General features: G+C 68.5%; 57 protein-coding genes (1 of these 57 only partly in view). 24 read left to right on the forward strand and 33 right to left on the reverse strand.

What is annotated here, in order from left to right; all coding sequences use genetic code 11:
• Positions 1-413 (forward strand): DUF4190 domain-containing protein (locus AU072_RS00005; RefSeq protein ID WP_133147247.1); only part of this gene is annotated, 413 nt, incomplete at its 5' end.
• A 4-nt stretch (positions 414-417) separates the two neighbouring features.
• On the forward strand, positions 418-891 hold the full coding sequence (locus AU072_RS00010; protein ID WP_120270926.1) for a DUF4190 domain-containing protein: 474 nt from the start codon (positions 418-420) through the stop codon (positions 889-891).
• A 3-nt stretch (positions 892-894) separates the two neighbouring features.
• Here the strand turns inward: AU072_RS00010 and AU072_RS00015 are convergent, their stop codons facing one another.
• Positions 895-1,851 (reverse strand): HpcH/HpaI aldolase/citrate lyase family protein, encoded by a 957-nt coding sequence (locus AU072_RS00015; protein ID WP_120270927.1) that lies wholly within the window; start codon positions 1,849-1,851, stop codon positions 895-897.
• 25 nt (positions 1,852-1,876) lie between these two features.
• On the opposite strand from AU072_RS00015, the gene AU072_RS00020 reads away from it, so the two are divergent.
• From AU072_RS00020 to AU072_RS00040, 5 genes are all read left to right on the forward strand, one after another.
• Positions 1,877-3,169 carry a magnesium transporter MgtE N-terminal domain-containing protein gene (locus AU072_RS00020; protein ID WP_064411847.1) on the forward strand — a complete coding sequence of 431 codons (1,293 nt, stop codon included), beginning with the start codon at positions 1,877-1,879 and terminating at the stop codon, positions 3,167-3,169.
• A complete protein-coding gene (locus AU072_RS00025; protein ID WP_064411848.1) occupies positions 3,166-3,717 on the forward strand; it encodes a DUF1003 domain-containing protein in 552 nt (183 codons plus the stop codon). Before AU072_RS00020 ends, AU072_RS00025 begins: the two co-directional genes overlap by 4 nt.
• A gap of 186 nt (positions 3,718-3,903) precedes the next feature.
• A complete protein-coding gene (locus AU072_RS00030; protein WP_165595585.1) occupies positions 3,904-5,277 on the forward strand; it encodes a lytic transglycosylase domain-containing protein in 1,374 nt (457 codons plus the stop codon).
• A gap of 34 nt (positions 5,278-5,311) precedes the next feature.
• A complete protein-coding gene (locus AU072_RS00035; RefSeq protein ID WP_064411849.1) occupies positions 5,312-6,454 on the forward strand; it encodes an Mrp/NBP35 family ATP-binding protein in 1,143 nt (380 codons plus the stop codon).
• A 54-nt stretch (positions 6,455-6,508) separates the two neighbouring features.
• Positions 6,509-7,153: a VldE C-terminal domain-containing protein gene (locus tag AU072_RS00040; protein WP_120270928.1), complete on the forward strand. Its 645-nt coding sequence runs from the start codon at positions 6,509-6,511 to the stop codon at positions 7,151-7,153.
• Between the two features lie 11 nt (positions 7,154-7,164).
• Here the strand turns inward: AU072_RS00040 and tatB are convergent, their stop codons facing one another.
• From tatB to sigE, 4 genes are all read right to left on the reverse strand, one after another.
• Complete coding sequence (gene tatB, locus AU072_RS00045; RefSeq protein ID WP_064411850.1) at positions 7,165-7,569, reverse strand: Sec-independent protein translocase protein TatB; 405 nt, start codon at positions 7,567-7,569, stop codon at positions 7,165-7,167.
• Between the two features lie 3 nt (positions 7,570-7,572).
• Complete coding sequence (gene htrA, locus AU072_RS00050; RefSeq protein WP_064411851.1) at positions 7,573-9,057, reverse strand: serine protease HtrA; 1,485 nt, start codon at positions 9,055-9,057, stop codon at positions 7,573-7,575.
• 69 nt (positions 9,058-9,126) lie between these two features.
• A complete protein-coding gene (gene rseA, locus AU072_RS00055) occupies positions 9,127-9,522 on the reverse strand; it encodes an anti-sigma E factor RseA (RefSeq protein ID WP_064412277.1) in 396 nt (131 codons plus the stop codon).
• Between the two features lie 75 nt (positions 9,523-9,597).
• Positions 9,598-10,383 (reverse strand): RNA polymerase sigma factor SigE, encoded by a 786-nt coding sequence (gene sigE / locus AU072_RS00060; RefSeq protein WP_064411852.1) that lies wholly within the window; start codon positions 10,381-10,383, stop codon positions 9,598-9,600.
• A 176-nt stretch (positions 10,384-10,559) separates the two neighbouring features.
• On the opposite strand from sigE, the gene AU072_RS00065 reads away from it, so the two are divergent.
• The 6 genes from AU072_RS00065 (at position 10,560) to AU072_RS00090 (ending at position 15,842) form a co-directional block, all read left to right on the forward strand.
• Positions 10,560-11,219 carry an O-methyltransferase gene (locus AU072_RS00065; RefSeq protein WP_064411853.1) on the forward strand — a complete coding sequence of 220 codons (660 nt, stop codon included), beginning with the start codon at positions 10,560-10,562 and terminating at the stop codon, positions 11,217-11,219.
• 106 nt (positions 11,220-11,325) lie between these two features.
• On the forward strand, positions 11,326-12,021 hold the full coding sequence (locus AU072_RS00070) for a TetR/AcrR family transcriptional regulator (protein ID WP_064411854.1): 696 nt from the start codon (positions 11,326-11,328) through the stop codon (positions 12,019-12,021).
• Positions 11,984-12,919: an ABC transporter ATP-binding protein gene (locus AU072_RS00075; RefSeq protein WP_064412278.1), complete on the forward strand. Its 936-nt coding sequence runs from the start codon at positions 11,984-11,986 to the stop codon at positions 12,917-12,919. The genes AU072_RS00070 and AU072_RS00075 overlap by 38 nt, the downstream gene beginning before the upstream one ends.
• Positions 12,916-14,532: an ABC transporter permease gene (locus AU072_RS00080; protein ID WP_064411855.1), complete on the forward strand. Its 1,617-nt coding sequence runs from the start codon at positions 12,916-12,918 to the stop codon at positions 14,530-14,532. Before AU072_RS00075 ends, AU072_RS00080 begins: the two co-directional genes overlap by 4 nt.
• Positions 14,533-14,541: 9 nt before the next feature.
• Positions 14,542-15,216: a methyltransferase family protein gene (locus tag AU072_RS00085; protein ID WP_064411856.1), complete on the forward strand. Its 675-nt coding sequence runs from the start codon at positions 14,542-14,544 to the stop codon at positions 15,214-15,216.
• Between the two features lie 41 nt (positions 15,217-15,257).
• Entirely contained in the window at positions 15,258-15,842 is a 585-nt protein-coding gene (locus AU072_RS00090) for a DUF4126 domain-containing protein (protein ID WP_064411857.1), read from the forward strand.
• 11 nt (positions 15,843-15,853) lie between these two features.
• On the opposite strand, the gene AU072_RS00095 is transcribed toward AU072_RS00090, so the two are convergent.
• A complete protein-coding gene (locus AU072_RS00095; RefSeq protein ID WP_064411858.1) occupies positions 15,854-16,102 on the reverse strand; it encodes a hypothetical protein in 249 nt (82 codons plus the stop codon).
• Between the two features lie 154 nt (positions 16,103-16,256).
• The gene (gene glgC / locus AU072_RS00100) at positions 16,257-17,471 is read right to left on the reverse strand and encodes a glucose-1-phosphate adenylyltransferase (RefSeq protein ID WP_064411859.1); all 1,215 of its coding nucleotides are present in this window, start codon (positions 17,469-17,471) and stop codon (positions 16,257-16,259) included.
• Between the two features lie 133 nt (positions 17,472-17,604).
• Between glgC and glgA the strand changes: the two genes are divergently transcribed.
• Positions 17,605-18,774, forward strand: coding sequence for a glycogen synthase (gene glgA / locus AU072_RS00105; protein WP_064411860.1), 1,170 nt, complete (start codon positions 17,605-17,607; stop codon positions 18,772-18,774).
• An 18-nt stretch (positions 18,775-18,792) separates the two neighbouring features.
• On the opposite strand, the gene AU072_RS27370 is transcribed toward glgA, so the two are convergent.
• The 7 genes from AU072_RS27370 to AU072_RS00135 all read right to left on the reverse strand — a co-directional run bounded on the left by AU072_RS27370 (position 18,793) and on the right by AU072_RS00135 (position 24,542).
• Positions 18,793-18,960, reverse strand: coding sequence for a DUF3117 domain-containing protein (locus AU072_RS27370; protein ID WP_005059648.1), 168 nt, complete (start codon positions 18,958-18,960; stop codon positions 18,793-18,795).
• 145 nt (positions 18,961-19,105) lie between these two features.
• Positions 19,106-19,741: a DNA-3-methyladenine glycosylase I gene (locus AU072_RS00110; protein ID WP_064411861.1), complete on the reverse strand. Its 636-nt coding sequence runs from the start codon at positions 19,739-19,741 to the stop codon at positions 19,106-19,108.
• Positions 19,738-20,097: a DivIVA domain-containing protein gene (locus AU072_RS00115; protein WP_064411862.1), complete on the reverse strand. Its 360-nt coding sequence runs from the start codon at positions 20,095-20,097 to the stop codon at positions 19,738-19,740. The genes AU072_RS00110 and AU072_RS00115 overlap by 4 nt, the downstream gene beginning before the upstream one ends.
• 122 nt (positions 20,098-20,219) lie before the next feature.
• A complete protein-coding gene (locus AU072_RS00120; protein ID WP_064411863.1) occupies positions 20,220-21,170 on the reverse strand; it encodes a glucosyl-3-phosphoglycerate synthase in 951 nt (316 codons plus the stop codon).
• Positions 21,167-21,991 carry a dihydropteroate synthase gene (folP, locus tag AU072_RS00125; protein WP_064411864.1) on the reverse strand — a complete coding sequence of 275 codons (825 nt, stop codon included), beginning with the start codon at positions 21,989-21,991 and terminating at the stop codon, positions 21,167-21,169. Before folP ends, AU072_RS00120 begins: the two co-directional genes overlap by 4 nt.
• A gap of 144 nt (positions 21,992-22,135) precedes the next feature.
• Positions 22,136-23,917 carry a long-chain-acyl-CoA synthetase FadD6 gene (gene fadD6, locus AU072_RS00130; RefSeq protein ID WP_064411865.1) on the reverse strand — a complete coding sequence of 594 codons (1,782 nt, stop codon included), beginning with the start codon at positions 23,915-23,917 and terminating at the stop codon, positions 22,136-22,138.
• Positions 23,918-23,966: 49 nt separating this feature from the next.
• Complete coding sequence (locus AU072_RS00135; RefSeq protein ID WP_064411866.1) at positions 23,967-24,542, reverse strand: cytokinin riboside 5'-monophosphate phosphoribohydrolase; 576 nt, start codon at positions 24,540-24,542, stop codon at positions 23,967-23,969.
• A gap of 84 nt (positions 24,543-24,626) precedes the next feature.
• On the opposite strand from AU072_RS00135, the gene AU072_RS00140 reads away from it, so the two are divergent.
• The gene (locus AU072_RS00140; protein ID WP_064411867.1) at positions 24,627-26,720 is read left to right on the forward strand and encodes an AAA family ATPase; all 2,094 of its coding nucleotides are present in this window, start codon (positions 24,627-24,629) and stop codon (positions 26,718-26,720) included.
• 47 nt (positions 26,721-26,767) lie between these two features.
• Positions 26,768-27,550 (forward strand): ESX-1 secretion-associated protein, encoded by a 783-nt coding sequence (locus AU072_RS00145; RefSeq protein WP_064411868.1) that lies wholly within the window; start codon positions 26,768-26,770, stop codon positions 27,548-27,550.
• 66 nt (positions 27,551-27,616) lie between these two features.
• Here AU072_RS00145 and AU072_RS00150 read toward each other — a convergent pair whose 3' ends face one another.
• The 4 genes from AU072_RS00150 to dapE all read right to left on the reverse strand — a co-directional run bounded on the left by AU072_RS00150 (position 27,617) and on the right by dapE (position 32,326).
• On the reverse strand, positions 27,617-28,318 hold the full coding sequence (locus AU072_RS00150) for a hypothetical protein (RefSeq protein ID WP_064411869.1): 702 nt from the start codon (positions 28,316-28,318) through the stop codon (positions 27,617-27,619).
• Positions 28,319-28,330: 12 nt separating this feature from the next.
• On the reverse strand, positions 28,331-29,449 hold the full coding sequence (locus tag AU072_RS00155) for a hypothetical protein (protein ID WP_064411870.1): 1,119 nt from the start codon (positions 29,447-29,449) through the stop codon (positions 28,331-28,333).
• Positions 29,450-29,542: 93 nt separating this feature from the next.
• Positions 29,543-31,159 carry an ABC-F family ATP-binding cassette domain-containing protein gene (locus tag AU072_RS00160; protein ID WP_064411871.1) on the reverse strand — a complete coding sequence of 539 codons (1,617 nt, stop codon included), beginning with the start codon at positions 31,157-31,159 and terminating at the stop codon, positions 29,543-29,545.
• Between the two features lie 102 nt (positions 31,160-31,261).
• Positions 31,262-32,326 (reverse strand): succinyl-diaminopimelate desuccinylase, encoded by a 1,065-nt coding sequence (gene dapE, locus AU072_RS00165; RefSeq protein WP_064411872.1) that lies wholly within the window; start codon positions 32,324-32,326, stop codon positions 31,262-31,264.
• Between the two features lie 24 nt (positions 32,327-32,350).
• Between dapE and dapD the strand changes: the two genes are divergently transcribed.
• The gene (gene dapD, locus AU072_RS00170) at positions 32,351-33,295 is read left to right on the forward strand and encodes a 2,3,4,5-tetrahydropyridine-2,6-dicarboxylate N-succinyltransferase (RefSeq protein ID WP_064411873.1); all 945 of its coding nucleotides are present in this window, start codon (positions 32,351-32,353) and stop codon (positions 33,293-33,295) included.
• A gap of 78 nt (positions 33,296-33,373) precedes the next feature.
• Here dapD and AU072_RS00175 read toward each other — a convergent pair whose 3' ends face one another.
• The 3 genes from AU072_RS00175 to AU072_RS00185 form a co-directional block, all read right to left on the reverse strand.
• Complete coding sequence (locus AU072_RS00175; protein ID WP_235629810.1) at positions 33,374-33,919, reverse strand: M15 family metallopeptidase; 546 nt, start codon at positions 33,917-33,919, stop codon at positions 33,374-33,376.
• Positions 33,920-34,017: 98 nt separating this feature from the next.
• Entirely contained in the window at positions 34,018-34,368 is a 351-nt protein-coding gene (locus AU072_RS00180) for a VOC family protein (RefSeq protein ID WP_064411874.1), read from the reverse strand.
• Positions 34,365-35,765 carry an acyl-CoA synthetase gene (locus tag AU072_RS00185; RefSeq protein WP_064411875.1) on the reverse strand — a complete coding sequence of 467 codons (1,401 nt, stop codon included), beginning with the start codon at positions 35,763-35,765 and terminating at the stop codon, positions 34,365-34,367. The genes AU072_RS00180 and AU072_RS00185 overlap by 4 nt, the downstream gene beginning before the upstream one ends.
• Before the next feature lie 93 nt (positions 35,766-35,858).
• Between AU072_RS00185 and AU072_RS00190 the strand changes: the two genes are divergently transcribed.
• Positions 35,859-36,344 carry an NUDIX domain-containing protein gene (locus AU072_RS00190; protein WP_082680696.1) on the forward strand — a complete coding sequence of 162 codons (486 nt, stop codon included), beginning with the start codon at positions 35,859-35,861 and terminating at the stop codon, positions 36,342-36,344.
• Positions 36,345-36,658: 314 nt separating this feature from the next.
• Positions 36,659-37,195 carry an Rv2253 family sensor-like surface protein gene (locus tag AU072_RS00195; RefSeq protein WP_064411877.1) on the forward strand — a complete coding sequence of 179 codons (537 nt, stop codon included), beginning with the start codon at positions 36,659-36,661 and terminating at the stop codon, positions 37,193-37,195.
• On the opposite strand, the gene AU072_RS00200 is transcribed toward AU072_RS00195, so the two are convergent.
• Entirely contained in the window at positions 37,192-38,160 is a 969-nt protein-coding gene (locus AU072_RS00200) for a proline dehydrogenase family protein (RefSeq protein ID WP_064411878.1), read from the reverse strand. The genes AU072_RS00195 and AU072_RS00200 overlap by 4 nt on opposite strands.
• Positions 38,160-39,794 (reverse strand): L-glutamate gamma-semialdehyde dehydrogenase, encoded by a 1,635-nt coding sequence (pruA, locus tag AU072_RS00205; protein WP_064412280.1) that lies wholly within the window; start codon positions 39,792-39,794, stop codon positions 38,160-38,162. Before pruA ends, AU072_RS00200 begins: the two co-directional genes overlap by 1 nt.
• 93 nt (positions 39,795-39,887) lie before the next feature.
• Between pruA and AU072_RS00210 the strand changes: the two genes are divergently transcribed.
• A complete protein-coding gene (locus tag AU072_RS00210) occupies positions 39,888-41,462 on the forward strand; it encodes a PucR family transcriptional regulator (protein WP_064411879.1) in 1,575 nt (524 codons plus the stop codon).
• On the opposite strand, the gene dapC is transcribed toward AU072_RS00210, so the two are convergent.
• Together dapC and fdxA are read right to left on the reverse strand one after the other, a co-directional pair.
• Positions 41,459-42,577: a succinyldiaminopimelate transaminase gene (gene dapC / locus AU072_RS00215; RefSeq protein ID WP_064412281.1), complete on the reverse strand. Its 1,119-nt coding sequence runs from the start codon at positions 42,575-42,577 to the stop codon at positions 41,459-41,461. The two genes, AU072_RS00210 and dapC, sit on opposite strands and share 4 nt — an antisense overlap.
• A 35-nt stretch (positions 42,578-42,612) precedes the next feature.
• On the reverse strand, positions 42,613-42,936 hold the full coding sequence (gene fdxA, locus AU072_RS00220; RefSeq protein ID WP_064348634.1) for a ferredoxin: 324 nt from the start codon (positions 42,934-42,936) through the stop codon (positions 42,613-42,615).
• Positions 42,937-43,244: 308 nt separating this feature from the next.
• Here fdxA and AU072_RS00225 point away from each other — a divergent pair, with 308 nt between their 5' ends.
• The gene (locus AU072_RS00225) at positions 43,245-43,856 is read left to right on the forward strand and encodes a DUF1353 domain-containing protein (RefSeq protein ID WP_064411880.1); all 612 of its coding nucleotides are present in this window, start codon (positions 43,245-43,247) and stop codon (positions 43,854-43,856) included.
• Between the two features lie 4 nt (positions 43,857-43,860).
• On the opposite strand, the gene AU072_RS00230 is transcribed toward AU072_RS00225, so the two are convergent.
• Together AU072_RS00230 and AU072_RS00235 are read right to left on the reverse strand one after the other, a co-directional pair.
• A complete protein-coding gene (locus AU072_RS00230; protein ID WP_064411881.1) occupies positions 43,861-44,409 on the reverse strand; it encodes a YceI family protein in 549 nt (182 codons plus the stop codon).
• 215 nt (positions 44,410-44,624) lie between these two features.
• Entirely contained in the window at positions 44,625-47,204 is a 2,580-nt protein-coding gene (locus AU072_RS00235) for a bifunctional FO biosynthesis protein CofGH (RefSeq protein ID WP_064411882.1), read from the reverse strand.
• 212 nt (positions 47,205-47,416) lie between these two features.
• Here AU072_RS00235 and AU072_RS00240 point away from each other — a divergent pair, with 212 nt between their 5' ends.
• The gene (locus tag AU072_RS00240) at positions 47,417-48,649 is read left to right on the forward strand and encodes a hypothetical protein (protein ID WP_133147248.1); all 1,233 of its coding nucleotides are present in this window, start codon (positions 47,417-47,419) and stop codon (positions 48,647-48,649) included.
• 1 nt (position 48,650) lies between these two features.
• Here AU072_RS00240 and AU072_RS00245 read toward each other — a convergent pair whose 3' ends face one another.
• Both AU072_RS00245 and mshB read right to left on the reverse strand, forming a co-directional pair.
• On the reverse strand, positions 48,651-49,082 hold the full coding sequence (locus tag AU072_RS00245) for a hypothetical protein (protein WP_407937572.1): 432 nt from the start codon (positions 49,080-49,082) through the stop codon (positions 48,651-48,653).
• 116 nt (positions 49,083-49,198) lie between these two features.
• On the reverse strand, positions 49,199-50,092 hold the full coding sequence (gene mshB, locus AU072_RS00250; RefSeq protein WP_064411884.1) for an N-acetyl-1-D-myo-inositol-2-amino-2-deoxy-alpha-D-glucopyranoside deacetylase: 894 nt from the start codon (positions 50,090-50,092) through the stop codon (positions 49,199-49,201).
• A gap of 39 nt (positions 50,093-50,131) precedes the next feature.
• On the opposite strand from mshB, the gene AU072_RS00255 reads away from it, so the two are divergent.
• Positions 50,132-51,433: a chloride channel protein gene (locus AU072_RS00255; protein WP_064412283.1), complete on the forward strand. Its 1,302-nt coding sequence runs from the start codon at positions 50,132-50,134 to the stop codon at positions 51,431-51,433.
• Here the strand turns inward: AU072_RS00255 and AU072_RS00260 are convergent.
• Both AU072_RS00260 and typA read right to left on the reverse strand, forming a co-directional pair.
• Entirely contained in the window at positions 51,363-53,180 is a 1,818-nt protein-coding gene (locus AU072_RS00260; RefSeq protein ID WP_082680694.1) for an ABC transporter family substrate-binding protein, read from the reverse strand. The two genes, AU072_RS00255 and AU072_RS00260, sit on opposite strands and share 71 nt — an antisense overlap.
• A gap of 95 nt (positions 53,181-53,275) precedes the next feature.
• Positions 53,276-55,165 (reverse strand): translational GTPase TypA, encoded by a 1,890-nt coding sequence (gene typA, locus AU072_RS00265; protein ID WP_120270942.1) that lies wholly within the window; start codon positions 55,163-55,165, stop codon positions 53,276-53,278.
• 55 nt (positions 55,166-55,220) lie between these two features.
• Here typA and AU072_RS27825 point away from each other — a divergent pair, with 55 nt between their 5' ends.
• Positions 55,221-55,391, forward strand: coding sequence for a hypothetical protein (locus AU072_RS27825; RefSeq protein ID WP_120270930.1), 171 nt, complete (start codon positions 55,221-55,223; stop codon positions 55,389-55,391).
• A 3-nt stretch (positions 55,392-55,394) separates the two neighbouring features.
• On the opposite strand, the gene AU072_RS00270 is transcribed toward AU072_RS27825, so the two are convergent.
• Both AU072_RS00270 and AU072_RS00275 read right to left on the reverse strand, forming a co-directional pair.
• Positions 55,395-56,474, reverse strand: a complete 1,080-nt coding sequence (locus AU072_RS00270; protein WP_064412285.1) for a hypothetical protein — start codon at positions 56,472-56,474, stop codon at positions 55,395-55,397.
• Positions 56,475-56,562: 88 nt separating this feature from the next.
• On the reverse strand, positions 56,563-56,910 hold the 3' portion of the coding sequence (locus tag AU072_RS00275; protein ID WP_064412286.1) for a (deoxy)nucleoside triphosphate pyrophosphohydrolase. It continues 42 nt past the right edge of the window; only the last 348 of its 390 coding nucleotides appear in the window; the start codon falls outside the window, past its right edge; it ends in the stop codon at positions 56,563-56,565.

The following is a 56,910-nucleotide window of genomic DNA, read 5'->3' on the forward strand; positions in this document are numbered from 1 at the left end:
GCATCGTGTTGGGCATCGTGGCGCTCAACCAGATCAAGACCAACGGCGAGGGCGGTCGCGGGTTGGCCACCGCCGGCCAGGGATACCCGCCGCCGCCCTACGGCGCACCCTCCCCGTACGGCGGTCCGGCCCCCTACGGAGCGCCCGGATACGGCGCACCCGGCTATGCCGACGGTTACGGCATGCCGCAGGACAAGACCAACGGATTGGCCATCGGCTCGCTGGTGGCATCGGCCGTCGGCGTCCTGTGCGGTGTCGGCTCGCTCATCGGCATCGTGTTGGGCATCGTGGCGCTCAACCAGATCAAGACCAACGGCGAGGGCGGTCGCGGGTTGGCGATCGCCGGCATTGCCGTCGGCGCGGCGACGCTTCTGCTCAACATCGTCTTCACCCTCGCGATGCTGAGCACCTGACACCGTGAGCGGCGGCGATCAGGACGGCGTCGGCAACAGCGGCAGACCCGATCCGTTCGCACCGGTGGATTACCCCACCGATGCGGGATTGCCGCCACCGCTCAGCGCGTCGCCCCCGCCGGGTTATCCGCCGCCGTATCCGGCTTCGGTGAACCCGTATTCGGGCTACCAACCGCCCGTCGGCTACGGATACAGCTACGGATACGACCCCTACCGGCCGATCCGTCCTGCGGGCACGAACGGGATGGCGATCGGCTCGCTGGTGAGCTCGCTGGTTGGCGTGTTCTGCTGCGGCGTGACGTGCATCGTCGGGGTCATCCTCGGCGTCATGGCGATGCGCGAAACCAAACGCACCGGACAGGACGGCTACGGAATTGCGTTGGCGGGCACCATCATCGGCGGGCTCGCGGTGGCAGGCTTCCTCGTCTACATCCTGCTGTACATGAGCCTGCTCGCCAGCGGATGGCAGTGGATCTGAGCCTCACTGCGGCGGACGGAACGGCTCGCCCTGGCGCTGCATGCCTGCGGCGCGGCCCTTTCCGGCGATCACCAGGGCCATCTTCCGGCTCGCCTCGTCGATCATCTCGTCGCCCAACATGACCGCGCCCCTGGCCCCGCCGGCCCGCGAGGTGTGCCATTCGTAGGCCTCGAGAATCAGCTCGGCGTGGTCGTAATCGCTCTGCCGGGGACTGAAAATCTCGTTGCCCGCTGCGATCTGATCGGGGTGCAACACCCATTTGCCGTCGTACCCGAGGGCCGCGGAACGGCCGGCGACGCGGCGGAAGCCGTCGACGTCGCGAATCTTGAGATAGGGCCCGTCGATCGCGAGCACCCCGTGCGTGCGCGCCGCCACGAGGATGCGCATCAGCACGTGGTGGTGCGCGTCGCCGACGTCGTACCCCTCCGGCTGGTCACCGACCTCGAGCGTGCGCATGTTCAAACTGGCCGCCATGTCGGCGGGCCCGAGCACCAAAGCCTGCACCCGCGGAGCGGCCGCGATCGCGTCAATGTTGGTGAGGCCCTGCGCATTCTCGATCTGCGCCTCGATGCCGATGCGGCCCACGGGAAGGTCGTGGGTGGCCTCGAGCTGGCTCAACAGCATGTGCAGCGCCTGGATGTGAGAGGCGTCGCTGACCTTGGGCAGAACCACGATGTCCAGTGCGGCACCAGCGGTCGAGATCACCTCGATGATGTCGGCGTAGGTCCACGGCGTCGTCCAGTCGTTGACGCGCACACCGCGCAGCTGACCGGCCCATCCCGGCTCCGCCAGAGCCGTGGCCACCCGCGTCCGGGCCTCGGCCTTGGCCTCCGGCGCGACGGCGTCCTCGAGATCGAGGAACACCTCGTCAGCGGTCAGGGTTTTCGCCTTCTCGACCATCTTCGCGCTGCTCCCGGGAACGGAAAGGACCGTTCGGCGGGGTCGATACCGGTTTTCCACAACCACACTCTCTACCCTTTGATGCATGGCGGCGGTCAACAGGGTCTATGCGGCCCGTCTCGCGGGGATGGTGGTCTTGGGCCCCGACGGGGAGTCCATCGGCCGTGTCCGTGATGTGGTGGTCAGCATCAGCCTGGTGCGCCAGCAACCCCGCGTCCTCGGCTTGGTTGTCGAAATGCTCACGCGGCGAAGAATTTTCGTACCGATTCTGCGGGTGACGTCGATCGATCCCGGCGCCGTGACGCTGGCCACCGGCAGTGTGTCGCTGCGCCGGTTCGTCCAGCGTCCCGGTGAAGTGCTCGTGCTCGGTCAGGTGATCGAAACCCGGGTGCGCGTCGACGATCCCGATCTGCCACAACTGGCCAACGTCGACGTGATCGTCGTCGACCTCGGCATCGAGCAGACGCGCACCCGGGACTGGATGGTCACCAAGGTCGCCGTCCGCCCGCACCGGCGCCTGGGCAGGCGCGCCAACGTGCACGTGGTGGACTGGCAGCACGTGCAGGGCCTGACACCGTCGGGTCTGGCGATGCCCGGCCAGGGCGTGGCGCAGCTGCTCGATCAGTTCGAGGGCCAGCGCGCCGTCGAGGTGGCCGAGGCGATCCGGGAGCTGCCGGCCAAGCGGCGCTACGAACTGGTCAACGCCCTCGACGACGAGCGGTTGGCCGACGTGCTGCAGGAGTTGCCCGAAGACGACCAGCTCGATGTGCTCAGGCGGCTGCCCGCCGACCGGGCCGCCGATGTTCTCGAGGCGATGGACCCCGACGACGCGGCCGATCTGCTCGGGTCGATGACGCCCACCGACGCCGAGCAGTTCCTGCGCCGAATGGATCCCGAGGACTCCGAGGATGTCCGTCGCCTGCTGGCGCACTCCCCCGACACCGCGGGCGGCTTGATGACGTCCGAACCCGTGGTGCTGGCCCCCGACACCACCGTGGCCGAGGCGCTCGCGCGGGTCCGCGACCCGGACCTCACCCCGGCGTTGGCCTCGTTGGTGTTCGTCACCCGCCCCCCGACCGCCACGCCGACCGGCCACTACCTGGGTTGTGTGCACCTGCAGCGGCTGCTGCGCGAGCCACCGGCGGATCTGGTCAGCGGAATCGTGGACACCGATCTGCCCAACCTGTCCCCTGATGACTCGCTGGGCGCGGTAACGCGTTACTTCGCGGCCTACAACCTGGTGTGCGGACCGGTCGTCGACGAGGAGAACCACCTGCTGGGCGCCGTGTCGGTCGACGACGTGCTCGACCATCTGCTGCCCCACGACTGGCGCGAGACCGAAGAACCCGAGCTCACCGGCGCCGAAGGCACCTCATGACCGACCGCAGCCGGCTCGATGTGCCGCTGGCCACCCGGCGGCGGTTCTCGTTGAACGTCGACCCCGAGGCGGTCGGGAACTTCAGCGAGAAGATCGCCCGGTTCCTGGGCACCGGTCGCTACCTGGCGTGGCAGACCATCCTCGTGGTCGTCTGGATCACGCTGAACCTGTTCGCGGTCGGGCTGCGCTGGGACCCCTACCCGTTCATCCTGCTCAACCTGGCGTTCTCCACCCAAGCGGCCTACGCGGCGCCGCTGATCCTGCTGGCGCAGAACCGCCAGGAGAACCGCGACCGCGTGTCGCTGGACGAAGACCGCCGCCGCGCGCTGCAGACGAAGGCCGACACCGAATACCTGGCTCGCGAACTGGCCGCGCTGCGGTTGGCGATCGGCGAGGTGGTCACCCGTGATTACCTGCGCAGAGAGCTCGATGAGATGCGCGAAATGCTGGCCGCCCTGCAGCACGCCCCGGGCGAATCGAGCGACGACGACCCCGGCCACGGCGACCCGGGTGAGCGCCGGCCCAAAAAGTCGAGTGCAGGTGGCTAACGAATTGCTGTAACGCGGCGGTTATCTAGTAGGTATGGTGACTTGGTTCACAAGCGATCGCAAACATAGGACGGTTGAGTGCACATAAGGGGAGGAGCCGCCGCCCTCAAGGCCGTGCGGCGCCAAACGGGGCGTCTGCGGCGAATCCCGGGCCCTCGAGTGCAGAAGCTGGCATCCGCCAACCGCATGCGCGCCGGCCTCGGCGTGGCCATCATCACCCCGATCATCCTGGCCGGCAGCGTCGGCGCCTCGGCGCCCACTCCGCGTACGACCTCGGATGCCGCGGTGACGCCGCTGGCCGCCGTCGAGCCGTCACCGGGCGCGCGGGCGGGCGCATCGGTGGTCGCCGTCGCCAAGGAGCCGATGGCCTTCCACATCGCCGCCTCGACGGTGTCGGCTCCGCCCCCCGCTGCGGTGGTGAATTCGCCTGGCACACTGGGCATTCCCGGTATGGCCTTGTCGGCTTACCGTAATGCCGAGCGCATCATGGCGTCCGCGTACCCGGGCTGCGGCCTGAGCTGGAACCTGTTGGCCGGTATCGGGCGCATCGAGTCGATGCACGCCAACGGAGGCGCGACCGACGCCCGCGGCACGGCCATCCGCCCCATCTTCGGTCCTGCGCTCGACGGCACGCTGCCCGGCAACGAGATCATCGTGCAGAGCCGCGTGGCCGACCGCGTCACCTACGCGCGCGCCATGGGACCCATGCAGTTCCTGCCCGGCACCTGGTCGCGGTACGCCTCCGACGGTGACGGCGACGGTAAGGCCGAGGTGCAGAACCTGTTCGACTCGTCGCTGGCCGCCGCCCGCTACCTGTGCAGCGGCAACCTGAACCTGCGCGACCCGAACCACGTCATGTCGGCGATTCTGCGTTACAACAACTCGGTGGCCTACGCGCGCAACGTGCTGGGCTGGGCAGCGGCCTACGCCACGGGCGTCGTGCCGATGGACCTGCCCCCGATCACCGGATCGGTCCCGACTCTGGAAGACACCGTCGCAAACGTGCACCTCACCGATCTCAAGGAATACCAGGGGCTCGGTCCGGGGCTGCCCCTCAACGCATTGGGACTGCCCGCGGGCGATCCGTTGGCGTTGATGCCGCTGCTGGAGCGCGACGCGGTGGCCAGCCAGATGGGCAACATGCCTGGGTTCGCCCCTGGTCAGCGGCTCGGACCCCTCCCAGGACCTGCGCCGCAGGCCCCGGCGACACCCCAGGCGCCGGCGATCCCGCCGCCGTGGACACCGCCATGGATGCAGCCGCAGCGGCCCGAGTGCGCGGTGTTCTGCATCGAGGACAACCCGGCGCCACCGCTGCAACCCGCACTCGGCGGGCCGCCGATCGCCAACCCGATGCTTCCACCCGCCCCGGCGCCGCTCGCCCCGGTGGGAGCTCCGCAGCCGGGACCCGCGCCGGTCGGCGCACCGGCTCCGGTCGGTGCACCGGTCCCAGCTCAAGCACCCGGCCCGGCTCAAGCACCAGCGCCCGGTCCGGCCGCCCAGCCAGGGCCCGCACCCGGACCGGCGGCCCAGCCTGGTCCGCCGCCCGGACCCGTCGGTTAAGGGCCACCGTCGAGTCGGCCTAGACTCGACGGTGATGTCTCATTCACCCGCTGACCTGGAATCTGAGATCCGTCGCGCGCTGGCCAAGGTGATCGACCCCGAGCTGCGGCGGCCGATCACCGAGCTCGGGATGGTCAAGGACGTCACCGTCGAACCTGACGGGGCCGTCCATGTCGAGATCTACCTGACCACCGCCGCGTGCCCGAAGAAGAGCGAGATCTCTGATCAGGTCAGCCGTGCCGTCGCCGACGTCCCCGGAACGGGCGCCGTTCGGGTCAGCCTGGACGTGATGAACGACGAGCAACGGACCGAACTGCGCAAGCAACTGCGCGGCGATTCGCGTGAGCCCGTCGTCCCCTTCGCCCAGCCCGGTTCGTTGACCCGCGTGTACGCGGTGGCCTCCGGTAAGGGCGGGGTCGGCAAGTCCAGCGTCACCGTGAACCTCGCCGCGGCCATGGCCGCGCGCGGCGTGTCGGTCGGAGTGCTCGACGCCGACATCTACGGGCACTCCGTTCCCCGCATGATGGGTGTCACGGACCGCCCCACCCAGGTGGAGTCGATGATCGTCCCGCCGGTCGCCCACGACGTCCGGGTCATCTCGATCGCGATGTTCACCCAAGGCAACACCCCGGTGGTCTGGCGCGGCCCGATGCTGCACCGCGCGCTGCAGCAGTTCCTCGCCGACGTCTATTGGGGCGACCTGGACGTGCTGCTGCTCGACCTGCCGCCGGGCACCGGCGACGTCGCGATCTCGGTGGCCCAGCTGATCCCCGGCGCGGAGATCCTGGTGGTCACCACGCCCCAACTGGCCGCCGCCGAGGTCGCCGAGCGCGCGGGCGCGATCGCACTGCAGACCCGTCAGCGCATCGTCGGTGTGGTGGAGAACATGGCCGGGCTGACGTTGCCCGATGGCACGACCATGCAGATCTTCGGCGAAGGCGGCGGCAAACAGGTCGCCGAGCGGTTGTCGCGCGCGATCGGTGCCGACGTGCCGTTGCTGGGCCAGGTGCCGCTCGACCCCGAGCTCGTGGCGGCGGGCGACTCCGGTGTCCCGCTGGTGCTCTCCGCACCCGACTCGGCGGCCGGTAAGGAGTTGCGCAGCGTCGCCGATGCCCTGTCGAGCCGCAAACGCGGACTGGCGGGCATGTCGCTGGGCCTGGACCCGGCCGGTCGATAACGGTCTCGTGTTCGAGCCCGAACTCCGTCACACCCTGTCCGACAAGGCGTTACAGTGCTGTTCGTGGGCAGGGCTTTGTTAGCCAACGGGCGCGGCAAGTTGCTGGCGCTCGTCGCGTCCATCACGCTGTCCGTCGCCCTGTTCTACGCCCAGAGCGCCGAACCGCCCACCCAGCATCCCGGCCCGCCGCCGGTCGGGCAGCAGGAGGTCCCCGCGGCCGTCCCCAAGGTCAACACACCCACCGAAGCGGAGTTGCTCGCGGCCAGTGCTCCCGTTGCCACGGCAGCCACCCCGTTCGCGTTGCCCGCCGGTATCACGCCCGAAAACGGGTTACAGGTCAACACCATTCGGGTGGCCCGCGCGATCAGCGTGTTGTTCCCCGAAGTCAAGACGATCGGCGGATACCGCCAAGACCCGCTGAGGTGGCATCCGAACGGCTTGGCGATCGACGTGATGATCCCGAATCACGGCAGCGAAGAGGGCATCGCGCTCGGCAACCAGATCGCCGGGATCGCGCTGGCCAATGCGGAGCGTTGGGGTGTGATCCATGTGATCTGGCGGCAGGGCTTCTACCCCGGCGTCGGCGCTCCCAGTTGGACCGCGGACTACGGCAACGAAACCGCCAACCACTTCGACCATGTGCACATCGCCACCAACGGCGGCGGATACCCGACCGGCGACGAGGAATACTTCATCTGAGCCCGCGGGGTCTACGTGGCGTCGGTGTCGAACGGTGTCGTCGCAGGCGCTTGCGGGGATGCGGGCGGCGCCGACTGCGCAGGGGGCTCGGGTGAGCTGACCGGTTTGTCGGGCTGCTTGCGGTCGAAATTTCCGGTGAAGATCGAGTCGTCACCGTCGAGCAGGTGCTTGGTGAGCGCGGCGCGCGGCGTCATACCGCGCAATTTGTTGAGCTCGCTGAGCGGCTCGCGCAGGTCGTCGAACTCCGGCCCGAGGTCTTCACGCAGTTGGCTGGTGGCCCCGCTGATGTAGTCACGGGCCTGACGCAGCGCGCCCGTCGTCCACCGGATCGCACCGGGCAGCCGTTCGGGGCCCAGGATCACCAGACCGGCGATCACCAGGATCAGCATCTCGCCCCAGCCGACGTTGGCGAACATCGGCTACGTGGTGTCGGGACCCGGGTTGACGGTCAGCGTCACCCGCCGTCCGTCGCGCATCACCTCGATCGGCGCGTCCTGGCCGATCTTGAGCTGACGGACGGCGACCACGAACTCGTCGGCGTCGGCCACGGTCCGGTCCCCGACCTTGACCACGACGTCGTTCTCCAGAATTCCCGCCTTCTCCGCCGGGCTGCCGGCCTTGACGTTGGCCACCTGGGCGCCCGAGGCGATGTCGTTGCTCACCGAGCGGGCGGTCAGGCCCAGCGTCGGATGGGCGATCTTGCCGTCGCGGATCAGCGAGTCGACCACCGTCTTGACCTCGTTGATCGGGATCGCGAATCCGAGGCCGCTCGCGCTGTCGGACAGCGACTTCCCGGCGGTGTTGATGCCGATCACGTTGCCGTCCATGTCGATCAGTGGCCCGCCGGAGTTGCCGTGGTTGATCGGCGCATCGGTCTGCAGACCGTCGATGACGGTGTCGGTGTCGGAGCCGTCTCCCGACAGCGGCACCGGGCGGTGCAGCGCGCTGATGATTCCGGCGGTGACGGTGCTGCGCAGGCCCAGCGGAGCACCCGCGGCGATCACCTCGTCGCCGACCCGCAACTTGTCCGAGTCGCCCATCTGCGCGACGGTCAGGTTGTCGACGTTGTCGACCTTCAGCACGGCCAGATCGGTCTTCGGGTCACGGCCCACAAGGTTGGCGGGCACCTCTTTACCGTCGTTGAAGACGATCTTCATCTTGTACTTGCTGGGGTTGTTCGCGGCCTCGGAGATGACGTGGTTGTTCGTCACGATGTAACCGCGACCGTCGATGACCACGCCGGAGCCCTGCGAACCCTCCTGATCACTGGTGGCCTCCACCGTCACCACCGAATCGGCAACGGCGGCAGCGACTTTGGCGATATGCCCCTCCGGCGGCGGGCCGGCGTCGGCGGTGTCCAGCGTGACCTTGGACGTGGTGAACGCCTCGACCACCTCGGCGGTCTTGCGGCCTACCCACCCGCCTGCGAACCCGATCACCAACGCGATGATGGCCAACATCGCCAGCGCGACGTAGGAGACCCGGCCGCCGAACAGCACGTCGCGCACACCCAATTTGCCGGTCGGGACATTGGCCGGGGTTCGCGGCGGCTCGTGGACGGCGGGGGCGCCCAGGGCGGCCGGCGCCGAGGGATCGCGCCACGGGTCTGCGGCCAGGTCGGTGTCCTGATCCCGCTCGGCTTCGAGCGCGCCCGCGTCGGCGGGATGGCGCTGAAGCGAGTCGCCGCCGGGGTAGGGCTTGCCGAACGCCTCGGCCAGCACCGGATCGGGCGGCTGGTTGGTCGGCGTGAACTCGCCTTGGTCGCGATATTTGTCGAGTCCCACGAACGAACCCTCGACACCGTCGGGCCTGCCGAACGCGCGCTGCGCCGCCGGGTCGACGGGCGGCCGCGAGACAGGGCGGGGTTCCAGGCGCTCGCGCCCGGTCTGGTCGAGATTGGTCACCCGGTCATCACCCTCTGTGAAAGCGCCCTCGAATGCCGGGGCGGATCGCTGCTCGTCTTCGCATTTACCCTACCGGCGCCTGCGCCGAGAGCGCTGTGTGCTGTCAGCAAACTCTGACCGCTGCGTCTCGACGGGCGGCTCCGGCGGAGCATGGTGTGGGATCTCGGACAACAGGCCCAGAAGTGAGCTGGGCATGGCGACGGGCCGGGACTCCCGCAACGCCGCGCGCGCCTGCCGCTGGGCTTCGACCTCGGCGGCGCACTGCGGACACAGCGATAAGTGGTGGGCGGCGCGAAGATGTGGGGTCAGCCGCAGTTCACCGTCGACGAAGGCGGCGATGGCCTCCGTCGAGAGGTGTTCGGTGGAACCGAACTCTCGCGGCCCCACGGGCGCGTCGCTCTGGGAGGCGAACTGAGCGGGCAACCACGAGAAGGCCCGGCGGAACACGTGTCCCCGGTCGACCATCGCCCAGCTCCTCTCGCTGCGTGTCACGGCGTCCATTCGAATGTAGCGCGGAGCGCTGTGCCAAGCCCGCGAACGTCAGGCCGTTTTGGCCGCGTCGCCGGGGCGAGCCGATGTGGCGGTCTCGCTGTGGTTGGCCAGGTAGTCGCGAAGAGCCTGCCTCCCGCGGTGGATGCGGCTGCGCACGGTGCCCAGCTTGACGTCGAGCGTCGCGCCGATCTCCTCATAGGACAGCCCCTCGATGTCGCACAGCACGACGGCGGCGCGGAACTCCGGAGGCAGCGAGTCCAGTGCGGCCTGCAGGTCGGGGCCGAGCCGCGCGTCGTGGTAGATCTGCTCGGGGTTGGGGTCGTCGGCCGGAACGCGGTCGTAGTCCTCGGGCAGCGCCTCCATGCGGATGCGCCCGCGCCTGCGCACCATGTCGAGGAACAAGTTGGTGGTGATGCGGTGCAGCCAGCCCTCGAAGGTGCCGGGCTGGTAGTTCTGCAGCGAGCGGAACACCCGGATGAACGTCTCCTGGGTGAGGTCCTCGGCGTCGTGCTGATTACCCGACAGCCGGTAGGCCAGCCGGTACACCCGGTCGGCGTGCTGGCGTACCAGCTCATCCCATGAAGGCATGGTCGACTTGTCGCCCGTCGCGTCGAACACGGCGGTGCCGGTCATTTCGTCGGAAGGCTCGACCCATTCGGTGTCCACGAACTGTTCGAGGTGGGACATCGACGTCGGTGCCATCTTGATGGTCGTCAGATCCTCCTGGTCCAAGCCGCCATCATGGTGCGGCGGTTCGCTACTGCCCGCAACGCGGAGATCCGTGTAGGTATTCCCTGGTTGGTCCCCTGGATGCCAGCGTCCGCCGTTTTCCATGGGACATACCGTCTCCGACCGTTCCGTGCCTGGCATATGAGCAAACTGAACATTTCCTGAGAAAGCTCGTCTACCCATTTATGACCTGCGCGAACCCGCCGACGATTCGTGTGATCCGGCGATCGGGAACGGGCGTGTCGCGATGCTGGCCCCCACCGGTTGGCTACGCTGCGGGCATGGCCGGCACCGACGACGTCATCGGAGGGCACAGCCGTGCCGAAGCCATCGTGTCGCATGCCGAGCAGTCCATCTCCGAGGACGCGATCGTCGCGGCGGCCCGTGAACGCGCCGTTGACATCGGCGCCGGCGCCGTCACTCCCGCGGTGGGCGCGCTGCTGTGCGTGTTCGCGAAGCTGACCTCCGCGAAGGCCGTCGTCGAAGTCGGCACGGGCGCCGGGGTCAGCGGCCTGTGGCTGCTCTCAGGGATGCGCGAAGACGGCGTGTTGACCACCATCGACGTCGAACCCGAGCACCAGCGCATCGCCAAGCAGGCGTTCAGCGAGGCCGGGATCGGGCCGGGGCGAAGCCGGCTGATCAGCGGCCGCGCCCAAGAAGTGCTGACCCGCCTCGCCGACGAGTCCTACGACCTGGTGTTCGTCGACGCCGATCCGTTGGACCAGCCGCAGTTCGTCGCCGAAGGTGTCCGGTTGCTGCGTCCAGGCGGCGCGATCGTCCTGCACCGCGCGGCGCTGGGAGGCCGTGCCGGCGACGCCGGCGCCAACGACGCCGAGGTGGCGGCGGTGCGCGAAGCCGCACGGCTGATCGCCGAGGACGAACGACTCACCCCGGTGTTGATCCCGCTGGGCGACGGCTTACTGGCCGCCGCGCGCGACTGAATCTCCCCCCAGCTCGGACCCATGCCGTAATGCGGCATGTGCATTTTTGCGGCTGCTCGCGATGGCCTCTTGACCGCTGGCTGAACGCGCGTTTAATCTACTGAACATGCGTTCAGCCCCGAACGACCTCACCGCTATCGCGCGGATCCGCGACGCTGCGATCGAGCAGTGGGGCCAGCACGGCTTCGCCGTCGGCCTGCGGACCATCGCCGAGGCGGCGGGAGTGTCCGCGGCGCTGGTCATCCACCACTTCGGCTCGAAGGACGGGCTACGCAAGGCGTGTGACTCGCACGTCGCCGACGTGATCCGCGAGAGCAAGACCGAATCGCTGCAGACGCACGACCCCGCCACCTGGCTCGCACAGATGGCCGAGATCGAGTCCTACGCGCCGCTGATGGCCTATCTGGTCCGCAGCTTGCAGTCGGGCAGCGAACTGGCCAAGGCGTTCTGGCAGCAGATGATGGACAACGCCGAGCAGTATCTCGACGAGGGCGTGCGCTCCGGCCTGCTCAAGCCGAGCCGCGATCCCCGGGCCAGGGCTCGGTTCCTGTCGATGGCCAGCGGCGGGGGCTTCCTGCTGTATCTGCAATTGCATCCCTCCTCCGATCTTCGTGTGGCGCTTCGCGATTACGGCGAGGAGATGGTGCTACCCGCGCTCGAGTTGTACACCGAGGGGCTGATGGCCGACTCGGCGATGTACGACGCGTTCCTCGAGCAACGCAAGAAGGGCATCCCGTTCAGCACGCCCCGACAAGGAGATGGCGATGACGGCTCAGACAGCACAGCGTCCGCGGCAGGCTGACTTCGACGAGCCTGCTGTCGAGATCCGCGGGCTGACGAAGACTTTCGGGCGCACCCGGGCGCTCGACGGCTTGGACTTGAGGGTCGCACCGGGCCAGATCACCGGCTTCCTCGGACCGAACGGTGCGGGTAAGTCCACGACGATCCGCGTGCTGCTCGGGCTTTTGCGGGCAGACAGCGGCACCGTGCGACTACTCGGCGGCGATCCCTGGCACGACGCGGTGGCACTGCACCGCCGGATCGCCTATGTGCCGGGAGATGTGGCGTTGTGGCCCAACCTGACCGGGCTGCAGGCGATCGACTTTCTGGCCCGGCTGCGCGGCAACGGTGTCGACACGACCCGCCGCGATCAGCTGATCGAGCGGTTCGACCTCGACCCACACAAGAAGGCCCGCACCTACTCCAAGGGCAACAGGCAGAAGGTCGCGATCATCGCCGCGTTCTCCACCGCCGCCGAGCTCTACATCCTCGATGAGCCGACGTCCGGCCTGGATCCGCTGATGGAGAAGGCGTTTCAGGAGTGTGTGGGCGAAGTCGTTGGGCGCGGCGCTGCGGTGCTGTTGTCGAGCCATATCCTGGCCGAAGTCGAAAAGCTGTGTGACAGCGTCACCATCATCCGCGCCGGTCGCACCGTACGCGCCGGCACCCTCGCCGAACTGCGACACCTGATGCGCACGACCGTGACCGCGCGCACCCGCAACGACGGGCAGCGCCTTCGGGATGAGCCCTTCGTCCACGATTTCGCGGTCACCGATGGGCACTACGTCTTCTCGGTCGACCGCAACGACCTCGACCGCGCGATGGGCCTTCTGACCGGGCTCGGGATTCTCGACCTGACCGTCACCCCGGCATCGCTGGAAGACATGTTCCTGCGCGAATACCGGGGGGCCGAGCGATGACGACGGTGACGGCGCGTGCGCCCCGCAGGCAGCGGCATCGTCTTGCGCACGCATGGACAGGCACCGCCGACCTGCTGTGGCTGGCTCTGCGCCGCGACCGGGTGCGGCTCGGCGTCTGGGTCGGCGTCCTGACGATGCTGATGGCCTACGCGCCCGCCGCCATGGAACTGGCCTATCCCGAAGAGGCGCAACGACTCACGCGGGTGGATCTACTGAAGACGCCCGCGGGAATGATGATGGGCGGGCCGATGTTCGGCCGCAACGAGACCGACCTCGGCGCGATGATCGCGAATGAGATGATGCTGACGCTGATCGTCGCCGCGTCGATTCTCGCAATTCTCACCGTGATTCGTCATACCCGGGCCGAAGAGGAGAGCGGCGCAGCCGAGTTGGTGCTGTCGTCGGTCGTCGGCCGCCATGCGCGGACCGCGGCGGCACTGATTCTGGTCGGCGGGGTCAACGCCGTCCTCGCTGTGACGATGACGCTGGCGATGGCCGCGAGCGGTTTCTCGCTCATCGACACCGCGGCGATGTGTCTCGGCGTGACCGGCGTGGCAATGCTTTTCGGCTCGGTGGCCGCGGTGACCGCGCAGTTGTGGCGCCAGGCTCGCACGGCATCGGGCGCGGCCATGGCCGTGCTGGCAATCGCCGCGGTGGTCCGTGGAATCGGCGATGTGATCGACAACTCCGGCAGTGCGCTGAGTTGGTTCTCCCCGATCGCGTGGGCCCAGCAGATGCGCGCGTTCGTCGATCTGCGGTGGTGGCCGTTGGCGCTGCCGATCTCGCTCACCGTCGCCCTCATCGCGCTGGCCGCGGTGCTGGAGGGCAGGCGTCAGTACGACGACGGCGTCATCCCGTCCACCGGTGAGCATCCCGACGCCCGACCGATCAGGGGTGTGCTGGGTCTGCACCTGATGCTGCAGCGGGGTCAGACCGTCGGCTGGACCATCGGATTGTTTTTCGCCGGCCTGGCTTTCGGATCCATGACCAAATCCCTGCTCGACGCTGCGGAGTCCAACGAGGTGATCCGGCTGATGATGGCCCAGCAGGGCGCCGACGGTGTGTACACCACGATGACGCAGTTCCTCGCGGCCGCGGCGAGTGCGTACGTCGTCGCCGCCGTGCTGCGCGTTCACACCGACGAGGGCAACGGTCTCGGGGAAGCCGTGTTGGCCGGATCGGTGTCGCGGTGGCGCTGGCTGACGACGGCCGTGGTGGCGGCGGTGCTCGGTTCGGTGGTGCTGATGTTGTTCGCCGGTCTGGGGAACGGGTTGGGCGCGGGCGTCACCGTCGGCGAACCGGCGACCGTACTTCGTCTGACGCTCGCCGGGGTGGCCTTCGTTCCCGCGCTGGCGGTCATGGCGGGTGTCGCGGCGCTGGCCGTCGCCGTGCGGCGGCCCGTGCTGGGTTGGGTGGCGGTGGCGTTCGTCGTCACCGCGCTGTATCTCGGGCCGCTGCTGCGGTTGCCGCAGTGGCTGATCGACCTGTCGCCGATCGGACGCACCACGGCGCCGATCGACTACCCGGTGATCACGATCGCCGTCCTTGCTGTCGTCGCCGCCGCCCTGACCTGGGTGGCCGGCCTCCTGTACCGCAGGCGCGACGCCGTCTGAGGAGTTGTCGTGAAAATCGCGCTGCAGTCGTTGGCTTCGGCCGTCTTCGGATTCGTCTTCTTCGCCACAGCGCTGTTCTGGCCGGCCGGGACATTCGACTATTGGCAGGCGTGGGTTTTCATCGGCGTGTTCATCATCGGCACGATGGGGCCCAGCATTTACCTCATGGTCAAGCGGCCCGACGCCCTGCGCCGGCGGATGAGAGCGGGACCGTTCGCCGAGACAAGACCGGTGCAAAGGGTCGTGATCACCGCGACCGTGCTGATGGTGGTCGTGGTGCTGATGATCAGCGCCCTCGACCATCGCTTCGGATGGTCGGCGGTGCCGACGGCGGTGGTGGTGCTCGGCGATGTGCTGGTGTGGACCGGTCTGACGGTGTCGCAGTTCGTCATCATCCAAAACGACTATGCCGCAGCCACCATCACCGTGGAGTCGGGTCAGTCGCTGGTCTCCACGGGCCTGTACGGGGTCGTGCGGCACCCGATGTACGCCGGCACGCTGGTCATGATGCTCGGAACCCCGCTCGCGTTGGGTTCCTACTGGGGGCTGGTCGCGGTTCCACCCGCGGTGCTGCTGCTCGCGGTGCGCATTGCCGACGAGGAGAAGATGCTGCGGCAGCAACTGGCGGGCTATCGGGAGTACATGCAGCAGGTCCGATTCCGGTTGGTGCCCTACGTCTGGTGAGAGTCGCCTCTACGGCGACCCGATCGGCCGATAATGCGGAGGTGGAACTGCTCACTGGGCTCGGCCTGGCGACGGCGGCAGGACTAAACGCATACATCCCGCTGCTGGCGCTCGGCCTGCTGTCGCGGTTCACCGACCTTGTTGCCCTGCCCGCCGGGTGGGCCTGGCTGGAGAACGGCTGGGTGATGGCTATCGTCGCGACGCTTCTGGCCGTCGAGATCATCGCCGACAAGGTGCCGGCTCTGGACAGTGTCAACGACGCCGTCCAGACCTTCGTCCGCCCGACCGCGGGCGGCATCGTCTTCGGTTCGGGCACCGCGGCGCAGACGTCGGCGGTCAGCGACCCCGGTGCTTTCGCCCAGTCCGGGCAGTGGATTCCGGTGGTGATCGGTGTCGTCGTCGCGTTGGTGGTGTCGCTGACCAAGTCGACGGTGCGGCCGGCGGCCAACGTCGCCACCGCCGGCGTCGCTGCACCGGTGCTGAGCACGGTCGAGGACGGCGTCAGCGTCGGGCTGGTCTTCGTCGCGATCCTGGTTCCGGTGCTGGTGCTGGTGGCCGTCATCGTCTTGGCGTGGCTGACGGTCAGGATCCTGCGGCGACGACGCCGCAACGTCGCACCGGGCTGACCCGGGGCGCGTTACGTGAGGGTGGTGACGTAATGCCCGCCGGAGTAGTAGTCGATGTTCAGCTTGCCGCTGGCATCCTTGTAGCCGCAGGTGGACACCGTTCCCTTCTTGTTGTACGTCCCTCCGGCGGCCTTGCATTCGCTCTTGATCGTCTGGTCCGACAGCTTCTCCGCGTGTGCGGCCGGGGCGGTCGTGGTTATCAGTGCGCCGACCGCGACGGCGCCCGCGGCGATGGCGGCGGTGATGCTGTTGCGTCTCATCGTGTGCCTCCTGTGGTTGTGGCCTCGTTGGCCGGTGCTGGTTCAACCACCATGAGACACACGGGGTTGCGGCAAAACGGGGCGACCACCCACACCGTTCGAACCGTGGTCGGGACTTCCGGACGGCCCGCGGTTGGGGGTTGGGGGTTGGGGGTTAGATCCAGACGCCCTTGCCGACCGCGACCACTCCCCCGGCGCTGATCGCGAACCGCTCGCGATCCTTGTCGAGGTCGACCCCGACCATCTCGCCCGGCCCGACGACCACGTTCTTGTCCAGGATCGCGTGGCGCACCACCGCGCCGCGGCCGATACGGGCACCGGGCATGATCACGCTGCCCTCGACGATCGCCCCGTCGTCGACGACGACGTTGGACGACAACACCGAATTCCGTACGGAGGCAGCCGAGATGATGCTGCCGGCGCCGACGACCGACTCCTGCGCCGAGCCGCCGTTGACGAACTTCGCCGGCGCCAGCATCTCCGACTCCCCGCGGATCGGCCAGCGCTTGTTGTAGAGGTTGAACACCGGGTGCACCGACACCAGGTCCATGTGCGCGTCGTAGAACGCGTCGAGGGTTCCCACGTCGCGCCAGTAGCCGTGATCGCGTTCGGTCGCACCCGGCACTTCGTTGTTGCTGAAGTCGTAGACCGCAGCCATGCCGTCGTCGACCAGACGCGGGATGATGTCGCCGCCCATGTCGTGGTCGGAGTGGTCGTCGTCGGCGTCGGCACGGATCGCGTCGATCAGCACCTTGGTGGTGAAGATGTAGTTGCCCATCGACACGAACGCCTCGTCGGGATTGTCCGGCGTGCCCGGCGGATCGGCGGGCTTCTCGACGAAGCTGCGGATGCGGCCGGACTCGTCGGCGTCGATGACCCCGAACGCGGTGGCCTCCGCGCGCGGCACCCGAATACCCGCAACCGTCGCGCCCGCGCCGCTCTCGATGTGGAACTGGACCATCTGCTCGGGGTCCATGCGATAAACGTGGTCGGCGCCGAACACGACGATGTAGTCCGGGTCCTCGTCGTAGATGAGGTTCAGCGACTGGTAGATCGCATCCGCAGAGCCCGTGTACCACCGTGGGCCGAGCCGCTGCTGGGCCGGGACGGGCGTGATGTACTCGCCCGCCAGACCCGACAACCGCCAGTTCTGAGAGATGTGACGGTCAAGCGAGTGCGACTTGTATTGCGTCAGCACGCAAATGCGCAGATACCGCGCGTTGACCAGATTCGACAGCACGAAGTCGATCAGGCGGTAGGCGCCGCCGAAGGGAACGGCGGGCTTGGCTCGATCCGCGGTCAACGGGTAGAGCCGCTTGCCCTCCCCGCCGGCCAGGACGATGCCCAGCACGTGTGGCAGTTCCCTCATGCCTCAAACCTATCGGCCGCTTCTGTCCTGGGCTACCCATTCCACTTCGAGTCAACGTGTCCGACGCGATCCGGCGACCCCCGACGCCACGGCCCTCCTGCGGTGGCTTGCACCCGTAACTAGGGTCGAAACCATGCGGGTGGCGATGATGACTCGGGAATATCCACCCGAGGTTTACGGCGGGGCGGGGGTGCACGTCACCGAGTTGGTCGCTCAGCTGCGCCGCCTCTGCGAGGTCGACGTGCACTGCATGGGCGCCCCGCGCGCGGACGCGATCGTCGCGCAACCCGACCCGGCGCTGCGGGGCGCCAACGCCGCGCTCTCGATGCTCTCGGCCGACCTCAACATGGTCAACGCCGCAGCACATGCCGACGTGGTGCACTCCCACACCTGGTACACCGGGCTGGCCGGCCACCTCGCCGCGCTGCTCTACGGGGTTCCGCACGTGCTGACCGCGCACTCGCTGGAGCCGATGCGCCCGTGGAAGGCCGAACAGCTCGGCGGGGGTTACCGGGTGTCGTCATGGGTGGAGAAGACGGCGGTGGAAGGGGCCGACGCGGTGATCGCGGTCAGCTCCGGTATGCGCGAGGACGTCCTGCGCACCTATCCCGCGTTGGACCCGAATCGGGTGCACGTGGTGCGCAACGGGATCGACACCGAGGTCTGGTATCCGGCAGACCCGGAGCCGGGCGAATCGGTGCTGGCCGAACTCGGCGTCGACTTGTCGCGGCCCATGGTGGCCTTCGTCGGCCGGATCACCCGGCAGAAGGGCGTCGCACATCTGATCGCCGCGGCGCACGACTTCGCCCCCGATGTGCAGATCGTGCTGTGCGCTGGAGCGCCCGACACCCCCGAGATCGCTGCCGAAGTGACCGAGGCGGTTCAGCGTCTGTCACATGCGCGCGCCGGGGTCTTCTGGGTGCGCGAGATGCTACCCATCGTCAAAATTCGCGAAATCCTGTCCGCTGCAACGGTTTTCGTATGCCCGTCGGTGTACGAACCACTGGGAATAGTGAACCTGGAGGCAATGGCGTGTGCGACAGCGGTCGTGGCCTCCGACGTCGGCGGCATTCCGGAGGTCGTGGCCGACGGGCACACCGGGCGGTTGGTGCACTACGACCCGCAGAATGCGGCGGCTTACGAGAGCCGGTTGGCCGCGACGGTCAACGAGTTGATCGCCGACCCCGAGAGCGCCCGCCGATACGGCCAGGCCGGGCGGCAGCGGTGCATTCAGGAGTTCTCCTGGGCCCATATCGCCGAGCAGACCCTGGAGATCTACCAGAAAGTGGGCAATCCGGCGTAGCCGGTCACTCCTGAACCGTCAGCTCGTGACGTTCTTCAGTTCGTCCCCGAGTGCGGCGGCCTCATCAGGGGTCAGCTCGACGACGAGTCTCCCGCCGCCTTCCAGTGGTACCCGCATCACGATGCCGCGCCCCTCCTTGGTTGCTTCCAGAGGACCGTCGCCGGTCCGGGGCTTCATCGCCGCCATCGAGTGCTCCCTCCAGATGAGCCGGCCCGCCCGCGGGCTCGGTCGGGGCCGAGACTGCCCACTCGTTTGACATTCCCGGCACTGAAACTGCTACTGAACGCCTCTATTGTTCCCTATCGGCGCCGTTCGGTGTGCAAAGACCCGGCTAAGAAGGCTTCTCGGAGGCCGCGCACGTCGCCGGGACCCAGCAGTCGGCGGTGTGATCGTCGACCATTCCGGTTGCCTGCATCAATGCGTAGGCGGTGGTGGGCCCCACGAAGCGGAAGCCCCGACGTTTCAGTTCCTTGGCCATCGCGGTCGACTCCGGGGTGACGGCCGGAACGTCGGCGAAGCTGGCCGGCCGTGGCCGCGGCGGGGGTGCGAACGACCACAGCAGCTCGGCGAGGTCGGCCCCCGTGTCGCGCAGGTCGGCGGCCGCTCGCGCGTTGGCGATGGTGGCCTCGATCTTGGCGCGGTTGCGCACGATTCCGGCATCGCCCATCAACCGCGTGACGTCTCGTTCGGTGTAGCGCGCGATCCGATCGATGTCGAAACCGTGGAACGCGCGGCGGAAGTTCTCCCGTTTGCGCAGGATCACCAGCCACGACAGCCCGCTCTGGAACGCTTCGAGGCTCACCCGCTCGAACAGCGCGACCGAATCGCGCAGCGGCCGCCCCCACTCGGTGTCGTGATAGTCGCGGTAGAGAACGAAATCAGCTGGAGCCAAACGTGATTCGTCGATCCAGGCGCAGCGGACACGGCCGTCGGATTCGACGGAGGGTTCTTCGACGGTGGCGGTCATGACTCGTCACCGCCCTCCGACTGCAGTGCATGCGCGCCACCCTCGACGGGCTCGTCGTCCTCGATGCCGTGAGTGGCCCGCAGGGTGGCCAGCTGACCGCGCAACTGGTCGAGTTCCTGGCCGAGCCGGTCGAGCACCCAGTCGACCTCGCTGGTCTTGTAACCGCGCAGCGTCTGGGCGAACTTGACGGCGTCGACGTCGGCGCTCGTCACGCCGGAGGCGGGTAGGACCGTCGCGGTGGTCTCCCGAGGTAGCGGGGGCAGCGGCTCACCGCGGCCGAACACCACGCTGCCCACGGCGAACAGCACCACCGCGATCAGGACCAGAACGACCAGATACAACAGGACAAGGGTCACGGTTCGATACTGCCTCAACGCGCCGACAGGTCGCTTCGTAGTTCGCGCCGAACGTGGGTTACCGACACGCCTTTCTCGAAAAAATGTGCGGGTAACCCACGTTCGGCGGCACGCGCCAGAAATCAACCGCGCGGGCGGAACGTCACCATCGGGGGGCGGTCGGCCAGCGACACCGACGACGTGCGCGGCGTGTAGCCCTCGCCGTCGGCGAAGAACTGCGTCAGCCCCACGCCGGAGTCCGGCACCCCGCAGCGTGACAGCAGCGTCGCGATGACCTGACGACTCATGCTGGCCAGCTCGGTCAGCGGACGGTTGCGATGCGTGCGGACACCAAGGTTGACCTGGGCTATCCCGTCGAGGCCGAGGCGGTCGTAGGCGTCGATCAGCAGGCCGATCTCGACCCCGTAGCCCGGCGCGAACGGTACGGACGTCAACAGCTCGCGGGTGCCGGCGTACTCACCGCCGAGCGGTTGCAGGATGCAACTGAGCTCCGGCCGCAATGAGGCGAGAAGCGGCCGGGCCACCAGCTCGGTCACCCGCCCGCCGCCGTTGGCGTCCTCGCTGCCGCTGACCTTCAGGGGCCTGCGGTAGAAGCCCTTGACCAGGTGGACACCGTCGGTGGTGAGCAGCGGTCCGACCAGCTTGGGCACGAACATCGGATCGGGGTCGATCAGGTCCGAGTCGACGAACACCACGACATCGCCGGTCGTGGCGGCCAGCGAGCGCCACAGCACCTCACCCTTGCCGGGTTGCGGAGTCACCTCCGGCAGCGCCGCCTCGCGGCTGATCACCCGCGCGCCGGCGGCCAGGGCGCGGATCTCGGTGTCGTCGGTCGAGCCGGAGTCCAGCACGATCAGCTCGTCGACCAGCCCGCCGAGCAGCGGGGTGATGGTCTCCACGACGCTGCCGACCGTCTCTTCCTCGTTGAGGGCGGGCAAGACGACCGAGACGGTGCGGCCACGTTTGGCCGCCTCGAGGTCGGCGATCGTCCACGTCGGCCGGTTCCAGCTGTGGTCGCTGAGCCACCGCGCGGTGACGACGTCAGTAGCGGGAAGTTCGGGTGTGAGTGTCATGCCAGTCCCCTCACCGTGCGCGTCGGCGGCCGGCCGCCCTGGATCGACGCGACCATCTCCAGTACGCGCCGTGTGGGCCCGACCTCGTGCACCCGGAACATCGCGGCTCCGTCTGCGGCCGCCAAGGCGGTGGCTGCCAGGGTGCCCTCCAGGCGTTCGGTCAAACCCACACCCAGAGTCTCCCCGACGAAATCTTTGTTGCTCAGCGCCATCAGGACGGGCCATCCAGTGTTTACAAGCTCTTTCACATGGCGCAACAAAGTAAGACCGTGGTGAGTGTTCTTGCCGAAATCGTGCGTCGGATCGATCAGGATGGCATCGCGGGTCACCCCCGCCGCGACCGCGCGTTCGGCCGCCGCGGTCACCTCGGCGATCACATCGTCGACGACGCCGCGTTCGGTGATCCCGTAGTTGACGCGGAACGGCCTGGTCCGCGGTTGGGCGCCGCCGGTGTGCGAACACACCAGCCCGGCACCGAACTCCGCGGCCACCTCCGGTAGCGCCGGGTCGTGGCCCGCCCAGGTGTCGTTGATCAGGTCGGCGCCGGCCGCGCACGCCTGTTTGGCGACCGCCGAGCGCCAGGTGTCGACGCTGATCAGCTGGTCGGGATAGGTGCCGCGCAGCCATTCGATGAACGGAACGACGCGCGCGATCTCCTCATCGGTGTCGACGGTGTTGCCGGGGCCCGCCTTGACTCCGCCCACGTCGACGACGTCGGCACCGTCCTCGATCACCCGGTGCGCGGCCGCCTTGGCGGCCTCGTCGGTGAAGGCGGCGCCGCGGTCGTAGAAGGAGTCCGGCGTCCGGTTCACGATCGCCATGATCAGCGCTCGATCAGCGGCGACGGGTCGGCCCAGGAAACGACCTGAGAGCCGGCCGGGGTGCGTGGTCACGCCTTCCAGGCTACGGCGGTGCGGTTCGTGCGTGATTTCGATCGGTCAGCGAACGTTTTCACTCACAAGTCGCTAGTTCTTGGGCTTCTTTCCGTCGGCGACCTCTTTGGGGTAGTCGTCGTAGAACTCGACGTAACCCTCGTCGCGCCCGGAGAGCACGTAGATCGGATCCTCGATCTCCTCGACGTTGAAACCCTCCTTGCGCAGGTCGACCTTCTGGCTCTTGAACGTCGACGTGTACGCGAGTTCGTCGACCACCCGCACGAACAGCGGAACCGCATAGCCGGGCAACTTGTCGTATGCGGCCTTGGCCAGCGCCTTGCCGTCGAACTTCTCGCCTTCCTTGAGCTGGATCGCGGCCATACCCGCGCGCCCGCCCGCGCCCTCGACCTCGACGCCGAACACCGTGCACTCCTCGACCTGCGGGTCGGCGGACAGTGCCGCCTCCACCTCGGTGGTGGCGACGTTCTCGCCCTTCCACCGGAAGGTGTCGCCGAGCCGGTCGGTGAACGACGCGTGCCCGAACCCCTGCGAGCGCATCAGGTCGCCGGTGTTGAACCACACGTCATCGTCACGGAAAGCGTTGCGCACCAATTTCTTTTCCGTCTCTTCGCGGTCGGTGTAGCCGTCGAAGGGCTGGAAGTTGCTGACCTTGGACAGCAGCAGGCCCGGTTCACCGGTGGGCACCTTCTTGACCCGGCCCTTGTCGTCGCGCAGCGGATCGCCGGTCTCGGGGTCGTATTCGACGAACGCCACCGGCGACGGGCAGATACCGGTGGACTGCGGAATGTTGAAGACGTTGACGAAGGCGGTGTTGCCCTCGCTGGCGCCGTAGAACTCGCACACCCGCTCGATGCCGAACCGCTTGGTGAAATCCTCCCAGATCGCTGGGCGCAGCCCGTTGCCACAGATCACCCGCACCTTGTGCTTGCGGTCGGTGTCCTTGGGCGGCTGGCTGAGCAGGTACGAGCAGATCTCGCCGATGTAGACGAACGCGGTCGCGTCGTAGCGGATCACCTCGTCCCAGAACTTGGAGGCCGAGAACTGCTTGCCGATCGCCAGCGTCGCCCCGGAGTTCAGCACCGACGACAACGCGACCGTCAGCGCGTTGTTGTGATACAGCGGCAGGCAGCAGTAGAGCGTGTCCTTGCTGGTCAGCCGCATTCCGAGGCCACCGAACCCGGCGAGCGCCCGCAGCCACCGGTAGTGGGTCATCACGCTGGCCTTCGGCATGCCGGTGGTGCCGGACGTGAAGATGTAGAAAGCATCGTCCTTGGCGAGCACGGCGGCGGTGGTCGGCGGGTTGCCGGTGGGCGCCGACGCGGCCAGGCGTTTGAGGTCATCGATGGTGAGCAGGCCGTCGGTGTCGGCGCCGGACTCGGTGATCGGCTCGACGAAGTCGGTATCGGCCACGACGGCCTTGGCGCCCAGCAGCCCGAAGCTGTGCTTGAGCACGTCGCCTCGCTGGTTGTAGTTGAGCATGCCGGCGACCGCGCCGCATTTGACCGAGGCCAGCATCAGCAGCACCGGCTCCGTTGAGTTGCGCAGCATGATGCCGACGACATCGCCGTGGCCGACGCCGCGGGCAGCCAGAATCGCGGCGTAGCGGTTGACGGTCTCGTTGGCCTCGCGATAGGTGATCTGTTCGTCACCGAACCGGAGGAACACCTTGTCGCCGTAGCGTGCGGCGCGGTCCTGGAACACCTTGCCGATCGAGGTCTTGGCCGAGGGCCGGGCACCGAAACCGGTGACGACGCCGCGCAGGATCGTCGGCAAGTCCGCGATCAGGCCCGGTGCGCGGGCGGCGATGTCCAATAAACCAACGCTGCGGCGAGTCCCCGACTTCTCGGTCATGCGCCTTCGTCCCTCCCTGTTCGTTTGTCGCACACCCTAGTGACCGTGTTCATGTCGGTGGCGCACACGCCGTCATGGCCGACTCGACGTCGACGACGACGACCAGTCGATCCAGTGCCCCCTGCGCGACGTACCCGCTGTCGCGCAAGCCGTGCAGCCAAGCCAACAGCCCGTCGTAGTGCCCGATGGGGTCGAGCAGCACGACTGGTTTGTCATGCATACCCAAATAGCCCGCTGTCCAGGCTTCGAAGAATTCCTCGAGCGTGCCGATGCCTCCGGGCAGGGCGATGAACGCGTCCGCCCGCCCCTCCATCACTTCTTTGCGTTGACGCATGGTGTCGGTGACGACGAGTTCGTCGGCGTCGACGTCGGCGACTTCGCGATGCACCAGAGCCTTCGGGATGACGCCCACGGTGTGGCCCCCGCGCGACCTGGCGGCCGTCGCCAACGCACCCATCGCCGAGACGTTCCCGCCACCGGAGACCAGGCTCCAGCCCCGCTCGGCGATCGCCCGCCCGACTTCTTCCGCAAGCTCGATGAGCTCGGGGTGCGTCGGACCCGACGCGCAGTAGACACACACCGCCCACTGGCGATCGGATTCGCGGGGAGTGGGTTCTGCGGGCACGAGCAGACCCTAGCGGCACGACGATCAAGCGGCCCCCGGCCGCGTTCAGGAGTGCGGCGGTCGTTTTGGCCATAGACTCCGGCGGTGCCGATTGAGTGGGTCACCTCGCCGCCCGGACCGGCACTCGATTCGATCGAAGCCGGTCTGCATAAGCGTTCCGGCGCTGTGCTGATCGGTCCCGCCGGAGTGGGTAAGACGACGCTGGCGCGAGCGGCCGCCGACCGGCTCGCGGTGGCCTACCACCGCGTCGACTGGGTCACCGCCACCGCGCCCATGGCCGCTGTCCCGTTCGCGGCGGTCAGTCGCCTCATCGACGTCGCCGACACCGGCAAGACCGCAGACGTTCTGCGCAGCGCGCGCGAGACATTGGGCGACGGACGCCTGCTGGTGGTCGACGACGCTCATCTGCTGGACCCGTTGTCGGCGGCACTGATCTACCAGCTTGCGGTCAGTGGGGCCGCCGCGCTGATCGTGACGGTGGCACCGGCCGGGGTGATGGCCGACGGTGTCTCGGCGTTGTGGGACGACGGGCTCGTCGAGCGCATCGACCTCGAGCCACCGGGTCACGACGACCGCCGGGTGGCCGCTTCGGTCGGCGAGTTCGTCGCCGCGTTACCGGCCCCCGCCCAACGCGTCCTGGAGTACCTGGCCGTCGACGACCCGCTGGCACTCGACGAGCTCGAAGCCTTGGTGGGCCCGGAATCGGTCGAGGCCGCAGCGGCGTCGGGTGCCGCGGTGGTCGAGGACGGCTGGGTGCACCCGGCGCACCCGCTATTCGCCGACTCGGTTCGCGAGGCGTTGGGCGGTCCGGAGCTGCGCCGGCTGCGCGGTGAACTGGTCGACCGGCTGGCCGGGCGGCCCGGCCGGGGCGCTGTCGACAGGTTGCGCCGCGCGGTGCTGGCGCTCGACAGCGACAGCCCGCAAGGGCCGCCAGAGTTGTCCGCGGCGGCCGCGGAGGCGTTGCGCCTCGGCGATCTGGTGCTCAGCGAACGGCTCGGCCGCGCCGCGCTGCAGGGCGCACCCGACGACCTCCCGACACGGCTGACGCTGGCGTACGCGCTGGCGTGGCAGGGGCGGGGCCGCGACGCGGACGCGGTGCTCGACGGTGTGGACGGCGCCGCGCTGTCCGAGACGGAGTTGATGGCGTGGGCGCTGCCGCGGGCCGCCAACCAGTTCTGGATGCTGTCCCAACCCGAGCGCGCGACGGCGTTCCTGCGCGCGACGCGCAACCGGGTGTCGTCGCCGGCCGCACGCATCACGCTCGATGCGTTGTCGGCGACGTTCGCGATGAACGCCGGGAGCGTGTCGCGCGCGATGGAGGTGGCCGCCGACGTGCTGGCGTCGCCGGAGGCCGATGACACCGCGGTCGGCTGGGCGGCGGCGGCCGCGGCGCTGAGTTCGGCGCGGACAGGCCGTTTCGCCGATGTCGACGCATTGGCCGAGCGGGCGATGGCCGCCGGACATCCGGGGCTTCTGCGGTTCACCAGCGGATTCGGGCAGACCACGGCGTTGGTGATGGCGGGTGAACTGGACCGGGCCCAGCAGCTTGCCCGGCGGCTCACCGACTTCGCGCAGCTGCAACAACCGGGGCGCGCGATCGGTGAGGTGCTGGTGGCCGACGTGCTGATCGCCAAGGGAGAGCTCGAGGAGGCGGTGCGCCTGCTGCGTCGTGCCGCCGCCGCGCTGGCGCCGACCGGCTATTCGTGGGGTCCGTTGGCGTGGATGCTGCTGACCCAGGCGCTCGGTCAGCTCGGAGCAGGGGTCGAGGCGGGAAAGGCGTTGGCGCGCGCCGAGTCTCGGCACGGGTTGAAGTCGATGTTGTTCGCCCCGGAGTTGGCACTCGCACGGGCGTGGACGATGTGGGCACGCCGTGACGAGCACGGTGCCGTCGCCGCCGCACGTGAGGCGGTGCGTAATGCGGAGCGCGGTGGGCAGACGGCCGTCGCGCTGCGGTCTCTGGTGGACGCGGTACGGCTCGGCGACATGCGAGCGGTCGACGCGATCGAGCGGATAAGCGTCGAATGTGACTGCGACACAGGGCGGTTGGCGCTGGCCCACGCCCGGGCGCTCACCGCGCGGGATGCCGCCGCGCTGGCCGAGGCGTCTCAGGGTTATGCGGCGTGCGGGTGGCACGGTGCCGCCGCGGACGCCGCCGCCCACGCCGAAGCCCACCGCTGAAAATTCGTGTCGGGACCGGCCCTGTCGCGACCCTAGGCTTGATTGGCATGAGCCGATTGTTCGCGCAGACCGACGGGTTGCGGTCATCCGCCTCGCTCCACGACCGGGTCGCGACGGACCTGTCGCACGTGCTCGGCGCGGACGCGCCGGGGCTGGCCGGAGTACAGACCAGCCACGGCCAGATTGCGGCCGGGGTGAGCGCCGCGCTGTCGAACGCGCTCGACGCCCGGCTCGGCACCGTGCAGGCCGCCGCCGACGTGGGCGAAACGATCTCCGAACTGCTGCGGAAGGCCGCGCAGATGTATGAGGACGGTGATCACGAAGGGGCCGAGAAGTTGCGAGCGGCCGCCGAAGCGCTTGACGGTCAACGGGATACGCAAGGGGCCGCGGGTGCTCCGGCGGGCAGCGGCGCCGGCGGTGCGGTTGGCGGCGCGCCGGCGAACGGCGCCGTAGGCCCACCCGGCGGCGATCAGATGGTCGGTCAGATGCTCGGCCAGGTCGGACAGCAGGTCGGGCAGCTGGTCAGCTCGATGACGGCGCCGCTGCTGGGTCTTGCCCAAGGGCTGCAACAGGTTCCGCAGATGGTCGCGCAAGGCGTTCAGCAGGCCGGCCGAAAAGACGAGACCCTTGCGCGCGAGGACGGCGGTGACGAGTCCGAACGTACCGGTGAACGAACCGAGGAAGACGCTGAGGAACCGTCCGAGCCGGGTCGTGCCGAACCGAAAGCCGAAGCCGCACCGAGTGGTTCGACGGGTGCAGTCCGCGCTCCCGAGATGCCGACAGGTGCGGAGCCGCCCCGGCCCGCGCAGACACGTCCTCAGGTCGGGTAGCCGCTGAATATTGCACTGAGGGTCGCTGGTCGAGCGCGATCACGACCCTGGACGCAATAACGGGCGCTACAGGTTGCGGGCGGCCTCGTCGTCGCCGCGCCGCGCCTCCGGCGGTGTGACGGGGACAGGGGCCGCGCCCGATTCACCGCCCTGCGGACCGGAGGCGGCGTCCCACGGGCGGTCGTCGGCGCGGTGTAACGGCTGGCGGTCCTCCCGATCGTCGGATTCGCCGGTCTGGGGCTCGGCGTCGTCGCGAGGCTGCTGCGGCGCGCCGGCACCTGGGCTGTGCCCCGCCGGCCCGGCCGTCGCGGCGGCACCACCGCTCGGTGCCGCACCCCCGCCGCCCGCACCGGTGGCGGACGGGCCGCCTGGCGACTGGGTGCCCTGCATGGCCTGTTGCATCAGCGAGCCGAACATTCCGGTCGGCCCGCCGAGGGCTTGGGCGGGTGCCCCGGCCATCTGGCCCATCTGACCGGCCTGCTGCCCCACCTGGCCGAGCATCCCGACGATCTGGCCAACCGACTGAGAGCCGGCGTCGTCGGAGTTCTCATAAGCGGCCTGCGCGGCGACCACCTTTCCCGAGAACGTGTTCTCCTTGGCCGACAACGCGGCGACGTTCGCAGTCAGCTGGGCGGCCAAGGTAGGCAGCACCGCCGAAATGGTGGCGCTCATCGCGTCCTGTCCCGCCGGGATCATCGGTATCTCGGGCAGCTTGACCGCCGCCGCGTTCCAGCTGATGGCGTCGGGCTTTCTCAGTGGGCTACCCATGCGCGCTCCTCGTCACCAGTCGTCATCGTCGTCATCGTCTAGATCGTGTTCCAGCGGCGCGGGCACCGCCAATCCTGGTGCGGTGCCCCCGCTGGCGCCGCGCTGACCCATCATCGGGGCCATCCCGCCCATGCCGCCGCCCGCAGCCATCGGGGCGGCCCCGCCGACCGCCGCGGCTCCCGCGGTCGCGCCCTCCGGGGCGGGCGCGGTGCTGACCGGCTTGCTGCCGACGAGGTTGGCCATCTGCGGTGTCTGCAGTGGCGCACCGCCGGAGCCCGGCAGCGACGCCGCCCGGACCATGCCGGAGCCGCCGCCGGCGCCGGAGCCGCCGGCGAGCGGATGGTTGGAGAACGACGAGAACGGCAGCCCCGCAGCACCCAGCGAGTCGGCCTTACCGCCCTGACCGAACATCGACGTCAGCTGTTGCAGCGGCTGTGAGAGCTGCTGGCCCAGCTGCTGCGGCACAGCCATCAGCGACTGGCCTATCTGCATCGGCAGCTGTGCGGCCATGGCTCCCATCTGGCCGGCCATCTGCATGGCCTGCTGCGAGCCGTCACCGGCCTGCTTGGCGGCTTCCTCCCCGCTGTCCTGCGCCTCCTTCGCACCGGGCACGGGCGGCGCGCCGAAAAGGGGGATGCTCGGCGGCACGCCGAGGGTGTTGGCGAGTTCGGTGGTGTTGGTCGTGACGTTGGCGATGTTCTGCGACAACCCCATCTTGATCCGGCTCTGCACCAACTCCTGGGCGTTGGGAAACGGCATCGCCGCGATGCCCTCACACTCGTGCTGAACCTCTTGGGCGATCGTGTTCGCCAGCATCTTGGTCTTCACGACGGTGGCCTCCATCGCGCGCAGCTTGGCCGCAATCGCGGCGGCCTGCGCCGCGTTGGCCTCGTGCCCGCCGATGATGGTGGTGGCCTCCCCCGCCGCGGCGACCGCGCCGACTCCCTCCCAGGAATCGGACAGCTGCATCAGCTGGCCCTGCTGTTCGGGCACGACATTTCCGCTGATCGTGGACGCCAACGCCTCGTATGACGCCGCCGCGGCAGCCAACGTCTCCTCGTCGACGTTCGGCCAGCCCGGGCCGGTCACCGTCTGACCACCGTACGGGCTGGAATCGGGCGCGATGCCCATGGCGCGACCCCCTTGACGACACGCTACGGGTCTCAAACTTACCGTGCCCCCGGTAGCTGCCCGTGCGCCGATTTCGAGCGACGTGACGCCCGATCAGGGCATCCGCTGCTCGTCGAGATGCCCGCCGGATAGCCGGAGCCGCCGTTGCACGCCGATGTCGGTGAGGAAGCGCTCGTCGTGGCTGACGACGATGAACGCGCCCCGGTACGCGTTCAGCGCCGCCTGAAGCTGCCCGACGCTGACGAGGTCGAGGTTGTTGGTGGGCTCGTCGAGCAGAAGCAACTCGGGTGCCGGTTCGGCGAAAAGCACGCAGGCCAGCGTCGCGCGCAACCGCTCACCGCCGGACAGTGCACCCGCCGGGAGCTGGATGCGGTCGCCCTGAAAGAGAAACTGCGCCAGCAGGTGCATGCGGCGGGTGTGAGAAAGGCCCGGCGCGTATGCGGCGAGGCTCTCGGCGACCGTGTGGTGCGGATCGAGCAGATCGAGCCGCTGCGACAGATACGCCACGCGGCCGTCACTGCGCTGCACGGTGCCGGCGTCCGGTGCCAGCTCCCCGGCAAGGATGCGCAGCAGCGTCGATTTTCCCGCCCCGTTGCGTCCGGTCAGCGCGATACGCTCGGGCCCACGCACCGACAGGTCGACGTCGTCGAGAAGCAGAGCCTCACCGGTCGACACGCGTAACCCCTTGACGTCGAGCACATCCCGGCCGGAAGGCACATCGGTGTCGGGCAGGTCGAGTACAAGCGCGTCGTCGTCACGCACCGCCCGCTCCGCGTCGTTCAGGCGGGCCCTGGCCTCCGCGACTCGCGCGGCGTTCACGCCGTCGACGTGGCCCGCGGACTCTTGTGCCCGCCGTTTACGGGCGCCCGCAACGATTTTCGGCAACCCGGCGTCCTTGAGGTTGCGTGCCGCCGCGCCTGCCCGTCGCGCCGCGCGCTCACGGGCCTGCTGCATTTCGCGCTTCTCGCGCTTGAGCAGCTGTTGAGCGCTGCGGACATTGCTCTCGGCGACGCGGTGCTCGAGACTCACGGCCTCGGTATACATCGTGAAATTGCCACCGTAGGAGCGGATCTCGCCGCGACGCAGCTCGGCGATGCGGTCCATCCGGTCGAGCAGCAGCCGATCGTGGCTGACCACCAGCAGGCAGCCCGCGAAGTCGTCGAGCACATCGTAGAGCCGGTGGCGGGCGTCGACGTCGAGGTTGTTGGTCGGCTCGTCGAGCAGCAATACGTCGGGCCGGTCCAGCAGCTGACCGGCGATGCCGATGGTGACGATCTCCCCACCCGACAGCGTGCCGAGCCGACGGTCGAGCGTGATGTGGCCCAGTCCGAGCCGATCCAGTTGCGCCCGCGTGCGCTCCTCGACGTCCCAGTCGTCGCCGATCGCGGCAAAGACGTCTGGTCCGGCGTTGCCGTCTGCCAGCGCGTCGAGCGCTTCGATGACCGATGCGACACCGAGCAGTTCGGCGACGGTGTGGTGCGCGATGTACGGCAGCGTCTGCGGCAGATACCCGAGCCTGCCGTCGACGGTGACCGAACCCGCCGTCGGCGTCAACTCACCGGCGATCAGCTTGAGCAGCGCGCTTTTTCCTTCGCCATTGGGGGCGACCAGACCGGTTCGCCCGTCGCCGACGGTGAAGGACAACCCGTCGAACAGCGGTGTGTCGTCGGGCCACGCGAAAGACAATTCGGAACAGACGATGGAAGACATGTGAGTGATCGCTTCGTGTTTCGCACGGGAAAAGGGGACGGCCGGATCCGGGCGGCACCCGGAGGCGTCGTCAACTCACATGCGTTCAGCGTAGGTGCGCGGTCAAGCGGTTAAATACCGGCGCAACACGTCGGTCGTAGCGGTGATCTTGTCGACGTCGACATGCTCGTCCACACGGTGCGCGAGGTTGGGGTCACCGGGGCCGTAGTTGACCGCGGGAACGCCGAGGGCGGCGAATCGCGACACGTCGGTCCACCCGTACTTGGCCCGGACCTGCCCGCCCGCGGCAGCCACCAGCGCGGCCGCGGCGGGCTCGGTCAAGCCGGGCAGCGCGCCGGCGGCTGCGTCGGTCAGTTCGATTCCGACGTCGAGGCCGTCGAACACCTCGCGCACGTGGTTCAGCGCCTCGTCGACGCTGCGGTCGGGAGCGAACCGGAAGTTCACCGACACCGAGGCCGCATCGGGGATGACGTTGCCCGCGATACCGCCGTCGACGCGCACGGCGGACAGTCCTTCGCGGTAGGTACAGCCGTCGATCTCCACGTTGCGGGCCCGATATGACGACAGCCGGTCCAGCACCGGGCCGAGTTTGTGAATCGCGTTGTCGCCCAACCACGACCGCGCCGAGTGGGCACGTGTGCCGCTCGCGCTGATCACCACGCGCAGCGTGCCCTGACAGCCGGCTTCGATATAGCCGTCGGAGGGCTCGCCGAGGATCGCGACGTCGGCCCGCAGCCAGTCGGGCAGTTCGGATTGGATGCGGTTCAGCCCGTTGGCCGACGCCTCGATCTCCTCGCAGTCATACATCACCAGCGTGATGTCGTGCGTCGGCTCGACGACGGTGGCGGCCAGGTGCAGGAACACCGCATCGCCGGACTTCATGTCCGACGTGCCGCAGCCGTGCAGGACACCGTCGACGAGCCGGCTGGGCAGGTTGTCGGCGACCGGGACGGTGTCGAGGTGGCCGGCGAGCAGCACCCGCGACGGCAGCCCGAGGTTGGTGCGGGCCAGCACCGCGTCGGCGTTGCGGATCACCTCGAGGGAGGTCTGCTCACGCAGCGCGGCCTCGACCTCGTCGGCGATGCGCCGCTCGTGGCGCGACTCGCTGGGGATGTCCACCAGCGCGGCGGTCAGCGCGATCGGATCACCGTGCAAATCGAGGCTCACAAGGCTGACGTTAGTCTTTACCGCGTGACTTCTGCTGCAGGTATTGGGCTGGCGACGATCGCCGCCGACGGATCGGTCCTCGACACATGGTTCCCGGCACCCGAACTCGGGGCCGACGGCCCGTCGGGCACGGTGCGGCTGTCGGTGGCCGAGGTGCCCGAGGAGCTGGGCGTGCTGACCGGTCGCGACGAGGCTCGCGGTGTCGACATCGTGGCGGTCCGGACGGTGATCTCGTCGCTGGACGAGAAGGCCGCCGACGCCTATGACGGCTATCTGCGGTTGCACCTGCTCTCGCACCGGCTCGTCGCGCCGCACGGCCTGAACGCCGACGGCCTCTTCGGCGTGCTGACCAACGTCGTGTGGACCAACCACGGGCCGTGCGCGGTCGCCGGTTTCGAGACCGTGCGGGCGCGCCTGCGCGCACGGGGGCCGGTGGCCGTCTACGGCGTCGACAAGTTCCCGCGGATGGTCGACTACGTGCTGCCGAGCGGCGTGCGGATCGCCGACGCCGATCGGGTTCGGCTCGGCGCGCACCTGGCCGAGGGCACGACTGTCATGCATGAGGGCTTCGTCAACTTCAACGCGGGCACGTTGGGCAGCTCGATGGTCGAGGGCCGGATCTCGGCGGGCGTGGTCGTCGACGACGGCACGGATCTCGGCGGTGGCGCGTCGATCATGGGAACGCTCTCGGGCGGCGGCAAGGAAGTGATCTCGGTGGGCAAGCGGTGCCTGCTGGGCGCCAATGCGGGGATCGGGATCTCGCTGGGCGACGACTGTGTGGTCGAGGCGGGTTTGTATGTCACGGCGGGCACCAAGGTGCAGACCGCCGACGGAAAGACCGTCAAGGCACGCGAGCTGTCGGGCGCCGACAATCTGCTGTTCCGGCGCAATTCGCTGTCGGGCGCCGTCGAGGTGGTCAAGCGCGACGGCACCGGCATCACGCTAAACGAGGCGCTGCACCAGAACTGAGGTACCTCGTCTCACGCGAGCGGCCGCGTCTGTCCGGCGACACACCGGCGTGCGCGAGCATTTCTCGGTCGCTCGCGCTCAATCCGCCGCGGCGTTCGGCTTGAGCGGAGGACAGCGCCCGTCGACGACAGCCAACTCGAAGTGCCAGATCTCGTTGGCGTAGATCTGACACAGGCCGAACCTTCGGCCGTTGGCGATGAGCCACTTGTCCGCCTCGACGGGCCCGATGTCGACGGCTTCGCCCGTCACGTGCTTCGACTTCTCCGGTGAGGCCACGAATTCCCTTGCGGCTTGGACACTTCCGTACCTGACGACGCCGTCGTCGAACAGCCGCTCCTGAAAACCCTTCGATCGCCAACCGGACGTGATGCGCATCTTTATGCCGTCGGCCTCGGCGCTGCGCGCCGCCTTCTGCACCGCCTCGCGCAGCGCCGGGTCGAGCCACTTCACGATCGGGTGCTCGGCGTCGAACGGGCTGACCGTCTGGCCGTCGGGCAGCCAGCCGCCGACGGTGTCCTGCGCGGCGGGCCCGATGCTCAGCGGTTCCTGGCCGACCACGGGAGCCGGGGGCGGCGGCTGCGGCGGTGCGCCACATCCGGCGATTGCGCACACTGACGCCGCCACGAGCGTGCGCAAGATGCTGAAATTTCGCGGCGTGTCGTGTGCAGACCCGCACTCTCGCGTCACAGGGGCGCGCGCTCGCGTCACAGGGGCGGGGCCGGTCAAGCGTCGGCGGCCAGGATGCAGAATTCGTTGCCCTCCGGATCGGCCAGCACGACCCAGCTTTCGTCGCCCTGGCCGATGTCGACGTGCCGCGCGCCGAGGCCCACGACCCGCTCGACTTCGGCCCGCTGATCGTCGGGGCGGAAGTCGAAGTGGATGCGGTTCTTGACGACCTTGTCGTCGGGTACCGCGAGGAACAGCCAGTTCGGGCCCGCACCCGGGGGTGCGTGTAGCACCACGTCACCGTCGTCGTCGACGTCGTGGGGCCAGCCCAGCACCTGCGACCACCACCGGCCCAGCGCGGAGGCGTTGTGGGCGTCGATGCAGATCTCGTCGAACTCGAGTGTCACCGTGCCAACTCCTTCTTGAGCACCTTGCCCATCGCGTTGCGCGGCAGCGAGTCCACCAGCCGCACCTCGCGGGGCCGCTTGTGTACCGAAAGCTGTTCGGCCACATACTCGATGAGCTCGCCGGGGGTGGCGTCACCGACGACGAACGCGACGATGCGCTGGCCGAGGTCCTCGTCGGGCACACCGACGACCGCGACTTCCCGCACGCCGGGATGTCCGAGCAGCGCCGCCTCGATCTCGCCCGCGCCCACCCGGAAGCCTCCGGTCTTGATCAGGTCGACGGATTCTCGTCCGACGATGCGGTGCATACCTTCGGCGTCGATCACCGCGACGTCACCCGTGCGATACCAGCCATCGGCGTCGAGCACTTCGGCGGTCGCATCGGGTCGGTTGAGGTAACCGTCGAACAATGTCTCACCCCGAACATGAAGCTGCCCAATGGTTTCGCCGTCGTGTGGCACCGCGCCACCGTGCTCGTCGACCAGACGGGTCTCGATACCGCTCAGCGGCAGGCCCACCCACCCGGGCCTGCGCTCACCGTCGGCGCGGGTGCTGATCGTGATCAACGACTCCGTCGAGCCGTAACGTTCGATGGGCCGGTGCCCGGTCCGTTCGACCAACTTGTCGAACACCGGCACCGGCAGCGGGGCGCTGCCCGACACCAGCAGCCGCGCCGACGCCAGCGCCCCTGCCGCCTCCGCGTCGTCGGCCAGCCGCGACCACACCGTCGGCACCCCGAAATACAGCGTTCCGCCGGCCGCCGCGTAATTCTGTGGACTGGGTTTTCCCGTGTGCACGAACCGGTTTCCGATGCGCAGGGATCCGAGCAGGCCGAGGATCAACCCGTGCACGTGATACAGCGGCAGGCCGTGCACCAGGATGTCGTCGGACGTCCACTGCCACGCCTCGGCGAGCGCGTCGATGTCGGCGGCGATCGCGCGGCGGCTGACGATGACACCCTTGGGCGGGCCGGTCGTGCCGGAGGTGTAGACGATCAGCGCCGGCGACTCGGCCGGCGGTTCGGCGTAGCGGTGCCACGAGCGGGCGTGCAGCCGCACCGGCACGTGCTGCAGCCCCTCGGTCTCCGCCGGCTTCTCCCCCAGCCACGCTTGGGCAGCGGAGTCACCCAGGATGTGCCTGCGCTCGGCGGCGCCGACGTCGGCGGGCACCGGGACGACGGGCACACCGGCGATCAGGCAACCCGTCACCGCCAGCACGGTCTGAACGGTCGGGGTGGCCAGCACGGCGACTCGGTGCGCTCCGGCGACACGTTCGGCCACCGACGTCGCGGCGCCCAGCAGATCGCTGCGCGACAGCTGCGCCCCGTCGATGCGGACCGCGTCCTCGATGTCGGCACCACCGGCGACCGCGGCGGGGTTGAGCGAAGCCAGCAGCATAAGCAGCGAGGTTACCCATATCGGCTCGGCGATACTGGGCGCGTGACCCACATTGAGCGGCTGGCCTCGCGCGAGGTCTACCGGAACAACTGGATGGCGCTGCGTGAGGACGACATCCGCCGACCCGACGGCAGCGACGGGATCTACGCGGTCGTGGACAAGCCGACGTATGCCCTGGTGATCGCGCGTGACGGCGACCGGTTCCGGCTGGTCGAGCAGTACCGCTATCCGCTGGGGCTACGGCGCTGGGAGTTTCCGCAGGGCACCGCACCGGACCAGAAGGACCTCGCGCCCGCCGACCTGGCGGCGCGCGAACTGCGCGAGGAGACGGGTCTGCGCGCGTCGGAGCTGATGCGACTGGGATTGCTGGACGTGGCGCCCGGAATGAGCAGCCAGCGCGGCTGGGTGTTCCTGGCGACGGGCATCACCGAGGGTGAGCACGACCGCGAGCACGAGGAACAGGACATGCACAGCGAATGGTTCACCCGCGGCGAGGTCGAGCAGATGATGCGCGACGGGGTGATCACCGACGCGCAGTCGATCGCGGCGTGGACGCTGCTGGTGCTGTCGGGGCGGTAACGGATGCGGTGCCGATCGACTTCGAACCGCGAGCCCTGCTGGTTCGTGTAACAAGTAGGAGCGATCGGAGGAGGTGACACGATGACCGCAATCTACGGGATGATGGCGATGATGCCGTTGGTGTTCGGCGGCGCCGGCTACTTCCTCGTGTCCTCCGCCGGCTGCGGCGAGACCCGCAACCACCCACCGCGGTGACGACGGTGCGACAGATCGGCGCGAGCCCGCGGATCGAGACCATTCCGTGACGGTGTCGTAGCCTTCGGCAAACCGTGTCGCGAGGGGTTGGGCGAATTCGGCTCAGTAGTGTTCACGACATGTCCGCCCGTGCCCTGAGCAGTGCGCTGTTGGGGCTGACATGTGCTGCGGCCGGGAGCCTTTCGATACTGCCGACGGCCGGTGCAGCGAACCCGGCGTGGAACGGGCGCTACGAGATCGTCACCTATGCGTCGGACAAGATGGGCACCAGTATCGCCGCCGCTCAATCCGAACCCGACTTCAGCGCGCAGTACGTCCTGGCGACCGACTGCTCGGCGGGACTGTGCGTCGCAACCGTCGTGTCGGGGCCCGCGCCGAGCAATCCCACCATCCCGCAACCGGTCCGGTACACGTGGGACGGGGCGCGATGGCAGTACGCCTACAACTGGCAGTGGGAGTGTTTCCGCGGTGACGGCGTTCCCAGCGAGTACGCACCGGCCCGGTCACGCGTGTTCTACGCCCCCGACATCGACGGACAGCTGTTCGGGACCTGGCAGACCGAAATCATGGGCGGGGCGTGCCGCGGGACGGTCGTGATGCCGGTCGCCGCCCGTCCCGTCAGTTCGCCCGGTATCCCAGTCGGCGTGGCACTTTAAGCACCGCGACGTTCGGCCAGCGCCCGCAGGAAGAACATCAGGTTGGCGGGCCGCTCCGCGAGCCTGCGCACGAAGTACCCGTACCACTGGGTGCCGAACGGCACGTACACCCGGACATGGTTGCCCGCATCGGCCAGCCTGCGCTGCTCGGCATCACGGATGCCGTACAGCATCTGGTATTCGAAATCGTCTCGGCCGCGATCGCTCTCGGCAGCCAGCGCGGGTACGGCCGCGATGACGGCCGGGTCGTGCGAAGCCACCATCGGGTAAGCGTCCCCCGCCATCAGCACCCGAAGGCAGCGCAGATAGGAGTCGGTGATGTCGCCGCGGTCGCGGTAGGCCACCGACATCGGTTCGTGGTAAGCCCCTTTGCACAGGCGGATTCGCGCAGCACCCGATGCCGCGAACTCCCGGCAGTCGGCATGCGTGCGCTTGAGGTGTGCCTGCAAAACCGTTCCGAGCCAGCCGAACTCGGTGCGCAGATCGCGCACGATCGACAGGGTCGAATCGGTGGTGGTGTGGTCCTCGGCGTCCACCGTCACCCACACCCCGATGCGCTGCGCCCGTTCACAGATGGTGTGGGCGTTCTCGAGTGCGATCTTCTCACCGTCGCGGGCCAGCGCCTGCCCCAGCGCCGACAACTTCAACGAGACCTCCAGCGGTCGCACGACGGCCGGTTCCTCGTCGCGCCGCGCGAGTCCGTCGAGCAGCGTCAGATACGCGTGCACATTCTCGGTCGCGGTGTCGGCATCGGTCACGTCCTCACCGAGGTGGTCGATCGACACGAGGCGGCCCGAGTCGCGCAACCGCACAACCGCATCGAGCGCATCGTCCACGCTCTCCCCCGGTACGAACCGGTGGACGACATCCCGTGTCAGCGCAAACCGCTCGGCGGTTCTTCGCAGACCGTCCCTTCGGCCGGCAGCCATGATCGCCGGTCGCGCGACGCGTGCGAAGACTTCCATCACTGCGCCATGTGGGGATAGTTGTGGTCCGTCGGAGACACCAGGGTTTCCTTGATCGACCGCGCCGACGTCCAGCGCAACAGGTTCAGCGCCGACCCGGCCTTGTCGTTGGTACCCGACGCCCGCGACCCGCCGAAGGGTTGCTGCCCGACCACGGCGCCGGTCGGCTTGTCGTTGATGTAGAAGTTGCCCGCGGCGTGGCGCAGTCGCCGTTGGGCCTGCAGCACCGCCGAGCGGTCGTCGGCGATGACCGCACCGGTCAACGCGTACGTCGCGCCGGTGTCGACGACGTCGAGGATGCGGTCGTATTCGTCGTCCGGGTAGACGTGAACCGCGAGGATCGGCCCGAAATACTCGGTGCGGAAGGACTCGTCGGTCGGGTCGTCGGACAGCAGCACGGTCGGGCGGACGAAATAGCCTTCCGTGTCGTCGTATTCACCACCGACGGCGATGGTCACGTGCGCGGTCTTGGCTCTCTCGATCGCCTTGACGTTCTTGGCGAACGCCCGGTCGTCGATCAGCGCACCACCGAAGTTGCTCAGGTCGGTGACGTCTCCGTAGCGCAATTCCGCTGTCGCCGAGAGAAAATCGTCACCCATCTGCTGCCACACCGAACGCGCGATGAATGCCCGCGACGCCGCCGAGCACTTCTGGCCCTGATAGTCGAACGCGCCGCGGATCAGCGCGGTGCGCAGCACGTCGGGTTGCGCGCTGGCGTGGGCGACGACGAAGTCCTTGCCGCCCGTCTCGCCGACCAGGCGCGGGTAGCCGTGGTAGCGGTCGATGTTGTTGCCCACCTCGCGCCACAGATGCTGGAACGTCGTGGTCGACCCGGTGAAGTGGATGCCGGCCAGCCGTGGATCCGACAACGCCACCTCCGAAACCGCCACGCCGTCCCCGGTGAGCAGGTTGATGACCCCGGGTGGCAGACCGGCCTGCTCCAGCAGCTGCATCGTGAGATAGGCCGCGAAGGTCTGGGTGGGCGAAGGCTTCCAGATCACAGTGTTGCCCATCAGCGTGGGCGCCGTGGGCAGGTTGCCTGCTATCGCGGTGAAGTTGAACGGGGTTATCGCGTAGATGAATCCGTCGAGCGGCCGGTAGTCGGTGCGGTTCCAGACCCCGCGCACGCTGATCGGTTGTTGCGCAAGGATCTTTCGCGCGAACGAGACGTTGAACCGCCAGAAGTCGACGAGCTCGCAGGCCGCGTCGATCTCGGCCTGATACGCCGACTTGGACTGCCCGAGCATGGTGGCCGCGCAGAGCGTTTCGCGCCATGGGCCGGCGAGGAGATCGGCGGCCCGCAGGAAAACCGCGGCCCGTTCGTCGAACGGGGTGGCCTCCCATTGCGCTTTGGCGGCCGTCGCGGCCTCGATGGCGGCGACGGCGTCGGCGTGGGTGGCGTTGGTGAGGGTGCCCAGCCGTCCGGCGGGGTCGGTGTGACGGTGCGGCTGCACCACGTCGATGCGGTTGCCGTCGCCCATCCGGTGCCGGCCGCCGATGACGTGCGGCAGATCGACGGGGTCGGCGGCGACGGAGGTCAGTGCCTCGATGAGCCGGGTCCGTTCACCCGAGCCCGGCGCGTAATCGTGAACCGGCTCGTTCGTTGGCAGCGGCACGTCGGTGATGGCATCCATGACGGAATGATGCTCGGCCACGACACGTGATCCGATGGCTGATCCCACAATGCTGTCGCCGATCTATAGTCGGATCAGACAAAGGGGCATGTCATGGAGTCTCGGACTGCCGGCCTCGGGCTCGGCCGGCTGCTGCTGGCACTGGACCGGACCATGGTGACGCTTGTCGAGGCGCCGCGCGGCCTGGACATGCCCGTCGCCTCGGTCGCCCTGGTCGACGCCGATGATGTGCGGCTGGGCCTGGCCGTCGGACCCGGTTCGGCGGACCTGTTCTTCCTGCTCGGTGTCGACGACGTGGATGCGGTGCGCTGGCTCGAGCGGCAGTTCTCGGGCACCGGCCGGGTGCCCACGGCGATCTTCGTCAAGGAACCGTCGCCTGCCGCGGTGGAGCGGGCGGTCGCACTGGGCACCGCGGTGGTCGCCGTCGAACCGCAGGCCCGCTGGGAGTCCCTGTACAAGTTGGTGAACCATGCGTTCGACCATCACGGCGACCATGGCGACCCGCACCACGATCCGGGCACCGACCTGTTCGGGTTAGCCCAGTCGATGGCCGACCGCACCCGCGGCATGATCAGCATCGAAGACGAAGACTCCCATGTTCTGGCGTATTCGGCGTCCAGCGACGAGGCCGACGAACTACGGAGGCTGACCATCCTCGGCCGCGCCGGCCCGCCCGAGCACCTGGCCTGGCTCGCGCAGTGGGGGATCTTCGACGCCCTGCGTTCGGGCACCGACGTCGTGCGCGTCGACCAACGACCGGAGTTGGGGCTGCGACCCCGCCTGGCCGTCGGCATCCACCCTCCCGATGCGAAAGCCGGCCGATTCGCCGGAACGGTTTGGCTACAACAGGGTTCGGCTCCGCTGGCCGATGATGTCGAGGAGGTGCTGCGTGGCGGGGCCGTATTGGCGGCACGCATCATGTCGCGACTGTCGGCCTCGCCGTCCACACACACCAGACACGTGCAGGAGCTGCTCGGGCTGTCCGGCGACTCGGTCGACGTCGCGGCCGTCGCACGCGAACTCGGTATCCCAGTCGAGGCACGAAGTGCACTCGTCGGGTTCGTCGATCCCGCGGGAACCACGCCGGCGAACGTGATCGCCCTGAGCGCCGGCGCCTTTCGGCCCGATGCGCAGGTGACGTCGAGCAGCGGGCGAGTCTATGTGCTGCTGCCCAAGATCGGTGCGCCGTCGTCGGTGATGTCCTGGGTGCGCGGTGTCGTGTCGACACTCGATCGCGAACTGGGGCTGTCGCTGCGGGCCGTCGTCGCCGCCCCGCTCGCCGGGCTGGCGGCCACCGCGACCGCGCGCGCCGAGGTGGACCGCGTCTTCGACAGTGCACAGCGTCATCCCGGGGCGATCGGGCACGTCGCGTCGCTCGATGACGCGCGTACCACCGTGCTCCTCGACGAGATCGTGTCCCGGATCGGTCAACGCCTCGTCGACCCTCGGATACGTCAACTGCGCGAACAGGATCCGGTGCTCGCCGAAACGCTGGGGGCCTACCTCGACGGGTTCGGCGACATCACCGCGGTCGCCCAGCGATTGCACGTGCATCCGAACACGGTGCGCTACCGCATCCGTCGCGTTGAGAAGCTGTTGTCGACGTCGCTGAACGACCCCGACGACCGGCTGGTGCTCGCACTCGGCTTACGCGCGACGGAGTCCTAGGCCGTAAGGCGCTGTGCCGCAGCGGAAATACGCTCGTCGGTCGCGGTCAGCGCGATCCGCACGTGCTTGGTCCCGCGGGCGCCGTAGAACTCGCCGGGAGCGACGATGATGCCGCGCTGGGCCAGCCAGGCGGCGGTGTCACGGCAAGGTTCACCGCGCGTCGCCCACAGATACAACCCGGCCTCGGAGTCTTCGACGGTCAAGCCGGCCGAACGCACGGCGGGAAGCAGGATCTCGCGCCGTTTCTGGTAGCGGGCCCGTTGCTCGCGTTCGTGCTCGTCGTCGTCGAGCGCGGCGACCATCGCGCCCTGCACCGGCGTCGGCACCATCATTCCGGCGTGCTTGCGAACGGCCAGCAGCTCCGAGACGATGCTCGGGTCTCCCGCGACGAAGCCGGCCCGGTATCCGGCCAACGACGACGTCTTCGACAGCGAATGTACGGCCAGCAACCCGGTGTGGTCCCCGTCGCAGACCGACGGATGCAGCACCGACACCGGTTGGGCGTCCCAGCCCAGCCCGAGGTAGCACTCGTCGGAGGCGACCAGGACGCCGCGCTCCCGCGCCCAGCCGACCACCTTGCGCAGATGGTCGACGCCGAGCACTTTGCCCGTCGGGTTGCTCGGCGAGTTCAAATACACCAGGGCCGGGTTCTGCGGACCGAGCTGTGTCAGGGAATCGGCTCGCACGATCCGCGCGCCCGCCAGCCGCGCACCGACGTCGTAGGTGGGATACGCCAGTTCGGGCGCGACCACAGCGTCGTCGGGACCCAGCCCCAACAACGTCGGCAGCCAGGCGATGAGCTCCTTGGTTCCGATCACCGGCAACACGGCGTCGGGCGAAAGGTCCGTGATGCCGTAGCGGCGCGCCAGCGCGTTCACCGCGGCCTCCCGCAGCTCGGCCGTGCCGGCGGTGGTCGGGTAGCCGGGCGAGGCACTGGCCGCCGCGAGCGCATCGCAGATGACCGGTGCCACCGGGTCCACCGGGGTGCCCACCGAAAGGTCCACGATGCCGTCCGGGTGTGCGCGCGCCAGCGCGGTCACATCGGCCAGGGTGTCCCAGGGAAACGCCGGCAGCGACGCGCTACGAGGCTGACGCGCCGCTCGGCTGCGCTGCACGGGCGGCTGCACACTGCGCCCTGCGTGAGTCGTTATCAGTCCTCACCTTGCGGCGGCATGCTCTTGACCGGCTCCGGGTCGTTGTCGGTCTGACCCACCTTCGACGCGCCACCGGGCGAACCCAGCTCGTTGAAGAAGTCGGCGTTGATCTGCGTGTAGCTGCTCCACTGATCGGGCACGTCATCTTCGTAGTAGATGGCCTCGACGGGGCACACCGGTTCGCAGGCACCGCAGTCCACGCACTCATCCGGGTGGATGTAGAGCATGCGAGCGCCCTCGTAGATGCAGTCGACTGGGCATTCCTCGATACACGCCTTGTCTTTGACGTCGACACAAGGTTCGGCAATGACGTACGTCACCGTGTTCTCCTCAAGGTCTCCTCGATCTCCTGTCCGGTGGGCTGCCGTACGGGGTGGGCATCCAAGGTCAGCCGCAAGTATCCGTGGTCGATACTTGGACGGTCGTCTCAGTGTGCCCTAACTCCACGCGCATCCCTGTAAGGGTTGCGCGTGGTTACTGATACTAAACGTCGCACATACAACTGCCTAGCGGACACCCCTCACTGCCCACCCACCTTTGACGACGGTGCGTGTTTGTTGCCGACATGCCGCCGTTCAGCAGCCTTTTGCGCACGCTCGCTGCGGCTCGGCCTTGCTATACCTGCGTGATGGAACGTTGCGCCCCGCCCGTCGACCCGACCGCCGTCCTCCATGTCCGACAACTGACGGCCGCCGAGGTCGACGCCGTACGCGCCACCAAGCGGGTCTTCAAGGAGAGTGCTTGGGACGAATGGCGCACCACGCAGCCGCTCGGGTTCGAGGGGCCGAACCAGCAGTTCGAAGTCCAGGCCGATTTCGCGACCGACCTGGTTTCGGTGCCGGGCGTGGTCGCCTGGTTCGTGCCCCGCGCCGGGCGCTATGCGCGTGCGGCCGTCCTCCACGACTATTTGTGGCGGTTTCCCGAACGCACGGGATGTGACCGCCGCACCGCCGACTATCGCTTCCGCCTACAGATGCAGCGTGACGGCGTGAGCCTGCTGCGGCGCTGGATCATCTGGGCGACGGTGCGACTGTCCGCGATCCTGCAGGGCAAGGGGGGCGCCGGCTGGTGGAAGGACGTGCCGGGGGCGGTTCTTCTGGCGCTGCTGGTCGCGGCGCCGATCGTCGTCCTGCCCGCCCTCGCGATACTGGTCTCGACGGTGGTGTTCTGGCTTCTCGAGTCGGCCATCGCGGTGGTGGTGCCCGACGAGGCACCCCCACCGCTGCAGTTCAAGACCTGACGGGTCAGGCCTGCTTGAGGGCCTCGATCTCGAGGGTGACGGTCACCTTGTCACCGACGACGGCGCCGCCGGTCTCGAGCGGCATGTCGATGTCGATGCCGAAGTCTCTGCGGTTCAGCACAACTGAGCCCTCGAAGCCTGCGACCTCGCCCTGTCCCGCGCCGGGGTTGACGCCGTTGAACTCGACTTCAAGGGTGATCGGTTTGGTGACGCCCTTGAGTGTGAAGTCGCCATCGACGAGGTAGGTGTCACCGCTGGACCGCACACCGGTCGAGGTGAAGGTGGCGATCGGATGCTTGGCGGTGTCGAAGAAGTCGCCCGACTTGAGGTGGCCGTCGCGTTGCTCGTTGCGGGTGTTGACAGAGTCGACCTTGATTTCGGCGGTGACCGAGGGGGTCCCGTCTTCGGCGACCGTGATCGCACCGCTGAAGTCGTCGAACGTGCCGCGCACCTTGCTCACCATCATGTGGCGTACGGAGAACCCCACGGTCGAGTGCACGGGGTCGATGGCCCAGGTGCCGACAGAAAGGGGGGTCTTGACTGCTGTGGTCATATTCGTTGCTCCTTTGTTTCGTTTTGGCCTTCCTAGGCGTAAACGGACTACAGTCCGGATTTATTCCTGTATCGCCTCTCCAGCCGCGAGCGACCGCCGAATGCCACGGAAACGCGGCGTGTCGGGGAGCAGACGCGGTCGCTCGCGCTGGAAGCTCGCGCGGGAAGCTCGCGGCCTGGTGGCTCGCGGCCTGGAAGCTCGCGCGGGAATGAGGGCTAGGCGGCGAGGGGGGCGTACGTCGTGGAACGCTGGCGCGCCGGACGGCCGATGCCCTCGGCGATCGAAACCAGTTCCTCGACGGTCTTGTAGGAACCGAACTCCGAACCGGCCATCCGCGAGATCGTCTCCTCCATCAGCGTGCCGCCGAGGTCGTTGGCGCCGCCGGTGAGCATCACCTGGGTGCGCTCGACGCCGAGTTTGACCCAGCTGGTCTGGATGTTGGAGATCCGGCCGTGCAGCATGATTCGCGCGAGCGCGTGCACAGCGCGGTTGTCTCTGTGCGTCGGGCCCGGCCGCGCACCGCCCGCCAGGTACAGCGGCGAGCTCTGATGCACGAACGGCAGCGGCACGAACTCCGTGAAACCGCCCGTACGATCCTGGATTTCGCGCAACACCCGTAAGTGGCCGACCCAGTGCCGTGGCTGGTCGACGTGGCCGTACATCATCGTCGAACTGGATCGCAGCCCGACCTCGTGGGCGGTGGTCACCACCTCGATCCACATCGATGTCGGCAGCTTGCCTTTCGTCAGCACCCAACGCACTTCGTCGTCGAGAATCTCGGCCGCGGTGCCCGGGATGCTGCCCAGCCCCGCCTCGCGCAACGACGTCAACCACTCGCGGATCGACAGCCCGCTGCGGGTGACGCCGTTAGCGATCTCCATCGGCGAGAACGCGTGTACGTGCATCGACGGCACCCGCTTACGCACCGCGCGCACCAGATCGGCGTATCCGGTGACGGGCAGTTCGGGGTCGATACCGCCCTGCATGCACACCTCGGTCGCGCCCGCGACGTGCGCCTCCCACGCTCGGTCGGCGACCTCGTCCACCGACAGCGAGTACGCGTCGGCGTCGCCCTTGCGCTGCGCGAAGGCGCAGAACCGGCAGCCGGTGTAGCAGATGTTGGTGAAGTTGATGTTGCGATTGACGACGAACGTGACGTCCTCGCCGACGGCGTCGCGACGCAACGAATCGGCAAGCGCGGCAACGGCATCCAATGCGGGACCGTCGGCGCACGCCAGCGCCAGGTACTCGTCGTCCGACAGCCCGGCTGGATCGCGCTCGGCGGCGCGCAACGCCGCCAGCACGTCGGTGTCGATGCGTTCGGGCGCCCTGGCCGCGAGTTCGGAGATCTTCTCGCGGATCGACTCCCAGTCACCGAATGCGCTATCGAGGTCGCTGCGGGTCTCGGTGAGCCGGCCGGCATCATCGATTGCGGAGTGAAGATCGGTGCGGCCCAACGACTCCGACGCCTCATCGGGCTCCTGCCACGGGCGCCCGACAGGGTTGACATCCAGCGCGAAACCGGTGTCGGGGTCGGCCAGCGCGTCGACGTGGCCCCGCACCCGCGGGTCGATCCACGCCGCACCCGCCTGGACGTACTGCGGCTGCGCGGTGAGCCGCTGCACCAGGTCGTATCCGGCGTCGGCGGTCACCGCGGCCAACTCGTCGAGCGCAGGCCACGGACGTTCGGGGTTGACGTGGTCGGGGGTCAGCGGCGAGACACCGCCCCAGTCGTCGACACCGGCGCCGACCAGGGCCAGGCACTCGTTGCGCGACACCAGGTTCGGCGGCGCCTGAACCCGCATCTTGGGTCCCAGCACCAGCCGGCTGACGGCGATGGTCGCCAGGAAGTCCTCGAACTCCGCATCGGGCGACGAGGCCATCGCGGTGTGGTCCTTGGCCCGGAAGTTCTGCACGATCACTTCCTGAACGTGGCCGAACTCCTTGTGTGACCGGCGAATAGCGTGGATGGTCTCGGCCCGCTCGACAAGCGTCTCCCCGATCCCGACCAGCAGGCCCGTGGTGAACGGGATCGACAACCGGCCCGCGTCGGCCAGCGTCCGCAGCCGGACTTCGGGGTCCTTGTCCGGGCTTCCGTAATGAGCGGCACCGCGCGTCTCGTACAGCCGCCGCGAGGTGGTCTCGAGCATCATCCCCATCGACGGCGCGACCGGCTTGAGCCGGGACAACTCCGACCAACTCATCACGCCGGGGTTCAGATGCGGAAGCAGCCCGGTCTCTTCGAGGACGCGGATCGCCATCGCGCGCACATAGTCCAGCGTCGAATCATATCCCCGCTCGTCGAGCCACTGACGGGCCTCGTCCCACCGCGCCTCCGGGCGGTCACCAAGCGTGAACAACGCTTCCTTACAACCCAATTGCGCCCCGCGCCGCGCGACGTCGAGGATCTCGTCGGGCTCCATGTACATGCCCTTGCCCTGCGCACGCAGCCGGCCCGGAACGGTGACGAACGTGCAGTAGTGGCAGGTGTCGCGGCACAGATGCGTGACGGGGATGAACACCTTGCGCGAATAGCTGACCGGGAGCCGTCCCGAGGGCCCGCGCCGCCCCGCCGCCTCGAGTCCGGCATCACGCACCCGTGAGGCGCTGGCGCACAGGTCGGCGAGGTCGTCGCCGCGGGCGGTCATCGCGATCGCAGCTTCCTCGACGTTGAGCGCCACCCCGTCGCGTGCGCGGCGCAGCACCCGCCGCAGAGCCGCAGGACTGGGCTGATCGGGTTTCGGTGGTATCACCGGGCTGGGCAGATCGGCGCCGTGCTGGGGGTTCAGAGCCACTCCCGTATAACCCCGCGCTCGTTGAGGATCATCCGCACGTCTCACTTTCTGAAACATCGGCGCCTGACATATCGGCAACAGTAGTCCGCACGGTGGTATCGGCGGCACGCTGCCGTCGGATCGGCGGACGGCAGCAAACTCGCGTCGCCATTTGATTACGCGTGAGCAAATATCGGCGTAGCTTGCTGTAGGTCGGGGCTTTGGAGGACGAAATGAAGCGCTCTGCCCACTCGATGTTGACGATGGCCGTGGTCACCCTGGCGGTGAGCGCTCTCGTGATCGCCCCCGTACGCCCCGCTCCGCCGCCCGAACCGGCGGCCACCGTCCGACTGGTGGCGTCCGTGCAACCCGCGCCGATGGCGATACGAACCGGGCCCTCAGTCCCGGCTCTCGAGCTGCCCGAGTTGCTGATCTGGTGGCTGGAACGAATCGTTGTCCCGCCGAGCGCCGGCGCGTCGTTCCCTGCCCCCAATTTCCCGGACGTCGTCGGCGGCAATTCGATCGACAGCGCGATCAAGAACGTCTACAACGCGATCGAACCGTGGGTGGAATGGGGCTTCGACGTGGCCGCATACGCCGTCGGCTGGATCCCCTACGTCGGCTGGCTCGCCCCGCAGATCGAGATCTTCTACAACTTCGGCGAACGCATCGTGCGCAGCATCACGTTCAACATCGCCGACTGGCTCGGCGGGAACATCAGCTTCTGGGACGGGCTGGTCCGCGTCGCCGTCGACACCATCAATTCGTTCATCTTCCTCGCCAACGACCAGCTGGCCTTCTGGCTCCCGCCACTCCCGCCGATCCCGCCCATCGGCCCGTTCGCGGCCGAGGCCGCCGAGGCCGGGATCCAGCTTTCGGCGCTGGACGAATCGACCCTGCGCGGGGAAACGGAGGGGGACCTCGACGACGGCGCCGTGGAAGTCGACGAGACGCGCACCCAGCGTCAGGGCCTCGTCCAACAGGGCGTCAGCGAATTCGAGGGCGAGGTCGTCGGCGAACTCTCCGATATCGACGGGGCGCAGATCGAACAGGTGCCGGGGACCGAAAAGCTCGAATTCGAGCCGAACGCGGACGGACTCACCGAGGGGGCCGAACGCGAACTCGAACGCGAACTCGAACTCGATGATGAGCTCGATGGTGAGAAGGAGTTGACGACCACCACGACGACGGACACCACGGTCACCGTGACAACGGGCGCCGCAACCGTTCAGGCGCAGGGTGAGGTCCGCGCGTCGGCGATCGCCACACCGACCGGCGCATCGAATGAGCAGAAGCCCGACGGGTCGCTTCCCCCGGATCCGGCAAATGACCTCGAGGAGCTGTCACCCCAGGCGCCATCGACACAGGCGCCGTCCTCGAATGACGCAGGCGACGATCCGAACCCGCAGGCCGATTCGAACCAAGACTCGGCCGACGCGACCGGGTCCACGGCCGGCACGACGTAGCTCAGGTCTTCTTCACGGCCGCCCGCAGCACCGCCGCGGGCGGCAGCGTGCCGAGCACGATGAGCAGCAAGGCCGCGTACTCCATCACCCCGGCCCCGCCGAAGATCAGGTCGTCTCCCGGCCCACCCAGCGTCATCAGCCCGACCGTCAACAGCCAGGTCCACAGCGGGAGGGCCGCGATCCGCGGCGACGAAGTCCAGTGCAGCGCGGCCCACACCAGCGCGGCGTTGACCAGGCCGGCGATCAGCGCGCTGATCGGAAACGGGGTGGACCCCAGGCGGAGCGGAAGGAACATGGCCGAAGCGATGGCGCAGAGCACGCCGTCGACGGCCAGCAACGTCAGGACCGCCACGCTTCGAGGCGTGGTGGCAGAAGTGAGAGAGCTCAGGTCGGGATGCTGTCCAGCATGCCGGTCAGGGAACCGATCACCCACTGCAGGCTGTCGAACCGGTCCTGCCAGTGCTGCAGGTTGGGATCCAGATCTGGGTCCATGTGCCGTCCCTTCGTCGCGCCGCCGACTGCGGGCGAGCTTACTCCCTGCAGGCGCCGCTAATGAAGGTCCAGTCCGGCGAGTAGGTCGATTTCCCATCCTCGAGCATCGCGTTCACCGGCCGTTCCCGCTGCCAGGATGTAGTGCTCAGCCGCGCCGATCGGCAACGCGATGTCGTTGGACAGCGCAAACGAGCGGCCGTCCGGCGCGACGTTGATCTGCGTGGCGTGCGCGCGCATCGCCGCGACCTTGGCACCCAACTGTGCGGGGTCGTCGATCACCGCGTCGATCTCGTCGTCGGGATAGCCGAACGGCACCTCGTCCACGGTCACCCGGGTCCACTGGGCGGGTGCGTCATCGATTCCCGCGAGCCCCTCGGCGATCGCGTCCTTGGACACCACCGCCCAGTAGACCTTCGGCACCGTCCACGGTTCACCCGGAAAGTCCGTACCTTCGGCAGCCGCCACGGCGGCCATCGTCACCTCGTGCGTGTGGATGTGGTCGGGATGGCCGTAACCGCCCTGCGGGTCGTAGGTGACCACGACGTGCGGGCGCAGTTCGCGGATGACCTCGACCAGCGCGCCGACCGACTCGGCGGGATCGGCGTCGATGAACCTCTGATGGTGGCGCCGCGGCGTGCCCGCCATCCCCGAGTCGCGCCAGCGCCCGGCCCCGCCGAGATACTCCGGCTCGTCGATGCCCAGGGCGTTCAGGGCCGCGGTCAGCTCGCCGATGCGGTACCCGCCGAGCTGATCGGCCTCGTGCACGGCCAGGTGCGCCCACCGCTCGCCGATCACCTCGCCCTCCTCACCGAGCGTGCACGTCACCACGCGCACCCGCGCACCGCGGGCGACATAGTGGGCGATCGTGGCGCCGGTGGTCAGCGTCTCGTCGTCGGGATGGGCGTGCACGAACAACAGCCGCGCACCGGTGTCAACAGCATCGCGTTCCATTCGCACCAGCTTGCCTGCCGGCTGGCATACATTCACGAGGTGTCCCGGCGCACCGTGGAGTTCGGTTGCGCGATCGTCATCATCGGCCTGCTGGCAGGCGTCGCGGGTGCGGCCACGACGCTGCTGCTGCACGGCGTCGAACACCTCACGTACCACTACTCGTTCGGCACCCTGCTGACCGGTGTCGGCGGGAGCAGCGCCATCCGGCGCGCCGCAGGACCGATGATCGGCGGGGCGCTGGCCGGCTGTGGGTGGTGGCTGTTGCGGCGGCGCACCGAGATCCCGTCACTGTCCTCGGCGATCAGCGAACCTCGGCGACTGCCCCGTCTGCCGTTGTGCATTGACGCCACACTTCAGGTGGTGCTCGTCGGGTCGGGCGCATCGCTGGGGCGCGAGAGTGCGCCCCGCCAAATCGCCGCTGCCCTGGGCGATTTCGGAACGACGCGGCTTGCTCTGACGGCCCGCGATCGCGAGGTCCTGCTCTCCTGTGCCGCGGGCGCCGGGCTGGGCGCGGTGTACAGCGTGCCGTTGGGCGGAGCACTTTTCACCGCGAGCATCCTGCTCAGGACCTGGCATCCGCGCGCGGTCGGGGCGGCGCTGATCACGTCGAGCCTCGCCGTGGCGGTGGCCGCTCCGGTCACCCATCTCGAGCATCCGTTGACGTGGCCCGATTTCGAGTTGTCGCCGCTGTTCGCGTTCCTGGCCGTGGCCATCTCGCCGCTGGCCGCCGCTGTCGGCCTGGCGTTCGACCGCGTCATGACCGCCGCCCGTCCGCGGATCCAGATGCGCTCATGGACGCTGATCCCCGCGATCGCCGGGGCCGGCCTGCTGACGGGCGTGTGTTCGGTCTGGTGGCCCGAATTGCCAGGCAACGGCAGAAGCATCCTCACGGTCAGCGTCAACAGCGGGCTCACCCTCGGCGCGGCCGCCATGATCCTGCTGCTGAAGCCGCTTCTCACCGCGGTGTTCCTGCGCGCAGGGGCCCTCGGCGGCCTGATCACTCCCGCGTTGGCGACGGGTGCGGCCGCCGGGTCGCTCGTCGCCCTGGCGCTGAATCAGTGGGCGGGCACCGAGATCCCCGTCTCGGCCTTGTCGCTGACGTGCGCGGCAGGCGTGCTGGCGATCACCCAGCGGGCGCCGGCCTTCGCGGCGTTGTTCGTATGGGAGCTCGCGCATCCGCCTTACTGGCTGCTGGTGGTGTTCGCGATCGCGGCGCTCGCGTCACACGGCCTGCGCAGGCTGCGCGACAAGCGGCTCGCTGGTTGGGCCGCTACTGCTTGGTCTTCACCCATTGGCCGGCGTCGCCGACGATGCCGACGGGCACCGCCCCGGACAGGCTGACGTTCTCGACACTGGGCCCGGACGCCACGATCGTGGTGTCCTGCAGGATCGGCAGCACCGTCGCCATGTTCCACAGGCGCGGTTCGACGGCCGTGATGACGTCGGCGATGTCTTCGGTGCCGTCCAGCGCGGCGTCGATCTTCGGCTGAATGCTGCGATCACAGATCCCGGTGATGTTGCTCGGTGCCTGGACCAGTTCGTCGGGTTCGGGGTCGGGCTCCGGGCTCGGTGTCGTCGCGGTGGGTGTGGGCCGCGTCGTGCTCGGTGTCGGGGTGGCTGGCGCCGTCGCCCGGGGCCCGGGTTTGACGGTCGCCACCGGCGTCGCCTCCAGCGCCCGGCAGCCGTAGCGTGACGCGAGCGCCGTGCTCAGATCGCCGCCCGCCTGATTCCAGCCGACCACCGCATCGACCCGGTTGTTGGGCAGGGCTTCGTCGTACAGCGCCACGGGGTCGAGCGCCGACACCGATGCCGCGATGCCGACATTGCGCAGTTGGTCGGCCGCGGTGTTGGCCACGGCCACCGACGTCGGATCGTTGGCGGCCACCCCGATCACCAACGTCAACGGCTCACCGTCCTTGGCGATTCGGCCGCGGTCGCCGTCCGGCGGCGGATTCCCGGGGGTCGGCGGGGCACTGGTCAGGACCGGCTCCACCACGTACCCCGCGTCGGCCAGCAATCCGAGGGCGTCCTCTTTGGCCATCGCGGGCGGCGCGGTGGGGGTGTAACCCGGATCCGACGGCGAGCGCACCTGAGCCTGCGCCAACGTCACCGTGTTGTCGTCGCCCGCGCCGACGGCGGCGAGAAGATCGACGTCGAGCAACCCGAGGATCGCCTTGCGCACTTGCGAATCCCGCAGCGCGGGCTGCTGGGCCCGCAGACTCAACCGCATCACGCGCGGCGTCACGATCCGCGCCGTGCGCACGTCGGGGATCGCCGAGAGTTGGGCGAACACGGCCGACCCGCCGTGCACCTGGGCGACCTGCGTGTCGCCGTTGCGGATCGAATCGGCCAGCGCCGCCGAGTCACCGCCCCGCCGGAACAACACCTGATCGGGTTTCGCGGGAGGGCCCCAATACCGGTCGTTGCGGGCCAGCAGGATCTCGTCGCGCTGGGGGTCGATGTTCTCGACGCGGAACTGACCGCCCGTCACCGGCAGGGCCCGCGCCAGGCCCGCGGCGAATCCGCCCGGCACGTCCTTGACGATGTGGGCCGGGAGGATGTCGTTGAACAGCTCGCGCCACGCCGGATACGGCTGAGAGAACGTCACGACCGCGGTCTTGCCGCCTTCGACCGACTGCACGCCGGTGATCAGGTCGTAGCCCGCCGGGTCGACGACCCCGGGCTGGCTGACCATCTGCTGCCACAGATACCAGTAGTCGTCGGCGGCGATGGGAGCGTTGTCGGTCCACGACGCCTCGGGGCGGATCTTGTAGGTGACGGTGAACGGGTCCTGGCTCGTCACCTCTGCCGAGTCCAACAGCGTGGTGTCGAGTTCCCAGCGCGAGCCGGTCGGGGTCTTCGGATCGGCGATGGGCCGGAAGGAGCTCGGCAGCACCAGCGAGCTGATCGCCGCGTTCACCGGCGACTGATCCGACAGCAGATGCGGATTGAAACCCGGGCCGATCCAGTCGATCGCCATGATGATCTGCGTCGCCTTCAACGGAGGTGGCGGCGGCTGCTGCATTGTGTCGGTGCTCTGCGGCGCGGGCGGCGGGCTGACGGTGCACGCGGCCACCAGTGTCACCATCGCGGACAACGTGGCGATGACGCGTCGGGGGCCGGGCACGACTGACAGGGTATCGGGCAGCGTGGATGCGCCCGCGCGATCGGCGGGCGCCGGTTTCAGCCCCGGGCCTTCGCGCGGGCCTTGGCCCTGGCGCGCAGGCTCGCGTTCAGCTCCACCTTGCGCACGCGCACGACCTCGGGAGTGACCTCGACGCACTCGTCCTCGGCGCAGAACTCCATGGCCTGTTCCAGGGTCAGTTCCAGCGGCCTGGCCAGGGTTTCGATGACGTCGGCCGTCGAGCTGCGCATGTTGGTGAGCTTCTTCTCCCGGGTGACGTTGACGTCGAGATCCTCGGCGCGCGGATTGATGCCGACGACCTGACCTTCATAGGTGTCCTGGCCGGGCTCGACGAAGAACTGGCCGCGGTCGGCAAGCTGGATCATCGCGAACGGCGTGATCTGACCGCTGCGGTCGGAGACCAGCGAACCGCTGTGCCGGGCGCGGATCTCCCCCGCCCACGGCCGGTAGCCGTCGAAGACGGCGTTGGCGATGCCGGTGCCGCGGGTGATGGTCAAAAAGTCGGTGCGGAAACCGATGAGTCCGCGGCTCGGCACGATGAAGTCCATCCGCACCCAGCCCGCGGCGTGGTTGGTCATGTCCTCCATGCGGCCCTTGCGCGCGGCCATCAGCTGCGTGATCGCGCCGACGAACTCCTCGGGACAGTCGATGGTCATCGCCTCGTACGGCTCGTGCAGCTTGCCGTCGATGGTGCGGGTGACCACCTGCGGCTTGCCGACGGTCAGCTCGAAACCCTCGCGGCGCATCTGCTCGACGAGCACGGCTAGCGCCAGCTCGCCGCGGCCCTGCACCTCCCACGCGTCGGGCCTGCCGATGTCGACGACCTTGATCGACACGTTGCCGACCAGTTCGGAGTCCAGTCGGTTGCGCACCATCCGCGCGGTGAGCTTGTGGCCCGACACCTTGCCCGCCAGCGGTGAGGTGTTGGTGCCGATGGTGACCGAGATGGCCGGCTCGTCGACGCTGATCCGCGGCAGCGCGTGCGCGTGGTCGGGGTCGGCGAGGGTGTCGCCGATCATGATCTCGGGCATGCCGGCGACAGCGACGATGTCACCGGCGATGGCCTCGTCGGTCGGATTGCGTTCGACGCCGACGGTGGCCAGCAGTTCGGTGATCTTGGCGTTGGTGACGACGGGTACGCCGTCGACCTCGCGCATCCAGGCGACCTGCTGACCCTTGCGCAGCTTGCCGTTGTAGATGCGGATCAGCGCCAGGCGCCCCAGGAACGCCGAGGCGTCGAGGTTGGTGACCAGGGCCTGCAGTGGGGCTTCGGGGTCGCCGCTGGGCGGCGGGATGTGCTCCATGAGGACGTCGAACAGCGGGTCGAGGTTGGTGCCGTCCGGGTTCTCGCCGTTGGCGGGCTCGGTGGTGCTGGCGATGCCGGCCCGGCCGGACGCGTACAGCGTCGGCAGACCGAGCGCCTCCTCGGCGGCCTTCTGTGCTTCCTCATCGAGATCGGACGCCACGTCGAGCAGCAGGTCGTGGCTGTCGGAGACGACCTCGCTGATGCGGGCGTCGGGGCGGTCGGTCTTGTTCACGACGAGGATGACCGGCAGGTGGGCGGCCAGCGCCTTGCGCAGGACGAAGCGGGTCTGCGGCAGCGGCCCCTCGGACGCGTCGACCAGCAGCAGCACACCGTCGACCATGGACAGCCCGCGCTCGACCTCGCCGCCGAAGTCGGCGTGTCCGGGAGTGTCGATCACGTTGATGACGGTCACGCTGCCGTCGGCATGGTGGCGGTGCACGGCGGTGTTCTTCGCCAGGATCGTGATGCCCTTTTCCCGCTCCAGGTCACCGGAGTCCATGATCCGCTCGGTGGCGTCGTCGCCGCGGTGTGTGAGCGCGCCCGACTGACGCAGCATGGCGTCGACCAGGGTCGTCTTCCCATGGTCGACATGTGCCACGATGGCGACGTTCCTAAAATCCACTTCGAGATTGTCGCAGTGCGGTCGGCCGATCACGAAAACGAGAGATGTCCGTCACTTGAAGCCCAGCAAGCTCGCCGACCTCGAGCCGAAGAAGAAGTGCTGCCGCAGCAAGCCGCGCTGCAAGCGTTGCCCGGTCGTCGTTCACCAAGTCCGCAAGGCCGAGCGCAATGGCATCCGCGGCAAGGATCTCATAAAGGTCCACAAGCGTGCCCGCCGACGGAAATAGCGTCTACGGGTACGACAGCAGCACCATCACCCGGCCATCGGGTGGCGGGACGGGAAAGCTGCTCTCGTCGAAGCCGTAGTACTCGCGCTGTGTTTCGGTGATCTCGTCGGTCACCCGGCCGTGCGTGTGGATCTCGCCGTCGCGCACGTCCTTCATCACTCCGACGAAGTCGGGCACCGACAGCGACTCGGCCAGCAGCAGCGCTTCCCCGCCGGACGAAAGTTCAACCAGCACACCGGCTCCCGCGAAGTTGTTGCCGCCACGGCCGGCCCCTCGCGGTGCCCAGTAGACCGGCTCACCGGTCACGTCGCCTTCGACCCGCCGGTACTGTCCGACCGCGTCGGCGCTGTCCGCGACGGTCACCACGGGCAACTTGTCGATGGTGCGCAGTTCATCCCACCACATGTACGCGAGCGGAATCGCGACGATCGCATAGACCATCACGATCAGCATGATCAGCGGCTTCCACGCCATCTCCCAGCCGAGCTTGCGCTCCGAAACTCCCTGCGCGGCAGCATGATCCCCGATCTCGCGCCGACCGAATCGGAAGACGTACCAACTGAGCACTCTCGCCAACGCCATCAGCGCCAACACGCAGAGCCCGACGATGCCCGCGACGCGCCAGTAGAAGGTGCTGTCGCCGTGATTGATCGTCATGAGGACCATGACGGCGGGGATGGGCGCGGTCAGAAGAAGCAACAGTGAATACGACGGATGGCTTGTCAGGTACTGGTATTCGACGCGCCACGCGCGGTTTCCGCCGAACACGGTGACGTCGCCGATGTCGGCGCGCACCATCGGTGTCCACGATCCCTGCTTCACCCGGGGCTTGACCAGGCTGCGAAAGAAGAAGAATCCACAGACCATCGACACGACCAGCGCACCCCAGAACACGCCCGGCATGGCTTCACCGGTGCCCGGCACGCCGAACGCACCGCGGATGTCGATGATCTTGGCGATGAAGAAGGTCAGCGGGATGGCGAAGAAGAATTCGACGAGCCACATCTGCACGAGTTGCGGGATGCGCGAACCGATCCGGTCAAAGGCGAGCACTCCTCGCCAGATGAACCGCAGCACGCGCATGAACGGCAAGAATATTGCGAGCACCGCCCGCCGGTCGGCCGATCGGAAAACCCTGTCCCATTCGGTCGCGGGCCCGCGCTTCGCTCGGTCAACCGCCGAGTTCTCGCCTCAGCGCGGGCAGCCATGCTCGGTCGGCGGGCACCCACGCCAGCTCGTCGAGTTCGCCGACGCCGATCCAGCGCAGGGCGCGGTGGTCGTTGGGGTGCAGGGTCCCGCCGGTCTGCGTGACGCGGTAGGCCCGCAGAACCATGGTGGGTGTGAGTGCGACGTCGTCGCCGATCCGCGCACCGACGTCAACCAGGACGCCCAGCTCCTCATGCAGTTCGCGGGCCAGCGCGGCTTGGTCGGTCTCACCGGCGGCCACCTTGCCGCCGGGCAGTTCCCACAGCCCGGCCAGTTCTGCGGGCCGGTCGCGCTGCGCGACGAGCAGCGAGGC

It is taken from the genome of Mycolicibacterium novocastrense, assembly GCF_001499835.1.
Classification (GTDB): domain Bacteria; phylum Actinomycetota; class Actinomycetes; order Mycobacteriales; family Mycobacteriaceae; genus Mycobacterium; species Mycobacterium novocastrense.

Coding starts and splice junctions, on each gene's coding strand:
- AU072_RS00080 (WP_064411855.1), top strand. CDS start 12,916: ATGACGACGGTGACGGCGCGTGCGCCCCGCAGGCAGCGGCATCGTCTT.
- AU072_RS00145 (WP_064411868.1), top strand. CDS start 26,768: ATGAGCCGATTGTTCGCGCAGACCGACGGGTTGCGGTCATCCGCCTCG.
- AU072_RS00195 (WP_064411877.1), top strand. CDS start 36,659: ATGTCCGCCCGTGCCCTGAGCAGTGCGCTGTTGGGGCTGACATGTGCT.
- tatB (WP_064411850.1), bottom strand. CDS start 7,569: ATGTTCGCCAACGTCGGCTGGGGCGAGATGCTGATCCTGGTGATCGCC.
- AU072_RS00230 (WP_064411881.1), bottom strand. CDS start 44,409: ATGACCACAGCAGTCAAGACCCCCCTTTCTGTCGGCACCTGGGCCATC.
- AU072_RS00035 (WP_064411849.1), top strand. CDS start 5,312: ATGTCTCATTCACCCGCTGACCTGGAATCTGAGATCCGTCGCGCGCTG.
- AU072_RS00260 (WP_082680694.1), bottom strand. CDS start 53,180: ATGGTGACACTGGTGGCCGCGTGCACCGTCAGCCCGCCGCCCGCGCCG.
- AU072_RS00020 (WP_064411847.1), top strand. CDS start 1,877: ATGGCGGCGGTCAACAGGGTCTATGCGGCCCGTCTCGCGGGGATGGTG.
- AU072_RS00155 (WP_064411870.1), bottom strand. CDS start 29,449: ATGGGCATCGCGCCCGATTCCAGCCCGTACGGTGGTCAGACGGTGACC.
- AU072_RS00095 (WP_064411858.1), bottom strand. CDS start 16,102: ATGAGACGCAACAGCATCACCGCCGCCATCGCCGCGGGCGCCGTCGCG.
- AU072_RS00240 (WP_133147248.1), top strand. CDS start 47,417: ATGAAGCGCTCTGCCCACTCGATGTTGACGATGGCCGTGGTCACCCTG.
- AU072_RS00070 (WP_064411854.1), top strand. CDS start 11,326: ATGCGTTCAGCCCCGAACGACCTCACCGCTATCGCGCGGATCCGCGAC.
- fadD6 (WP_064411865.1), bottom strand. CDS start 23,917: ATGACCGAGAAGTCGGGGACTCGCCGCAGCGTTGGTTTATTGGACATC.
- AU072_RS00120 (WP_064411863.1), bottom strand. CDS start 21,170: ATGACACTCACACCCGAACTTCCCGCTACTGACGTCGTCACCGCGCGG.
- glgA (WP_064411860.1), top strand. CDS start 17,605: ATGCGGGTGGCGATGATGACTCGGGAATATCCACCCGAGGTTTACGGC.
- glgC (WP_064411859.1), bottom strand. CDS start 17,471: ATGAGGGAACTGCCACACGTGCTGGGCATCGTCCTGGCCGGCGGGGAG.
- AU072_RS00210 (WP_064411879.1), top strand. CDS start 39,888: ATGGAGTCTCGGACTGCCGGCCTCGGGCTCGGCCGGCTGCTGCTGGCA.
- AU072_RS00030 (WP_165595585.1), top strand. CDS start 3,904: ATGCGCGCCGGCCTCGGCGTGGCCATCATCACCCCGATCATCCTGGCC.
- AU072_RS00110 (WP_064411861.1), bottom strand. CDS start 19,741: ATGACCGCCACCGTCGAAGAACCCTCCGTCGAATCCGACGGCCGTGTC.
- mshB (WP_064411884.1), bottom strand. CDS start 50,092: ATGGAACGCGATGCTGTTGACACCGGTGCGCGGCTGTTGTTCGTGCAC.
- AU072_RS00150 (WP_064411869.1), bottom strand. CDS start 28,318: ATGGGTAGCCCACTGAGAAAGCCCGACGCCATCAGCTGGAACGCGGCG.
- AU072_RS00225 (WP_064411880.1), top strand. CDS start 43,245: ATGGAACGTTGCGCCCCGCCCGTCGACCCGACCGCCGTCCTCCATGTC.
- sigE (WP_064411852.1), bottom strand. CDS start 10,383: ATGGAAAACGGCGGACGCTGGCATCCAGGGGACCAACCAGGGAATACC.
- AU072_RS00025 (WP_064411848.1), top strand. CDS start 3,166: ATGACCGACCGCAGCCGGCTCGATGTGCCGCTGGCCACCCGGCGGCGG.
- AU072_RS00270 (WP_064412285.1), bottom strand. CDS start 56,474: ATGCGCGTGCTGCGGTTCATCTGGCGAGGAGTGCTCGCCTTTGACCGG.
- AU072_RS00190 (WP_082680696.1), top strand. CDS start 35,859: ATGGCGCTGCGTGAGGACGACATCCGCCGACCCGACGGCAGCGACGGG.
- pruA (WP_064412280.1), bottom strand. CDS start 39,794: ATGGATGCCATCACCGACGTGCCGCTGCCAACGAACGAGCCGGTTCAC.
- rseA (WP_064412277.1), bottom strand. CDS start 9,522: ATGGTCGACCGGGGACACGTGTTCCGCCGGGCCTTCTCGTGGTTGCCC.
- AU072_RS00185 (WP_064411875.1), bottom strand. CDS start 35,765: ATGCTGCTGGCTTCGCTCAACCCCGCCGCGGTCGCCGGTGGTGCCGAC.
- folP (WP_064411864.1), bottom strand. CDS start 21,991: ATGGCGATCGTGAACCGGACGCCGGACTCCTTCTACGACCGCGGCGCC.
- AU072_RS27370 (WP_005059648.1), bottom strand. CDS start 18,960: ATGGCGGCGATGAAGCCCCGGACCGGCGACGGTCCTCTGGAAGCAACC.
- AU072_RS00065 (WP_064411853.1), top strand. CDS start 10,560: ATGGCCGGCACCGACGACGTCATCGGAGGGCACAGCCGTGCCGAAGCC.
- AU072_RS00200 (WP_064411878.1), bottom strand. CDS start 38,160: ATGGAAGTCTTCGCACGCGTCGCGCGACCGGCGATCATGGCTGCCGGC.
- AU072_RS00160 (WP_064411871.1), bottom strand. CDS start 31,159: ATGTCTTCCATCGTCTGTTCCGAATTGTCTTTCGCGTGGCCCGACGAC.
- AU072_RS00075 (WP_064412278.1), top strand. CDS start 11,984: ATGACGGCTCAGACAGCACAGCGTCCGCGGCAGGCTGACTTCGACGAG.